Source organism: Microvirga massiliensis, assembly GCF_001006805.1.
Classification (GTDB): Bacteria; Pseudomonadota; Alphaproteobacteria; order Rhizobiales; family Beijerinckiaceae; genus Microvirga; species Microvirga massiliensis.
The window spans coordinates 225,539-283,026 of the sequence record NZ_LN811357.1; the positions used below are offsets into that span (position 1 = coordinate 225,539).

At 63.8% G+C, this 57,488-nt stretch carries 50 protein-coding genes (1 of these 50 cut by a window edge); 21 read left to right on the forward strand and 29 right to left on the reverse strand.

Annotation, left to right across the window (positions count from 1 at the left end):
- From BN1233_RS23420 to BN1233_RS23430, 3 genes are all read right to left on the reverse strand, one after another.
- Positions 1 to 786 (reverse strand): FadR/GntR family transcriptional regulator (locus tag BN1233_RS23420; RefSeq protein WP_048708405.1); only part of this gene is annotated, 786 nt, incomplete at its 3' end.
- Positions 787 to 968: 182 nt separating this feature from the next.
- Positions 969 to 4,313 carry an ATP-binding protein gene (locus BN1233_RS23425; RefSeq protein ID WP_082145614.1) on the reverse strand — a complete coding sequence of 1,115 codons (3,345 nt, stop codon included), beginning with the start codon at positions 4,311 to 4,313 and terminating at the stop codon, positions 969 to 971.
- Positions 4,314 to 4,916: 603 nt separating this feature from the next.
- A complete protein-coding gene (locus tag BN1233_RS23430) occupies positions 4,917 to 5,609 on the reverse strand; it encodes an MgtC/SapB family protein (protein WP_046866017.1) in 693 nt (230 codons plus the stop codon).
- A gap of 201 nt (positions 5,610 to 5,810) precedes the next feature.
- Here BN1233_RS23430 and BN1233_RS23435 point away from each other — a divergent pair, with 201 nt between their 5' ends.
- The gene (locus BN1233_RS23435) at positions 5,811 to 6,860 is read left to right on the forward strand and encodes a type III polyketide synthase (protein ID WP_046866018.1); all 1,050 of its coding nucleotides are present in this window, start codon (positions 5,811 to 5,813) and stop codon (positions 6,858 to 6,860) included.
- Entirely contained in the window at positions 6,860 to 7,684 is an 825-nt protein-coding gene (locus BN1233_RS23440) for an LssY C-terminal domain-containing protein (RefSeq protein ID WP_187144355.1), read from the forward strand. Before BN1233_RS23435 ends, BN1233_RS23440 begins: the two co-directional genes overlap by 1 nt.
- Positions 7,685 to 7,768: 84 nt before the next feature.
- Here BN1233_RS23440 and BN1233_RS23445 read toward each other — a convergent pair whose 3' ends face one another.
- On the reverse strand, positions 7,769 to 10,927 hold the full coding sequence (locus BN1233_RS23445; RefSeq protein ID WP_046866193.1) for a multidrug efflux RND transporter permease subunit: 3,159 nt from the start codon (positions 10,925 to 10,927) through the stop codon (positions 7,769 to 7,771).
- Between the two features lie 44 nt (positions 10,928 to 10,971).
- The gene (locus tag BN1233_RS23450) at positions 10,972 to 12,117 is read right to left on the reverse strand and encodes an efflux RND transporter periplasmic adaptor subunit (protein ID WP_244470766.1); all 1,146 of its coding nucleotides are present in this window, start codon (positions 12,115 to 12,117) and stop codon (positions 10,972 to 10,974) included.
- 418 nt (positions 12,118 to 12,535) lie between these two features.
- On the opposite strand from BN1233_RS23450, the gene BN1233_RS23455 reads away from it, so the two are divergent.
- Both BN1233_RS23455 and BN1233_RS23460 read left to right on the forward strand, forming a co-directional pair.
- Positions 12,536 to 13,042: an isoprenylcysteine carboxyl methyltransferase family protein gene (locus tag BN1233_RS23455; RefSeq protein WP_046866020.1), complete on the forward strand. Its 507-nt coding sequence runs from the start codon at positions 12,536 to 12,538 to the stop codon at positions 13,040 to 13,042.
- Positions 13,043 to 13,045: 3 nt separating this feature from the next.
- Positions 13,046 to 14,608, forward strand: coding sequence for a DHA2 family efflux MFS transporter permease subunit (locus BN1233_RS23460; RefSeq protein WP_046866021.1), 1,563 nt, complete (start codon positions 13,046 to 13,048; stop codon positions 14,606 to 14,608).
- A 196-nt stretch (positions 14,609 to 14,804) separates the two neighbouring features.
- Here the strand turns inward: BN1233_RS23460 and BN1233_RS23465 are convergent, their stop codons facing one another.
- A complete protein-coding gene (locus BN1233_RS23465) occupies positions 14,805 to 15,446 on the reverse strand; it encodes an amino acid ABC transporter permease (protein WP_244470767.1) in 642 nt (213 codons plus the stop codon).
- A 66-nt stretch (positions 15,447 to 15,512) separates the two neighbouring features.
- Entirely contained in the window at positions 15,513 to 16,364 is an 852-nt protein-coding gene (locus BN1233_RS23470) for a transporter substrate-binding domain-containing protein (protein WP_046866023.1), read from the reverse strand.
- Between the two features lie 377 nt (positions 16,365 to 16,741).
- Here BN1233_RS23470 and BN1233_RS23475 point away from each other — a divergent pair, with 377 nt between their 5' ends.
- A complete protein-coding gene (locus BN1233_RS23475; RefSeq protein WP_280139407.1) occupies positions 16,742 to 17,167 on the forward strand; it encodes an RbsD/FucU family protein in 426 nt (141 codons plus the stop codon).
- On the opposite strand, the gene BN1233_RS23480 is transcribed toward BN1233_RS23475, so the two are convergent.
- From BN1233_RS23480 to BN1233_RS23495, 4 genes are all read right to left on the reverse strand, one after another.
- Positions 17,145 to 18,368, reverse strand: a complete 1,224-nt coding sequence (locus BN1233_RS23480) for an alpha/beta hydrolase (protein WP_046866024.1) — start codon at positions 18,366 to 18,368, stop codon at positions 17,145 to 17,147. The two genes, BN1233_RS23475 and BN1233_RS23480, sit on opposite strands and share 23 nt — an antisense overlap.
- 170 nt (positions 18,369 to 18,538) lie before the next feature.
- Positions 18,539 to 19,363, reverse strand: coding sequence for a carbohydrate ABC transporter permease (locus BN1233_RS23485; protein WP_046866025.1), 825 nt, complete (start codon positions 19,361 to 19,363; stop codon positions 18,539 to 18,541).
- Positions 19,360 to 20,286, reverse strand: coding sequence for a carbohydrate ABC transporter permease (locus BN1233_RS23490; protein ID WP_425311742.1), 927 nt, complete (start codon positions 20,284 to 20,286; stop codon positions 19,360 to 19,362). The genes BN1233_RS23485 and BN1233_RS23490 overlap by 4 nt, the downstream gene beginning before the upstream one ends.
- Before the next feature lie 42 nt (positions 20,287 to 20,328).
- Complete coding sequence (locus BN1233_RS23495; protein ID WP_046866027.1) at positions 20,329 to 21,669, reverse strand: ABC transporter substrate-binding protein; 1,341 nt, start codon at positions 21,667 to 21,669, stop codon at positions 20,329 to 20,331.
- Between the two features lie 139 nt (positions 21,670 to 21,808).
- Here BN1233_RS23495 and BN1233_RS23500 point away from each other — a divergent pair, with 139 nt between their 5' ends.
- Genes BN1233_RS23500 through BN1233_RS23510 form a run of 3 tightly spaced genes read left to right on the forward strand, consistent with a single transcriptional unit; the run spans position 21,809 to position 24,338 of the window.
- Positions 21,809 to 22,696, forward strand: coding sequence for a dihydrodipicolinate synthase family protein (locus tag BN1233_RS23500; protein WP_046866194.1), 888 nt, complete (start codon positions 21,809 to 21,811; stop codon positions 22,694 to 22,696).
- A complete protein-coding gene (locus BN1233_RS23505; protein WP_046866028.1) occupies positions 22,693 to 23,367 on the forward strand; it encodes a GntR family transcriptional regulator in 675 nt (224 codons plus the stop codon). The genes BN1233_RS23500 and BN1233_RS23505 overlap by 4 nt, the downstream gene beginning before the upstream one ends.
- Before the next feature lie 32 nt (positions 23,368 to 23,399).
- Entirely contained in the window at positions 23,400 to 24,338 is a 939-nt protein-coding gene (locus BN1233_RS23510; RefSeq protein WP_046866195.1) for a PfkB family carbohydrate kinase, read from the forward strand.
- Between the two features lie 396 nt (positions 24,339 to 24,734).
- Here the strand turns inward: BN1233_RS23510 and BN1233_RS23515 are convergent, their stop codons facing one another.
- Positions 24,735 to 25,712, reverse strand: a complete 978-nt coding sequence (locus BN1233_RS23515) for an aldo/keto reductase (protein WP_046866029.1) — start codon at positions 25,710 to 25,712, stop codon at positions 24,735 to 24,737.
- 88 nt (positions 25,713 to 25,800) lie between these two features.
- Complete coding sequence (locus BN1233_RS23520; RefSeq protein ID WP_046866030.1) at positions 25,801 to 26,607, reverse strand: aspartate dehydrogenase; 807 nt, start codon at positions 26,605 to 26,607, stop codon at positions 25,801 to 25,803.
- A 201-nt stretch (positions 26,608 to 26,808) separates the two neighbouring features.
- Between BN1233_RS23520 and BN1233_RS23525 the strand changes: the two genes are divergently transcribed.
- A complete protein-coding gene (locus BN1233_RS23525) occupies positions 26,809 to 27,693 on the forward strand; it encodes a Bug family tripartite tricarboxylate transporter substrate binding protein (RefSeq protein ID WP_052763896.1) in 885 nt (294 codons plus the stop codon).
- A 53-nt stretch (positions 27,694 to 27,746) separates the two neighbouring features.
- On the opposite strand, the gene BN1233_RS23530 is transcribed toward BN1233_RS23525, so the two are convergent.
- Entirely contained in the window at positions 27,747 to 29,786 is a 2,040-nt protein-coding gene (locus BN1233_RS23530; RefSeq protein ID WP_046866032.1) for a TRAP transporter permease, read from the reverse strand.
- 171 nt (positions 29,787 to 29,957) lie between these two features.
- Positions 29,958 to 30,947, reverse strand: coding sequence for a TAXI family TRAP transporter solute-binding subunit (locus BN1233_RS23535; protein WP_046866196.1), 990 nt, complete (start codon positions 30,945 to 30,947; stop codon positions 29,958 to 29,960).
- A gap of 305 nt (positions 30,948 to 31,252) precedes the next feature.
- Here BN1233_RS23535 and BN1233_RS23540 point away from each other — a divergent pair, with 305 nt between their 5' ends.
- Entirely contained in the window at positions 31,253 to 31,471 is a 219-nt protein-coding gene (locus tag BN1233_RS23540) for a hypothetical protein (RefSeq protein ID WP_046866033.1), read from the forward strand.
- A 13-nt stretch (positions 31,472 to 31,484) separates the two neighbouring features.
- Positions 31,485 to 32,078 carry an Hsp20/alpha crystallin family protein gene (locus BN1233_RS23545; protein ID WP_063776650.1) on the forward strand — a complete coding sequence of 198 codons (594 nt, stop codon included), beginning with the start codon at positions 31,485 to 31,487 and terminating at the stop codon, positions 32,076 to 32,078.
- Positions 32,079 to 32,213: 135 nt separating this feature from the next.
- Here BN1233_RS23545 and BN1233_RS23550 read toward each other — a convergent pair whose 3' ends face one another.
- Positions 32,214 to 32,888: a TerC family protein gene (locus BN1233_RS23550; protein ID WP_046866198.1), complete on the reverse strand. Its 675-nt coding sequence runs from the start codon at positions 32,886 to 32,888 to the stop codon at positions 32,214 to 32,216.
- Positions 32,889 to 33,272: 384 nt separating this feature from the next.
- Here BN1233_RS23550 and BN1233_RS23555 point away from each other — a divergent pair, with 384 nt between their 5' ends.
- Complete coding sequence (locus BN1233_RS23555; protein WP_063776651.1) at positions 33,273 to 33,776, forward strand: DUF2267 domain-containing protein; 504 nt, start codon at positions 33,273 to 33,275, stop codon at positions 33,774 to 33,776.
- 283 nt (positions 33,777 to 34,059) lie between these two features.
- Here BN1233_RS23555 and BN1233_RS23565 read toward each other — a convergent pair whose 3' ends face one another.
- From BN1233_RS23565 to BN1233_RS23575, 3 genes are all read right to left on the reverse strand, one after another.
- Positions 34,060 to 36,186, reverse strand: coding sequence for a response regulator (locus BN1233_RS23565; RefSeq protein WP_046866200.1), 2,127 nt, complete (start codon positions 36,184 to 36,186; stop codon positions 34,060 to 34,062).
- Between the two features lie 471 nt (positions 36,187 to 36,657).
- Complete coding sequence (locus BN1233_RS23570; RefSeq protein WP_046866035.1) at positions 36,658 to 36,909, reverse strand: hypothetical protein; 252 nt, start codon at positions 36,907 to 36,909, stop codon at positions 36,658 to 36,660.
- Between the two features lie 15 nt (positions 36,910 to 36,924).
- Positions 36,925 to 37,251, reverse strand: coding sequence for a hypothetical protein (locus BN1233_RS23575; RefSeq protein WP_048708412.1), 327 nt, complete (start codon positions 37,249 to 37,251; stop codon positions 36,925 to 36,927).
- Between the two features lie 920 nt (positions 37,252 to 38,171).
- Here BN1233_RS23575 and BN1233_RS48520 point away from each other — a divergent pair.
- Positions 38,172 to 38,675: a DUF1236 domain-containing protein gene (locus BN1233_RS48520; protein WP_187144356.1), complete on the forward strand. Its 504-nt coding sequence runs from the start codon at positions 38,172 to 38,174 to the stop codon at positions 38,673 to 38,675.
- Between the two features lie 113 nt (positions 38,676 to 38,788).
- Here BN1233_RS48520 and BN1233_RS23585 read toward each other — a convergent pair whose 3' ends face one another.
- Positions 38,789 to 39,352: a type 1 glutamine amidotransferase domain-containing protein gene (locus tag BN1233_RS23585; protein ID WP_046866037.1), complete on the reverse strand. Its 564-nt coding sequence runs from the start codon at positions 39,350 to 39,352 to the stop codon at positions 38,789 to 38,791.
- 456 nt (positions 39,353 to 39,808) lie between these two features.
- Between BN1233_RS23585 and BN1233_RS23590 the strand changes: the two genes are divergently transcribed.
- The 7 genes from BN1233_RS23590 (at position 39,809) to BN1233_RS23620 (ending at position 46,297) form a co-directional block, all read left to right on the forward strand.
- Positions 39,809 to 40,192 (forward strand): response regulator, encoded by a 384-nt coding sequence (locus tag BN1233_RS23590; protein ID WP_048708415.1) that lies wholly within the window; start codon positions 39,809 to 39,811, stop codon positions 40,190 to 40,192.
- A 252-nt stretch (positions 40,193 to 40,444) separates the two neighbouring features.
- Positions 40,445 to 41,317: an STAS domain-containing protein gene (locus BN1233_RS23595; RefSeq protein WP_046866038.1), complete on the forward strand. Its 873-nt coding sequence runs from the start codon at positions 40,445 to 40,447 to the stop codon at positions 41,315 to 41,317.
- A 3-nt stretch (positions 41,318 to 41,320) separates the two neighbouring features.
- Positions 41,321 to 41,710: an STAS domain-containing protein gene (locus BN1233_RS23600; protein ID WP_046866039.1), complete on the forward strand. Its 390-nt coding sequence runs from the start codon at positions 41,321 to 41,323 to the stop codon at positions 41,708 to 41,710.
- Complete coding sequence (locus BN1233_RS23605; RefSeq protein WP_046866040.1) at positions 41,691 to 42,095, forward strand: anti-sigma regulatory factor; 405 nt, start codon at positions 41,691 to 41,693, stop codon at positions 42,093 to 42,095. Before BN1233_RS23600 ends, BN1233_RS23605 begins: the two co-directional genes overlap by 20 nt.
- A 2-nt stretch (positions 42,096 to 42,097) precedes the next feature.
- Complete coding sequence (locus tag BN1233_RS23610; protein ID WP_046866041.1) at positions 42,098 to 43,096, forward strand: ATP-binding SpoIIE family protein phosphatase; 999 nt, start codon at positions 42,098 to 42,100, stop codon at positions 43,094 to 43,096.
- Positions 43,097 to 43,169: 73 nt separating this feature from the next.
- Positions 43,170 to 44,927 carry an ATP-binding protein gene (locus tag BN1233_RS23615; protein ID WP_046866042.1) on the forward strand — a complete coding sequence of 586 codons (1,758 nt, stop codon included), beginning with the start codon at positions 43,170 to 43,172 and terminating at the stop codon, positions 44,925 to 44,927.
- Complete coding sequence (locus BN1233_RS23620) at positions 44,927 to 46,297, forward strand: PAS domain S-box protein (RefSeq protein WP_082145615.1); 1,371 nt, start codon at positions 44,927 to 44,929, stop codon at positions 46,295 to 46,297. The genes BN1233_RS23615 and BN1233_RS23620 overlap by 1 nt, the downstream gene beginning before the upstream one ends.
- 251 nt (positions 46,298 to 46,548) lie before the next feature.
- On the opposite strand, the gene BN1233_RS23625 is transcribed toward BN1233_RS23620, so the two are convergent.
- From BN1233_RS23625 to BN1233_RS47205, 7 genes are all read right to left on the reverse strand, one after another.
- A complete protein-coding gene (locus BN1233_RS23625) occupies positions 46,549 to 47,523 on the reverse strand; it encodes a Vgb family protein (RefSeq protein WP_046866043.1) in 975 nt (324 codons plus the stop codon).
- Between the two features lie 176 nt (positions 47,524 to 47,699).
- On the reverse strand, positions 47,700 to 47,954 hold the full coding sequence (locus BN1233_RS23630) for a hypothetical protein (protein ID WP_046866044.1): 255 nt from the start codon (positions 47,952 to 47,954) through the stop codon (positions 47,700 to 47,702).
- A 150-nt stretch (positions 47,955 to 48,104) separates the two neighbouring features.
- The gene (locus BN1233_RS43235) at positions 48,105 to 51,077 is read right to left on the reverse strand and encodes an ATP-binding protein (RefSeq protein WP_052763898.1); all 2,973 of its coding nucleotides are present in this window, start codon (positions 51,075 to 51,077) and stop codon (positions 48,105 to 48,107) included.
- Positions 51,078 to 51,352: 275 nt separating this feature from the next.
- Positions 51,353 to 51,628, reverse strand: a complete 276-nt coding sequence (gene minE / locus BN1233_RS23640; RefSeq protein ID WP_046866045.1) for a cell division topological specificity factor MinE — start codon at positions 51,626 to 51,628, stop codon at positions 51,353 to 51,355.
- Positions 51,625 to 52,440, reverse strand: a complete 816-nt coding sequence (minD, locus tag BN1233_RS23645) for a septum site-determining protein MinD (RefSeq protein WP_046866046.1) — start codon at positions 52,438 to 52,440, stop codon at positions 51,625 to 51,627. The genes minE and minD overlap by 4 nt, the downstream gene beginning before the upstream one ends.
- Positions 52,441 to 52,461: 21 nt before the next feature.
- Entirely contained in the window at positions 52,462 to 53,295 is an 834-nt protein-coding gene (minC, locus tag BN1233_RS23650) for a septum site-determining protein MinC (RefSeq protein ID WP_048708416.1), read from the reverse strand.
- Positions 53,296 to 53,492: 197 nt separating this feature from the next.
- The gene (locus tag BN1233_RS47205; RefSeq protein ID WP_147707468.1) at positions 53,493 to 53,723 is read right to left on the reverse strand and encodes a hypothetical protein; all 231 of its coding nucleotides are present in this window, start codon (positions 53,721 to 53,723) and stop codon (positions 53,493 to 53,495) included.
- Positions 53,724 to 53,916: 193 nt separating this feature from the next.
- Between BN1233_RS47205 and BN1233_RS23655 the strand changes: the two genes are divergently transcribed.
- Entirely contained in the window at positions 53,917 to 55,677 is a 1,761-nt protein-coding gene (locus BN1233_RS23655) for an HWE histidine kinase domain-containing protein (RefSeq protein ID WP_046866047.1), read from the forward strand.
- A 15-nt stretch (positions 55,678 to 55,692) separates the two neighbouring features.
- Here BN1233_RS23655 and BN1233_RS23660 read toward each other — a convergent pair whose 3' ends face one another.
- Positions 55,693 to 56,406 carry a hypothetical protein gene (locus BN1233_RS23660; protein ID WP_147707470.1) on the reverse strand — a complete coding sequence of 238 codons (714 nt, stop codon included), beginning with the start codon at positions 56,404 to 56,406 and terminating at the stop codon, positions 55,693 to 55,695.
- Positions 56,407 to 56,898: 492 nt separating this feature from the next.
- Positions 56,899 to 57,488, reverse strand: partial view of a hypothetical protein gene (locus BN1233_RS23665; RefSeq protein WP_046866049.1) — the 3' portion only. It continues 10 nt past the right edge of the window; 590 of the gene's 600 nt are visible here — the last part of the coding sequence; its start codon lies beyond the right edge, outside the window — the gene reads right to left on this strand; it ends in the stop codon at positions 56,899 to 56,901.

Genomic DNA, 57,488 nt, shown 5'->3' on the forward strand with positions numbered 1-57,488 from the left:
AGTGCTTGAATGCAAAGCCTGCGGACGAGCCGACGGCTTGCGGGATACGGGCTTGTTCCCGCCCGTGGCGAACGGCAGCCTGTCCGGCTCACCGAAACTTCGTGAGAAGCGTTCCTGGGACAATCTCAAGTGGCGCCGCATGGCGGCATGGGCGGCCCTGAGATCACCGGCCGCGATCGCGTCACGCACGGCCCTGTGTTCGTCGAGCGCCTGACGCCAGGTGCCGGCATTCTCGAAATAGTTGGCAAGGTGCTCGAAATAGGGGTTTATGCGCTGGTCGAACAGGCGCCCGATGAGATGGACGAGTACCTCGTTCTCCAGAATCGCAGCAATCGTGACATGAAACTCCCGATCGAGCGCAACGAGTTCCTCGTTCGGCCCGCGGCACCGATCCATTCCGGTGAGCACTCTGTCGAGTTCCTCGATATGTTCCGGCTGCGCAGCAATCGCCGCTTCGGCCGCAATGGCAGCTTCGACGATCTCCCTCGCCCGCAATGTCTCGAAGGGTCCTTCGGGCGGGTTCCCCTCATCGAGCCGAGTGGCGGACCGGCTGGACGTGCCGATAACGGAGATGCCGGACCCGACATCGATACGGATGAGGCCTTCGACCTCGAGCGCAATCAATGCTTCCCGGACGCTCGGCCGGGACACGCCGAGGCTTTCCGCGAGCTCACGCTCCGTCGGCAACCGGCCTCCAACCGGAAATTCGCCAGCATTGATCAGGTCGCGCAATTGATCGGCGATCTGCCGATAGAGCCGGCGCGGCCGAATCGCCTTCAGCGGCACTCCCCTCTCCTGTAGCCGTTTCCCCTCATCGAAGCCGATTGCTGATCGGCTCTCTTCTTGGTCAACTGGTCAGGCCAATTGACCAGACGAGGAAAAACGAAAGGTGAGGTCGTGTCAAGACGCGATGTCGGCCTCGCTGTACGAACCGCTGCCCGTGCCGGAGCACTATTCCATCTCGGGCATTACACGAGGGAATCGAGCAGCACCCTCGCATCGTGCAGATCGCGCGTGTCGAGAGCTCGAGCGAACCAGCGGCAGATCGGAAGAAGGAGATTACGCGCCTGCTCTCGCCTGTCTTGATCGCACCAGAGGCGTGCAAGACTTGTGGCAGCACGCAGTTCCCATGATCGGGCGCCCTGCCTGCCAGCCACCGCCAGTGCCTGGCAGAAGCATCTTTCCGCTTCCTGGTTCTCACCCCTATTCTGGACAAGCATGAGCTCACCCCGAATTCGATGAAGTTCCGCCTCGATCCAGCTCACACCCGTCCGCTCAGACCGTTCTAGGGCATCGCTCACCAGTCCGAGGCCGGCGACGGCATCGCCAGAACGTCCGGTTGCATCGGCGAGCAGTCCCAGGAAGTAGGGCGACCACATCTCGGCTCCTGTCGCCCAGTAATCGGCAAGTCCTTGCTTCATCTGATCGATACCGTCCGCCGTGAGCCCACTGTCGGCGAGTGCCCAGCCGCTTATGACGGTGCCTGCAGCTCGATACAGGGGAAAGCCTTGTTCGGCTCCCAGCCGCATGACGGCCTTGGCCCGCTGCTCCGCACTCCTTCGTTCCCGAAGAAGTTGACGGAAGATGCAGCCCCAGGCCAGTGCGACGGCTTCTGTCGCGGGGTAGTTCAGCTCGTGGACGAGAGCCGGCACCTCGCCGTCGCGCGCGAGCGCCTGTTCAGGATGCCCAAGGATAAAATACAGGTGAGAGAGCCACGACAAGGACATCACACGGGAGTCGATAGCGTAGACGACGGCCGAACGGCGGTCTCGTACTGGATCATACAGGGACAACGCCGTCTCGAAGGCGTCACGGCTCTCGGCAAAGCGCCCGAACTGGCTCAATGCCGAACCGATCATCCGGTATCCCGTGAGTTGGGCACTGACATCACCGTGATCCTTGCCCCGATTCAGAAGCTCCTGTGCAACCTTGTAAGCATCATCAATCTCCGCTCGCTGGAAGTGAAACACGGATCGACCATAGAGGACCGGAAAGAGCTCAGGCACGTCGCCCAACTCGAGGCAGAGTTCGCGCGCCCGTGCGTAGGCTCGTCCGGTTTCCTCTGCCGCGAATCCTTTCCGGGCAATCGACGCCTGCCCGAGAGCCAGTTGCAGGCGTAGTTCTATCCGCTGACGCGCGGGCCCGGCCGGAAGTGCGGCTAGCACTTTGAGGCCATGCGTCAGGTGTGCAACGGCCTCGGTCATCGCGCAACGCGCCAGTGCCTGTTGCCCTGCTTTCAACCAGTATTCGGCGGCTTTTTCAGCGAGACCAGCATCGGCACTGTGCCGTGCAAGGACCTCGGGCTCCGCTTCTGCAACACCGGAGAAACGCTTCTCCAGCACGCGGACGATGCTCGCATGCAGCTGCTGACGTTGAGCCTTGAGCAGGCTCTCATGGGCGGCATCACGCAGCAATGCATGCTTGAACCTGTAACTTGCCTCGGGAGGTTTGCCGTCGCTGAAGATCAACTCGGCTGCGGCAAGCCGATCCAGAGCGACGTGCAACTCTGCCTCGAGCAGCGGCGAAACTGCAGCAAGAAGCGGATAGGGAAACTCTCGGCCGATACAGGATGCCACCTGCGCAACCGCTTTGGCCCCCGGAACCCGGTCCAGGCGAGCCATCAGGGAGGCATGGAGTGAAGGCGGAACGATCTGTGGCCCTGTTGCCCCGGCTTCCAAGACTGCCTTCGTGAGCTCCTCGATGAACAGTGGCACGCCATCTGTTCGCGCTGCGATCTCCCTCATGACTTCGGGAGGCAGGCTCGTGTCGCCGGCCACCCCCGACGCGACCGCTTTGGTCGCATCCCGGCTCAGGCGCTCGAGAACGAGCCGGGTCACATGCTGAGATTTTCCTAGCACGGGCTGATTGTCGGGCCGGCTGGTGATCAGAATCAGCACGCGCGCATCGATGATCCGATCGAGCGCTTGTCCGATGAGTTCGAGCGTGGTGGGATCAATCCAATGCGCATCCTCCACGACCATCAGCACCGGCTGACGCTGCGCAAGCCCGAGGAGCTGTTCCACGAGCGCAGTCAATGTGCGGGCGCGCCTCTGCGTCGGGGTAAGATCCTCGATCGCGTCCGCATTCGCGTCGATCCCGAGCAGCGCACCAACGAGCGGCACAGCGTCGGCGCAATCGTCTCTGCCCTGACGCAGCAATGCTTCGAGTTTGCCGATCTTCGTTGTCTCGGTATCGTCAGGCTCAAGGCCGGCAGCAAAGCCGAGTTGCTGAATCACCGGCCAGAGGGCGGTCCCGGTATGGTGGGGTGAGCACTGGTAGCGAAGCCTCGTGTGCCGATGTCTCGATACCGCGTCGAACGTGGCCTGCACGAGCCGGGACTTGCCGATACCTGCTTCGCCGAGCAGGAGCACTGCCTGGCCCTCGCCGCGCTGTGCCTGCCGCCACCGCTCGAGTACGAGTGCCAGTTCCCGATCACGACCGATCATGGGCATCGGCTGACCGGACCGACGGGCATCGAACCGGCTCTCGGCCGGCCGACGGCGGAGCACCTGATGTCCGCTCACCGCTTGATCGAACCCTTTGAGCCGGAGCGGTCCGAGATTCCGAATCTCGAACATCTCCCCGATGAGGCGGCGTGTAGCATCGGCGATCACCACGGCACCGGGCGCCGCCACCTCCTGCAGTCTCGCCGCCAGGTTCGGCGTCTCGCCGACCACAGCCTCCTCGCGTGCCGCGCCTTCGCCAATCAGATCTCCCACGACCACGAGGCCGGTTGCGATTCCGATCCGCGCCGCCAGCCGTCCTCCGGAAATCGTGTCGAGCCGACCAACGGCGTCGGCGATCGTCAGACCTGCCTCGACTGCGCGCTCGGCATCGTCCTCATCGGCATGGGGCCAACCGAAATAAGCCAGCACGCCGTCCCCCATCAGCTTCGCAACGTGCCCCTGGACGCGCGCGACCTCACCCGTGACGGTGTTCTGATAGGTGCGCAGGATCTCTCGCATGTCCTCCGGATCGAGACGCGACGCGAGCATGGTCGAGCCGACCAGATCGACGAACATGACGGTCAGCTGACGCCGCTCGGCCGACGATTCGACCGATCCAGGCTTGGAGAGATTCGAAGGCCGTGTTGGTGGCTGCGCGAGTTGCTCGGCCAAGGCCGAGATGGCAGCCAGAAGCCGCTTGCGGTGGCCGAGCGATATGACGCCGAGGTCGCGCAGGTCGCGCTCGACCAGGGTCGGCAAGAGTGCCAGGTCGATATCGTTGTCGCGGAACGCCTGCTCGTACTGGCCGAGCCCGAGACCGTTCAGCCATTCCGCTATGCTGGTCGCATCCCCATGCCACAATTCCACATGCTGCCGCTTTTACTCTACACCAGATTTGCGGGATTGACCTTACGACAATGACGTGCCCGCACTCATCGTGCACTGGAAAGAACGGGCGGATCCACCTCGTCATCGCGAGCCGCGGGCGAAGCAATCCGGGAGCGCACCCGTCGACGGGTAGATTGCTTCACTTCGTTCGCAATGACGGTGAGCGTCAGAGGGCGGGCGGTGCAGAGCCGGGACCGGCATGAACTCGCAATGACGAAGAGGGTCTAAGGGCGGGAGGTGCAGGGCCGGAACCGGAGTAGCGCCGGACCCGCTGCCGTCATTGCGGGCCACAGTCATCCAGCTTGATGCGGACCCACTGCCGTCCTTGCGAGCCGCGGGGGTGATGCACTGCCCGTCCCATCGCACCCCCGTCCTTGCGAGCCGGAGTCCGTACGCACAACCCATTACGACACACCACGTCCTTGCGAGTCGCAGGCGAAGCAATCTACCCGTCGACGGATGCGCTCCTGGATGGCTTTCCTCCACTCGCAATGACGAAGAGGGTTTGAGAAAGGGAAGCGCATTTCCGGGAATGGCACTACGACAATCGAAGCAGAACCGTGGCTCTCCTCTCTTCACCTCTCAATTCACCGTCGGCGAAATCCTGAATTCCAGAATATCCCTACGTGCGCGGAGCGATGCAGCGAGCCGTTCGAGGTTTTCCTTCGCGACGGTCTTGATGATCATGCGATACTCGAACACGGCGCCGTTTTCGCCCAGGCGGTAGCTCATATTCGAGATCGTGAAGTGATGGTCCTCGATGAGCCTGCGCACCTCAGGTTCGGTCAGCGTCTCGTCCTTGCGGAATCGAAGCAGGTGCTGGGCGTAGAACTGCGTGGGCATCCGGGCTTCGACAAGTCGGAAGAGCGAAAGCGTGACGAGCGTGATCGCCGTCGCGGCGATTGCCGGATAGTAGAATCCCACGCCGAACAGAATTCCCAAGGCGGACGTGACCCAGATCGAGGCTGCGGTCGTCAATCCACGAACTGAGAAATTCTCCTTGAAGATCACCCCGGCTCCGAGAAAGCCGATGCCCGTCATGATTCCCTGCGCCATGCGGGTCGGATCCGTTCGAACCGTCTCCAGGGGAACGCTGCCGATCCATTCCCATTGATACACGGTGACGAGCATCAGCAGAGCCGAGGCCACACAGACCAGTGCGTGCGTGCGGAAGCCGGCCGGACGGCCATGGAAGCTCCGCTCCAGACCGATGAGGCTCCCGGCCACCCAGGCGCTCCCGAGATGAACCGCGATATCGATGTATTCCTGACGCATGCACTTTTCCTAATACCAGACCGGTGATGCTGGGCCCTCCCCTCGGCGTTTCAAGAGCGGGAAAGTGCAGCATGGGCGATCACGCAACTGTGCCCCTCCCCGTGTCTTCGCGCCTGCAGGTCCATCTGATACCCTGACATTGGAGACGGCTTGCTCCATTCCAGGCCATCACGAGCTCCGGCTCGAACGCGAGACTCTCCCATGTCTCCTCGCGCAGCCTTGCTGTCATTGGCGACGGCCGTTCCGCCCCATTTCCTGGAGCAGAAGGACATCGCCGCGGCTGCGCGCAAGGTTCTGGCCGGGCAGTTCGGCGATTTCGACAGGGTCGAGCAGGTCTTCGAGACCGCGGGCGTAATTCGGCGGCATGCCGTCCGCCCTCTGGACTGGTATCTCGAGCCCCATGGCTGGCCCGATCGCACGGACGTCTATCTAAAATGTGCCGGCGATCTGTTCGAGGAAGCCGCGCGCCAGGCACTCGCCCAGGCAGGGCTGGCCGGGCGTGATGTCGACATCGTCGTCACGGTCTCGTCGACCGGAATTGCGACGCCGAGCCTCGATGCACGGCTCCTCGACCGGCTCGCCTTTCGAGAGGATATCGCCCGCATCCCGGTTTTCGGGCTGGGCTGCGCGGCGGGCGTCTCGGGCCTCGCGCTTGCGGCGCGCCTGGCAGTGGGCTCGCCCGGCGCCGTCGTCCTGCTCGTAGCCGTGGAGCTGTGCACGCTCGCCGTGCGGCCCGACAAGTTGACGGCTGCGAACGTCGTCTCTACGGCCCTCTTTGCCGATGGCGCCGCCGCCCTCGTGCTGCAGGCTGGCACAACCGGGTTCGCAACGGTCGCGGGCGCCGGCGAGCACACTTGGAGGAACACGCTCGACATCATGGGCTGGGACGTGGATCCGGAAGGCTTCGGGGTCATTCTCGCCCGTGCGTTGCCGCCCTTTGCCGAGACGCATCTCGGCCCGGCCCTGGCGTCCCTTCTCGATCGCATTGCCATCGCACCCTCCACTATCGACCGCTACGTGTGCCATCCGGGCGGCCCCAAGATCATCACGGCCTTCGAGCAGGTATTGCAACTGCCTCCAGGGTCGCTCGATGCGGAGCGCGCGGTGCTGGCGACCCACGGCAACATGTCCGCGCCGACGGTCCTGTTCGTGCTCGAACGGGTGCTGCGTGCCGGCCTTCCGGAGCGCAGCCTCCTGATCGCCATGGGGCCGGGCTTCACGCTCAGCTCCGTTTGTCTGGACCGGAGCTAGTGAAAGCAGGTTTGATTCTGCCCCCGCGTCCTTCACGCCTCAAGAAGGGCGTTGTCGTCGCGACCGTCATCGTCGCTCTCTATGGCGTGCTGGCCTATGCCGCTCTGCCCTGGGCCTGGACCCATTACGAGCACCAGCGCGGCTTGGAAGGGCTCCCGATGGTGACGCGGACCGCGCAGGACATCCCGGGCGATCCGCTCAATGTCGGCCTTGTGGGATCGCGAGAGGACATCGCCCGCGCGATGCTCGCGGCGGGCTGGTCTCCGGCCGACCCGATCACGTGGCGAACGAGCCTGGAAATCGCCGGCAGCGTGCTGCTCGACCGTCCCTATCCGGATGCCCCGGTGAGCCCGCTCTTCTATCTCGGCCGACGGGAGGATCTCGCCTACGAGAAGGAGATCGGATCGAGCGCCGACCGCCGTCATCACGTCCGCTTCTGGAAAACCCTGGATAGCGGCGAGGAAGGCCGGCCTGTCTGGCTCGGATCGGCGACCTTGGACCGGAGCGCGGGCCTGAGCCATTACACGGGCCAGATCACCCATCACATCGCGCCCGATCTCGACGCCGAACGCGATCTCCTGATCAGCGATCTCGTCGGAGCCGGGATGGTCACCACGCTCTATCAGGTCTCCGGCATTGGGCCGACCCTGAACGGCCGCAACGGCGGAGGCGACCGCTACTACACGGACGGAGAGATCCACATGGCGGTGCTCGTGGTAGACGGGCAGAAGACCAAGCAGGTCCCGACTGAACTGCCGAGCCCCGGATTCGTCTCGCTCAAGGATGCGCTCTGGGAGCAGGGAGCGAACAGCTTGAAGAAATGATTGGACGAGTTCGGCCCATGCGACGAAACGGTCCTCGCCTGCGGACCGGCACTTACTCGAGGCGAAGATAGTGCGCGATCCCGATCAGCGATGTCGAGCATCCATCGCCATTCCGCTTTGCAGGTCTTTCTCGGGATCCACATCGCGGCGGGCTCCGGCGCGAGTCCCTGTCAGCCAACCCGAGAGCCGATCCAGATAGAGATAGATCACCGGCGTCGTGAACAGGGTGAGAGCCTGGCTCACGACGAGCCCGCCCACCATGGCAAAGCCCAGGGGCTGACGGATCTCGGCGCCCGTGCCGGCACCGATCATGAGCGGCACGCCGCTGAGAATGGCAGCCATGGTAGTCATCATGATCGGCCGGAACCGCAGCAGGCACGCCTGCCGGATCGATTCCTCGGGCGAAAGGCCCTGCTCGCGTTCCGCGTGGATGGCGAAATCCACCAGCATGATGCCGTTTTTCTTCACGATGCCGATCAGGAGGATCACCCCGATCAGCGCGATGAGGCTGAAGTCGAACCCGAATATCATCAGAGTCGCGAGCGCACCGAGGCCGGCTGATGGCAGCGTCGAAAGGATCGTCAGCGGATGGATGTAGCTCTCGTAGAGCACGCCGAGGATCACATAGATGACGACGAGCGCCGCCGCGATCAGATACGGCGTCGACGCGATCGATTGCTGGAAGGCCTGTGCGTTGCCCTGGAAGCTCCCCACGAGAGCCGCAGGCGTCTGCATCTCCTGTCGCGCCCGCTCGATCGCATCGGTCGCCTGGCCGAGGGCAATTCCCGGAGCGAGGTTGAAGCTGATGGTCACGGCCGGGAACTGGCCTTGATGATTCACGGAAAGAGGCGCGACGGGACGCGTGGTCCATCTCGCAAAGGCAGCGAGCGGCACCTGCTGACCGGTGAGCGGCGAGCGCAGATAGAGGCGATTCAGGATGTCCGGATCGCCCTGCATTTCGGGCAGAACCTCCAGCACCACATGGTAGCTGTTGAGCTGCGTGAAATATTGCGCGACCTGCCGTTGCCCGAAGGCATCGTAGAGCGTGTCGTCGACGAGTTGCGGATCGAAGCCGAAACGCGCAGCTTGGTCGCGATTGATCTCGATGGTGAGCGTGCCGCCGTTCGTCTGCTGATCCGTGGCGACGTCCTGAAGCTCGGGCAGTTGCCGGAAGCGGGCGAGCAGCTTCGGCGCCCATTCGTCCAGCTCGGTGAGATCGGCATCCTGAAGCGTATATTGATACTGCGTGCGTGTGGGGCGCCCGCCCACGCTGATATCCTGTGCTGCCTGCAGGAACAAAGCCGCGCCCTGCACCTTTGCGAGTTGCGGGCGCAGGCGGTTGATGATCTCGCTCGCGGAGGCCTGCCGTTCGCTGCGCGGCTTCAGGGCGATGAAGATGCGCCCGTTATTGAGGCTCTGCCCGCCGCCGGTGCCGGCCGACATGGCAACCGTTGCGACATCCGGATCGCGCGCCACGATGGCGCCGAAGGCCTGCTGGATCCGCAGCATGTCCCGGAAAGACACGTCCTGTGCGGCTTCGGAGGTGCCGGTGATCAGCCCAGTGTCCTGCTGCGGGAAGAAGCCTTTCGGAATCGCAATGAAGAGCAGCACCGAGGCTGCGGCCGTCGCTGCGAATACGAGAAGTGTCAGGAACCGGTGCCGCAGCACCACGTCGAGGCCGCGCGTGTAGCCGTTCAGAAGCCCGTCGAAGAATCGCTCGGTCAGCTGATAAAGCCTGCCATGGCGGGCATGCTTCTCGTCCTTAAGAAAGCGCGACGCCATCATCGGCGTGAGCGTCAGCGACACGAGCGCGGAGACCGCGATTGCCATCGTCACCGTGACGGCGAATTCGCGGAAGAGACGCCCCATCACGCCGCCCATCAGGAGCAGCGGAATGAACACCGCCACCAGTGAGAGGCTGATCGACACGATGGTGAAGCCGATCTCTCCGGCACCCTTCAACGCGGCCTCCATGGGCCGCATGCCGTCTTCCACGTGGCGGACGATGTTCTCGATCATCACGATGGCGTCGTCGACCACGAAGCCGACCGCAATCGTCAGCGCCATGAGGGACAGGTTGTCGAGGCTGTAGCCCAGGACATACATGAGCGCCGCGGTGCCGAGGAGTGCCAGCGGAACCGTCACGCTCGGGATGAGAGTCGCCCAGAGGGTTCTGAGGAACAGGAAGATCACCATCACGACAAGCGCGACCGTCAGGAGCAGCGTGAACTGCACGTCCGTCACCGAGGCGCGGATCGTCTGCGTCCGATCGCTGAGGATATCGACCTTGACGCTCGGCGGCAGCGCCGCTTCCAGCCGCGGCAGCTCGGCCTTGATCCTGTCGACCGTGTCGATGACGTTGGCGCCCGGCTGCTTGAAGACGATCAGGAGAACCGCGCGCCGGCCGTTGGCCCAGGCTGCCTTCCGGAGATCTTCAGGGCCGTCGATAGCCTGCCCGATATCCCGGATCCGCACCGGCGCCCCGTTCCGATAGGCGACGATCACGTCGTTCCACGGCTCCGCGGCCGTGAGCTGATCATTGTCGTAGATCGTGAAGGAGCGTGTCGCGCCGTCGACACTGCCTTTCGGGCTGTCCACCGTCGAAACGCCGATCTTCGCGCGCACGTCCTCGAGCGACAGCCCCTTGGCTGCGAGGCGTGCGGGATCGATCTGCACGCGCACGGCCGGTTTCTGCTCGCCGCCGATATTCACCTGCGCGACGCCCGCCATCTGGCTGATGTGCTGGGCGAGCTTGGTATCGGCCTGGTCATCCACCTCCGTCATGGGCAGCGTGTCCGATCCCACGCCGATGATCAGGATCGGCGCGTCCGCCGGATTGACTTTCCGGTAGACCGGCGCATTCGGCAGGTTCTTCGGAAGCTGGCCGCTCGCGGAGTTGATCGCCGCCTGGATGTCCTGCGCGGCCGCATCGATGTTCCGGTTGAGCTCGAACTGGACCGTCACGCTCACCGTCCCGAGCGAGCTCGTCGAAGTGAGCTGGGTCACGCCGGGGATCTGGGCGAATTGCCGCTCGAGCGGTTGAGCGACCGAGGACGCCATCGTCGCAGGGCTCGCTCCCGGGAGCGACGCGCTGACCTGGATCGTCGGGAAATCGACCTGCGGCAAGGGCGCAACGGGCAGGAACGGGTATGCCACGAGACCCAGGAAAAGGATCCCGAACATGAGGAGCGAGGTCCCGATCGGCCGCCGGATGAAGGGCCCCGAAACACCTGTGCGGCCCATGAAGTCGACAGGTGCGTTCCGTCCGCCCGACATGATCGACCCCATCAATCCCTGACGGTGTTTCGCGGTTTCGCATCGCCGATGGCCGCTGTCATCGGGGCCCCGTCAGTGACCACCTGAACCCTGGTATCCGGCTGGAGCCGGTACTGGCCGGCCGTGACGACCCGCTCGCCCTCGCCCAGCCCCTGCTCCAAGACCGCGACGCCCTGCGTGATGGGACCGATCGCAATGTGCCGGAGTTCGACCGTGTCGTCCGGTCTCACGACGTAAACCGAAAGCCCGTCCTGCGTGCGCTGCACGGCGTCGGCCGGCATCGTCAGGGCGTCCATGGTCTCGAGGAGGACGCGCACGCTCACCGACTGGCCGGGCCAGAGCGCATTGTCCCTGTTGTCGAAAGTTGCCTTGAGCTTGATCGTCCCGGTTGCCTGGTCGACCTCGTTGTTGATCAGCGCGAGCGATCCCTGTTCCAGCACGGTCTTGCCGTCCTGTCCGAGCGCCCAGACCGTGGCAGGGCCCGCGGCAGCCGCCTTCCGAAGTGCGGGCAAATCCTGCTCGGGCAGCGTGAACAGGGCCGAGATCGGCTGAATCTGCGCGATGGTGACGATGCCGCCCGGATCCGTCGCGCGCACGATGTTGCCCTGGTCGACGGACCGGAGCCCTGTCCTTCCGTCGATCGGCGAGCGGATCGTGGTGTAGCCGAGCTGAGTGCGGGCGTTATCGATCTGCGCCTGATCGCCCTGAATCTGCGCATTCAGCTGATTGACCATCGCCTGCTGGGTGTCGAGCTGCTGCTTGGAGGCAAAGCTGCGGGTCGCCAGCTCCTTGTAGCGCTCCAAATCGAGCTTGGCATTGGCGAGCTGGGCCTCGTCCTGCGCCTTCTTGGCGCTCGCCTGGTCGAGTGCCGCCTGAAAGGGCCGCGGATCGATCTGGACGAGCAGATCCCCCTCCTTGACGCTCTGCCCCTCCTGAAAGGCGATCTTCTGCACCTCTCCATCGACGCGGGACCGGACCGTGACCGTGTTGTAGGCCTGAACCGAGCCGAGCCCGACGGCATAGAGCGGGACATTGGCACGGGCGACGCTCGCCACCTGGACGGGGGCCGCCGGAGGAGCACTGGCCTGCCGGGGGGCAGGCCGGCCGGCATAGGCATGTTCCAGCACCCACCACCCACCGAGGACTGCAACGGCCAACAAGAGAACAGCCGCCGCGAGTCGAACGGGACCGCGGTGTCGTGTCCGGGAATAGCCTGAGGCTTCTGCCATATGCCACCGAAGTCGGAACCGAGCGACGTTACGCCGACTGGCGTCCGCCCATGGAGAAGATTCGGTTCCGCGGGTCATATAAGGCTTCGGTCGGCGCGCCCTAGAACGCAAGTGTCACACCCTCGTGAAGTCGTCGCAGCCCGGTCCCGAGAGGCAGCCGTCAAGCTTCGAGCAAAGCCATCAAGCAACAGAGGCCAATAGAGCATGATCGTGTTCGCACGGGTACATGAGCAGCCCACCTGTCCTCGACATCGAGCTTCCGTTATCGTGCTCGCTTGCGGAGAGGTGTTGCGCTTTCGGCCTCTCCGACATGGGAGCGATCCGAATTCGAGGCACTGGATAGCCCATGAATGCCAGTCTCCTACTCCTCGCCTTCGTGACGCTGCAAAGAGGCGGTGAATTGATCTGGGCGCAGCGCAACACGCGCCGCCTGAAAGCGCGCGGCGCCGTGGAGGTCGCGCCGGGCCATTATCCGCTGATCGTCGCCGTCCACGCCGCTTGGCTCCTCGGCCTGTGGTGGCTGGCCTGGGATCGCCCCCTCTCCATCGTCTGGGCTGGCGTGTATATCGCCCTGCAGATCATCCGTTTCTGGATTCTGGCGACTCTCGGCGAGCGCTGGACGACGCGGATCATCGTGCTGGCGGATGCCCCCCTGGTGCGCGCGGGTCCCTATCACTTCGTCGATCATCCGAACTACCTCGTCGTCGCTGCGGAAATCGCGGTGCTGCCGCTGGCTTTCGGACTGGTGGGCTACGCCGTCCTGTTCTCGATCCTCAACGCGCTCGTCCTGATAATCCGGGTTCGAGCCGAGAACACGGCCTTGCGCGGGCAACGCCGACCGGCTGCGGCATAGCCCATGAGCTCGGCAGTAGCAGCGGAGGAACGGGTCCCGGTCGCCACCTGGATCGGCTTCTCCGCCATGGGCCTCGGGATGTTCATGGCGATCCTGGACATCCAGGTCGTCGCGACCTCGCTGCCGACGATTCGCGAGGCTCTCGGTATTGCTCCGGAGCAGATGAGCTGGGTCCAAACCGCCTATCTCATCGCCGAGGTGATTGCGATTCCGCTCACGGGCTGGCTCACCCGGATGCTCACCATGCGCGGGCTGTTCACGGCCGCCGTAGCGATTTTCACTGCGGCATCGATCGGGTGCGCATCGAGCATGGGCTTCGCGGAGCTGACCGCGTGGCGCGTCGTGCAGGGCTTTGCGGGCGGCACCCTGATCCCGCTCGTTTTCACGGCCGTCTTCGTGATCTTTCCGAAACGGGTCGAGCCAGTGGCGACGACGATCGCGGGCGTGCTTGCAGTGCTGGCGCCGACGCTCGGTCCGGTAGTCGGCGGCTGGATTACGCAGACCTGGTCCTGGCACTGGCTGTTCCTGATCAACGTGATCCCCGGCATTTTCGCTTGCCTGGCCGGCTGGCTGCATCTGCCGCGGGAGCGCCCGGATTTTGCGCTCGCGACCTCCGTCGATCTCCTCGCGCTTCTTGCCATCGCGCTCTCCCTCGCCGCGCTCGAGATCGGCCTCAAGGAGGCGCCGAAGCGCGGATGGTCATCACCGGTGAGTCTTGCGCTCTTCGCCCTCTGCATCGCGGGCTGCATCCTGTTCGTGAGGCGCTCCCTGCAGGCGCCCTTTCCGGTCGTGAACCTCCGCACCCTGCGTGACCGGCGTCTCGCCATCGGCTGCGTGCTGAGCTTTCTGACCGGCGTCGGCCTCTACGGCTCGATTTATCTCATGCCGGTCTTTCTTGCCTTCGTGCGCGACCACGGCCCGTTGCGCATCGGCGAGATCATGCTCGTGACCGGCATCGCGCAACTCGTCGCGGCGCCTCTCGTGATTCAGGCGGAGCGCCGCGTAGACGCGGCGACGCTCACCGTCATCGGCTTCGTCGCCTTCGGTATCGGCCTCGGCCTGAGCGCATTCGAGACCCGCGAGACGGATTTCGACGAGATGTTCTGGCCGCAGGCGATCCGCGGCATTGCGATTATGCTCTGCCTGCTCCCGCCGACACGCGTGGCCCTCGGCCACCTGCCGCCTGATCGCGTGCCCGATGCGAGCAGCCTGTTCAACCTGATGCGCAACCTCGGCGGCGCCATCGGCATCGCGTGGATCGACACAATCATCTGGACCCGCGCCCCGGTTCATGCGGGGCGCGTTCTCGACCGGTTGCGCATGGGCGATCTGGAAGCGGCGCGCGGCATCGGCATTCCCGACATGTACCTGTCGGGCCCGTTGCCCTCGCTGGACAGCCCGCTCGTTCAGGCCTTTCTGAAGCCGCTGCTCGAAAAGGCCGGACTCGTCGCGGCGATCAACGAGGCTTGGGCCATGATCGCCGCTATCGTGCTCGTCGGCGCGCCGCTTCTGATCCTGTCGGGTGTGGGGCGAAACGTCGGCGTCGCGGCAGCCTCGAAGACGTAACACGTAGCCAGGCCCTACTCCGTCTTTGCGAGCCGCTGGCGTGCTGCACAGTCTGCTCCGCCGCACTTCCGCCATTGCGAGTTTGGCTGCAGGCCGCCGCCATCGTCACGGCCGCCAAATAGGCTACTATTCTCCGGAGCGCAGGCTGAGTTTTACGAGTGATCGGGTGCAAATCCGACTCTCCGAGGCCGAGAAGTCACGCGTTACGTCCGCGTGTAGGCTGAAGGCTCCGGCTCGACCAAGCCTCAAGGCGGCGAACGAGCAAGGCAGACGGATATCCCACTGCAAAATACAGGACCGCTGTGATCGTGTAGATGGTAAAGTACTGATAGTTCCTGGCCGCAATGATCTGCCCGGTGAACATCAGCTCTTGAACGGTCACGACCGAGGCAAGAGCCGTGTCCTTGAACAAGGCGATGAGATAGTTTCCGAGCGCAGGAACGACGATCCGGAATGCCTGCGGCAGGATCACTTTGCGGAACGTGAGTGATGGCCCCAGGCCGAGGCTCAGAGCGGCCTCACGCTGCCCGCGCGGAATTGCGGCGATGCCGCTTCGGTAAACCTCGCTCATATACGCCGTGTAGTTCAGCGTGAGCCCGATAATGGCGGCACTGAACGGCTCGAGCCGGATGCCGATGCTTGGCAGCACATAGTAAATATAGACGAGCTGCAGTATCAGCGGCGTGGCACGGACAACCTCGACGAAGAGGTCGGCAGGCCAGCGCAGCCAGCGACGCGGCGACATCCTCGCCAGCGCCACTGGGATTGCGAGCACCCCGGCCAGGACAATCACGATGCTCGTCAGCATCGTCGTGATCATGAGACCCCGCAGGAGCACCCACCGGTACTCCCAAACGACTGATGGATCGAACAGCGTCATTACTGGCCGGGATGAACGCGACGCCTACAGGGGGAAGAAGAACAGGTTGCGGTTGGAGAGACCGTATTTCTTCAGGATGTAAGACACGTTGCCGTTGCCCCGAACTTCGGCGAGGGCCTGGGTGTAGGCCGCGCGCAGGCTGCAATCCTCCTTACGGAGTGCGTAGCGTGCATAGCCATAGCCGTACTTGAAGATGAGTTCGTCCGGAACCTCGACATTCGGCACGATCTCGATCGGAGCACTCTTGTTCGCGCTGAGATACTCCAGAACCTTGACGTCATCCTCGAGGATGGCATCGACGCGCGCTGTGCTGATGCCAGCAAACTCCTCCGCGTCTGTCTGGAATGCGGTGACCTCGACGCCGATCTTGCGGAGATACTCGTCTGCGGCCGATCCCGCGATCGCGCCGATCTTCTTCCCCTTGAGGCTGTCGAAGCTCGTGAGCTTCAACGGATTGCCCTTCTGAACGACGATCGCGGGACCATACCACCAGGCCGGCCCTGTAAAGGAGACAGCCTTGAGGCGATCGGGCGTAATGTGGATGTTCGAGGCAACCACGTCGACACGTTTGGCGAGCATCGCTGAGATGAGTTGGCCGAACGGCATCACCTCGTATCTGATCTTGTTGATGCCTATCCACTTCAGAGCTGCCTCGTGGATCTCGACATCGAGGCCCGACGCCTTGTTGGACCCTGGATCCAGAGACGAATAGGGCGGGGACGGCGAGATGCCCAAAGTAATGCCGTTCTGCTTTGCGCTTGTAAGCGAGGGATCGCCGCAATTCTCGAAAAGCGGCTGCGCCTCGTTCTGGAAGTCCTGAGCCATGGCCATACTGGTCGCAGCGAGGAAGACGCCAACTAGCAGGGTTCTGAGCATGCTCTCCTCCTATGTCGGATTGACATGGCATAGGCGGCGCCGATGGAGCTGAAACAGGGTTTTAGGAGTTCAACGGCGCAGCAGCCCCAACCGATACCGCTCGAAAAGTATGGTCCACTGGGGTGTGACTGTCCACAACACCGTGGTCGACGGTCCAATATGAGTAGCGATGGCACGCCAAAAGATGCGGTGGTACAGACCGGCTAGTAGTCTGTGGTAAGGCGGTAGTATCGCCAGACCGGAAGCGAGCCGACGCGCCCATTCCATGCTGATGGACAACACTCGTGCTGGAGAGCACTGATGTCTTTGACTCCGGTCCCACGCCCGAGCCCGACCGAGGCGCCATCCTGGAAACGGCGCCATGCTGAAGGACATCAATCCGATCCTGTCTCCTGAGCATCCTGCGCTCGATGGGTCAGGGCGATGAGATCATCATTGCGGATGCCAACTTCCCCTCAGCATCCCTGGCGCAGCGTCTGATCTGCCTCATCGGCCTGACCGCCACCGCGGTTGCGGATGCCTTGCTCGCGGTCATGCCCCTCGACGACTTCGCACCGGAAGCAGCCTGGCGCATGGAAGTGGTCGGCGATCCGGAGGCCGAACAGCCGATCTTCGATGCGTTCCGCCGGATGATCGCGGATCGGGAGGGAACACGCTTTCACCTCGCCGCGCTCGAACGGTTCGCGTTCTACGAGCGTGTGCGCAGCGCTTTCGCGGCCGTCGCGACAGCGGGCCGCCGTCAAACGAGATCACAAGCGGCAACTGACGAGGCGTTATCCTCTAAGGTACTGGTGTCGGAGTGAGGGACTGACCCAGCCCTCGCACCTGATCGCCAAAATTTTCGCGCGTCCGCGGATCGACAATCGCGACCGGGGCCGAGACGACAACTCCCGCGGCCCGTCCGACCGACGACGCGATGCCGGTCGTGGCTCCAACGATCACGTCGCCCAAACCGACCCGCGAGTCGGTCAGAACCTGCCCGCCCGCGAGCTGCCTCCCGAGGATCTGGACGACCTCGGGGCTCGTCGCGAACTTGCTGTGATTCAGGCTGTCGCCCGCTTTCAGCTCGGTGAGATTGATGACCGTGATATCCGCCTGCCTCATCTCGCTGAGATAGGGTTCCGCATCGGGATCGATGGCACCGAGCCGCACGGCATCACCCCAGACTCGGCGCGACACGGCGAGCGCGCGGTCGTCCTGCGAGACCAGGAGCGTGAAGTTCGGACGGTCTCGGCCCATGTCCCTCACGGCCTCGCGGGCGAGGTCCACGTCGACGTCGGGCGCCGCCAGGATCACGTTGCGGATCTTGGGCGCAACGCGCCCGTCGCGGATGGCCATCTGGCGCAGGGCCTCAAGGGTCGCGACGTTGCCCATGGAATGCGCGAGGATGGAGATCTCGCCGACGGAAGGGTCGCTCGCGAGAGACTTCAGCACGCTCTCGAGTGCATTGCGCGACCAGGTGCTGCTTTCGCGGTCGTAGCCATAGGCCAGGATGCTGCCGCGGGACGGCCACGTGAAGAGCACGGGAACCACCGGCGCATGGGAATCGTGGACGATCTGGGCGAAGCGGAAGACGGCATCCTCGAAGCGGTTGTTGAAGCCGTGGATGAAGACGAGCACGCGCCGCTTCGGAGCTCTCGCGACGGCCCGATTGAACCAGGCCAGCGCCTGCTTCCGATCGATGACATCCGCCTTCAGGGCGACGAACTCGGTCGCGGGATTGCCCGGAACCCTGCTCGGCCACTGGACCTCACCGACCTGCCTCGCTGTGTCCGGCGGGATCGAGACCGTGATGTTCGCAAAGGACAGCCCCCGGCCACGATCTCCGGAGAACATGTCAGGAGGCGAGGCCATTTCCCGCGTTGTCGCGACCAGCATGTCGACCTGGCTCGTTCCCGGAGCCTTCGCCGCCACCGGAACGAGCACGCCCTCGAGCGTGGAACATGCGCCGACGGTGAGCGCGAGGGTGAGGCAGGCGCAGAGCTTGAGGAGACCTGAGGTCATGACGGGTCCGGCCGGGATTCGGAGCGGACCTCCCTATCATGCGTTTGCGCACACGGCGATTCTCTTCGGGTGCCGCCACCGACGACCCGGCTGCGCCGATGCCCCGCGAGAGGCTCGCGCCGAAGGCGGCCCGTCCACGGACAATTGCTCATCGGGACCTTTTCGCGCGATCAACCGCCCTTCACGGCGCCGGCCGTCAGCCCGGCCACAATCTGGCGTTGTGCGACGACGGTGAGCACGAGAACCGGCAAGGTCACGATCAAGGCAGCGGCGGCGAGCGGCCCCCAGCTCAACTGCTCGAAGGACAACATGTTGTAGACCGCGACCGGCAGGGTGCGGGTCTCGCGCCCGGCCAGCACGACGCCGAAGATGAAATTGTTCCAGGAGAAGATCACCGCCAGGATGAAGGCGACCGTGATGCCGGGCCGGGCAATCGGCAACGCCACATAGCGGAATACGTCCCACCGGCTGGCGCCATCGATGACAGCAGCCTCCTCGAGCTCGATGGGCGTCGACTCGAAATAGCCGATCATGATCCAGATGACGATCGGGACCGTGATGACGAGATGCGCGATGATCTGCGGCACCAGGGTTCCCATCAGCCCCAGCCACTGGAAGAGGAGGAAGAGGGGGATGAGATAGGACAGGCCCGGTGTCATGCGCGCGATCAGCACAACGATAGCGGACTTCGTGGCCCGCATGCGGGCGATTCCATAGCCGGCCGGAACTCCGACCAGGAGGGCAAGTGTGGTCGCCGCGCCGGTGACGATCAGGCTGTTGACGAAGTAAAGCCCGAAGCGGTTTGACTCGAACACTCCGACATAGTTCTTCCAGGCGAAGCGTTCGGGGATGAGGATCGGCGGATAAGCCGCGTTGTCGACCTCGAACTTGAGCGAGAGCGAGATCATCCAGAGGAAGAACAGCACGGCCGGCGAGACCAGCACGAGGGCCGCGAACCACAGGCCGAGCGTATCGAGCACCTTTCGCATGCTCATGCCGCTTTTACGTCCGTCCACTTCGTCCGCTGGCGAAGATGAAGCATGAGGAGCGACAGCGCGATGACGAGGGCGAAGAACACCACGGCGATCGCCGAGCCGTAGCCGACGTCGTAATACGCGAAGGCGACGCTGTACAGGTAAAGGTTGATGGTTTCCGAGGCCGTGCCGGGCCCGCCCTGCGTGATCGCGTAGATGATGTCGAAGCTCTTCAGGGCGTCGATGGTGCGGATGATCACCGCTACCATCAGGAACGGCGCGATCATCGGCAAGGTGATGTAACGAAAACGCTGGAGCGCGTTCGCGCCGTCGAGAGCCGCGCTCTCGTAGGGTTCGGCCGGAATCGCTGCGAGGCCGCCGAGCACAATCAGCATGACGAGCGGCGTCCACTGCCAGGTCTCGACGAGCACCAGTGATGGGATCACCGTCGCCGGATGGAAAACCCAGGCTTGCGGCCCGATGCCGACGAGCGAGAGAAGGTAGTTCAAAACGCCGAGCTGCGGATGGAACATCATCGTCCAGACGAGCGCGATCGCGACGGGCGTCGCCATCATGGGCATGACGAACAATCCGCGCAGGAAGCCTCTGAACGGCAGGCGCGCGTTGAAGACCAGGGCCGCCAGAGTGCCGAGGATCAGTGGCAGCACGACGGCCAGAAAGGTATAGACGAGCGTGTGGCCGATCGATGCGATGAAGCGCTCGTCCGTCGTCAGGCGCGCATAGTTCGCGAGGCCGATGAAGCGGCGAGCGCCGCCCACTGTCCATTCGTGCAGGCTCATCCAGACCGTGAACGCCCACGGAAAGACGATGACCGATCCCACGACCGCGATCGCGGGGATCACGAAGGGCCAGTAGGAGCCGAGCCGGCGTGCACCCTCGGCGGGTGCCGGCTCGGCGACCGAGCCACGATGGCGTTCAACCATGGTGCTCATGGATGAGCACCATCGCGCCGTCCCATCCGATCATCAAGCCTTTTCGCTGCGCTCGAGGATCGGCCTGAACTGTTCCGTCGCCTTCTTCATCTCGGCGGCGGGATCCCCTCCCGCGAGGAGATTGGTGAGGCCGATCCCGATGATGTCACGGAACTCGGTGACCGGCTGGACGACAGGAAGGCCGAGCTTGCTGATCTTGCCGGATTCCACCACCGCATCGAGCCATTCCGCCGGCATCTTCACGCCCTTGCGGACTTCCGGATCGCTCAGGATGGACTGGCGGAACGGAACGCCGCCCCCGGCCTGCAGCAGACGGGCACCCATCAGTTTCGAGATCGCCCACTGGCAATAGAGGTAGGCCGCCTCCTTGTTCTTGCTCGCGGAGGTGACGCCGATGCCGTCCCCGAAGGTCGCCGAAGCGTGAGCCTTCGGCCCGCGCGGCATCACGCCGTAGCCAACCTTGCCGACGACCCGCGACTTCTCCGGATCCTCCAGCGGGGGCGCGAAGCCGACGCCGTCGAGCCACATGCCGATTTTCCCCTGCAGGAAGGCCGACTGGCATTCCGACCAGTTGAAGCCGGCGACGCCTTGCGGAGCCGCCTTGGTGAGGAGACGCTGGTAGAGCCGGGCCGCCTCGATGGCCTCCGGCGAATCCGTCATCAGATTGCCGTTGGCATCCACGGGATCGACGCCGTAGCCGAGGAGGAAACTCGTCCAGACCGGGACATTGGCGTTCTTCAGGCCGCGCGCGACGAAGCCGTAGGTGCCCGCCTTCGGGTCGGTGAGGGCTTCCGCTACCTTTACCATGTCGTCGAAGGTCTGCGGATAGGCGAGCCCCTTCTTCGCGAAGAGATCCTTGTTCCAGTACAGCATCCAGTAATCGACCGAGAACGGCAGCGACAGCATCTGGCCTTGCGGGTTTTTGGCGTAGAGCAGGCCGGCTTGCGAGAAATCGCTTTCGGTGAGGCTGGCATCCGTCAGTTCCGGGTTCTTCATGAACGGGCCGATATCGGCGAGCCAGCCGGCCTTCTCGAACTGACGCTTCTGTACATGGTAGCTGATGTGAATGACGTCGAAGCTCGGACTTCCGGAGTTCAACTCGATGACGGCCTTCTGGCGCTGCTGCTGCTCCGGGATCTGCTCGGACGAGACTTCGATTCCCGTCAGATCGGTAAACTCCTTCTCGTATTTCTGCAGTGTATCGCCACGCGGACTCTTGATGAGATTCACGCCGATTTTCGTGCCGGCATATTTCTTCCAGTTCACATCGGCGAAAGCAGGCCTGATGCCGCCGAAGCCATATGCGGCAGCGGTAACAGCCGCCGTGCTCGCAAGGAATGTGCGTCGGGTGAGTGCGTTCAGCGTCTTCGCCATTCTGGGTTCCTTCCTGCTTCAGGGAGCCATCTTGTTCGGGCTGCTCTCGGTGCTTGCAACGGATTAAGCACCATGTAACATGTCAGTGTCAACGCGGCAGTATCGTCGATCGCACCTCTGATACGCGATGGAGAATCCCTTGTCTCTCAGCTTCGGGATCAGCCCTGCACTCGTCACGCCATTTTCTCAGGGCGGAGTCGATATCCGGCGGTTGGCCGATCTTGCCAAGGATTGCCTCGCCCGAGGCTGCCGCACGGCTACGATCTTCGGCACGACCGGCGAAGGCCCCTCCGTCGATGCCATCACACGGGACCGCGTCGCGACGGAGCTCATCGAACTCGGCATCACGCCCGATCAGCTCGTGGAAGGTGTCATCGCCTGCTCAGTGGAGGAGGCCGCCGACAGCACGGGTCGCGCCTTGCGCCGCGGCGCCCATGCGGTCCTTCTGGCGCCGCCCTTCTATTTCCGGCCCGTTCCGGACGAGGCCGTCTTCGCCTGGTTCGCCGAGGTTTTCGGCAAGGTCGGCAGCGATCTTCGCGGCGTGATCCTCTATCACATTCCCGGTATGACCGGGGTACCGCTGTCCCACGCCGTGATCCGCCGTCTGGTACGGGCTTTTCCGGGCGCTATCCGCGGCATCAAGGATTCCGGGTGCGATGCGGACGCGACACTCGCCCTGATTGACGCCTTTCCCGATCTCGATGTCCTCGTCGGTGACGAGAGCTATCTCGGCCAGGCCTGCGCCGCAGGCGCCGCCGGCTCGATCTGCGGCCTCGCCAACTTCATACCGGAGGCCGTGATCGCTCTGGCAGAGAACGGGCAGGACGATCCACGCGTCGTGGAACTCGTGCGTGCGATCACGGATCATTCCGTGGTTCCGATGGTGAAGGCGCTCGTGGCGTATGTGCGCGGAGACCGTGCCTGGGCCGCCGCGAGACCGCCACTCCCTACCATCGACGAGGAGAGCACCGCCCGCGTCGCGAAGCTGCTCGAGCCTTTCGGCCCCTTGCCGAAGGCCGTTGCATGAGCGTGAGCCGCCCGGCCCTTCGCTCCGAAATCAAGCTGCGCGAGCGGGCCTATGATGAATTCACGCATCACCTGCTCCAGAGCCGTCTCAAGCCAGGCCAGTTCGTCAGCCAGCGCGAGCTCGTTGCCCTCACGGGTTTCCCGCTCGGGGCGATCCGGGAGCTGATCCCGCGGCTGGAGACCGAAGGGCTGATCGTCACCGTGCCGCAGCGCGGATTGCAGATCCTGCCCCTGGACATCAATCTGGTCCGCAATGCCTTTCAGTTTCGCCTGATCCTGGAGCGCGAAGCGATCACCTCCTTTGCGCAGACGGCCAGCGACGCGGTGATCGAGCGGATCGAGGCGGCTCATCAGGCGATCGTCGCATCGGCGCGCGAGGGCGTGACGGACGACATCATTGCCGAAGCGCAGCAGGTCGATCGCGCGTTCCACGAGACGATCATCGACGAGCTCGACAACGACATCATTTCCAAGGCCTACAGAGTGAACTGGATCAAGGTTCGCCTCATCCGACAGAACGAAACGAGCTTGGACGAGGAGCTTGTGATCCCGGTCATGGACGAGCACCTCGCCATCATCGCCGCTTTGAAAGCGCGGAATGCATCGGCCGCTGTGAAGGCCGCGGTCGCGCATATCATGAACGCTCGCGCGCGGGCGCTCAGACTGGAGTAATCGTGTCGGAATCCGTCCGACCGGATCGACCGATGCACGACAAGCCCGTGATCTGTCTCGGATGCGCCTTCTGGGACACCATCTTCAAGGTCGACCAAGTCCCGGGGCATGGCACGAAGGTGATACCCGAAAAGGCCGTGCAGGCAGCCTCGGGCATGGCGACGGCGGCAGCGGTGACGATTGCTCGGCTGGGTGGCCAGGTCGAGCTCTGGGCCCGCATCGGCGACGATCCAACCGGCGACAGCTTTCTGCACGACCTCTCGAAAGAGTCCGTGCGCGTCGATCGTATCCGCCGGATCCGCGGCGCGCGTACGGCATTCTCGACCATTCTGGTCGATCGCACCGGGGAGCGGCTGGTGGTGCCCTATACCGACCCGACGCTCGACAGCGACCCGAGCTGGCTGCCTCTGCCCGCGATCGCGGATGCCGGCGCTGTCCTTGTCGACATGCGCTGGGTCGAGGGCGCGCGGGCCGTGCTGTCGGAAGCCCGGCGTCATGGCGTTCCCACGATCGTCGACGCCGATATTGCTCCGCTCGAGGTATTGCGTGAGCTGATCTCAATGGCGGATCACGTTCTGTTTTCGGAGCCGGCTCTGCTGTCCCTGGCAGGTTCGGCATCGCCGCGACAGGCCTTGCTGGAGCTCGCATCGAAGCTCAGCGCGGATGTCGTCGGCGTGACCGTCGGAAAGGATGGTGCGCTGATTTGGGAGCGCGGGACATCAGAGGGCCTCGTGCGCGCGTTCCCCTCCCCGCCCGTCCGCGCCGTCGACACCCTGAATGCCGGCGATATCTGGCACGGCACCTACGCCTATGGCCTCGTGAACGGCTGGGGGCTCATGCGCTCGGTGCAAATGGCGAATGTCGCAGCGGCGATGAAGTGCGAACATTTTGGCGGTCGGCTGGGTGCGCCCCGGTTGGAGGATTTGCTCGCGCGAAGCCGGTCGTGCGCGCTCGAGCCGGTCTTTGTGTGATCAGGCAGGTGACCCGTTGTTGCGAGCTGCGGGCGAGGCGAACCATCCGTCGACGGGTAGATTGCTTCACTGCGTTCGCAATGACGAAGAGGATTTGAGGGCGGGAGGTGCAGGGCCGGAAACGGAAAAAACGCCGGACCCACTGCCGGCCTTGCGAGCCGTAGACGTGATGCACTGCCCTTTCCGCCGCACTTCCGTCGTTGCGAGCCGCAGGCGAAGCAATCTACCCCTCGACGGGCGGGCTCCTGGATTGCTTCACTGCGTTCGCAAGGACGGTGAGGACGTGAAGCCGCGAAGAGCCCTACCGGAAACGGAAGAACGCCGCGCGTACCGCATCACGACAAGCCAAGCGAGTGCGTGTCCTTCACAGTCGGCTTTCTCCGTCTCTCGCCGCGATCACCCCGGCTTATACTCTCGCGTCGCTTCGGGATCCTCCGACGAAAACGGGACAGCCTTCAACTCATCCCATACCGTCTCCGGAATCGGCCATTGCGCCCATTCGAGCGTCTGCGCCACCCGTTCCGGCCTGCTGACGCCGCAGATTGTAGCGGTGATCCGCTCGTCACGCAGTGAAAACTGCAGGGCCGCGGCGCCGGGCGGAATGCCGTGCCTGGCGCAGATCGTCTCGACCTGTCGGATCGGGTCCAGCACCTCTCCGGAGGCCTCCTGGTAGACGTAACGCGGATAGGCGCTCGAGCCCTTGGCGAGAACGCCACCGGCATAGGGGGCAGCGTTCAGGACGGCGATGCCCTTGGCGTTCGCGAAGCGGATCATTTCTTCCGCGTTGCGGTTGGTCAGGGTGAAGCGATTGTGGGTGATCAGCGTGTCGAAATCCCAGTCGCGGAGGATCGGCATCATGATCTCCACCGGGCCGGCGGCGAGGCCGACCGCCTTCGCGAATCCCTCCTCCTTGATCCTGAACAGCTCGGCGATCGCACCATGCGGGCCGGTGGTTTCCTCCAAGGAGACCGCATGCTCCGGATCGTGGAGATGCAGGAGATCGATGCGGTCGAGGCCCAGCGCCTTCAGGCTCTGCTCGAGGGATCGCCGGGCCTGCGCGCCATCGAAGCGGTTGGTCTCGGGATCGCGATCGAGCTTGGTCGAGATCACGAAACCCTCAGGGAGGCCACCACGCTCGCGGATGACGGCGCCGATCCGCTCTTCACTGCGCCCGAACCCGTAGATGCGGGACGTGTCGAGGAAGTTCACCGGGCTTGCGAAGATGGCGCGAATGGTTTCCTTGGCTCGCTCCTCATCGACCCCAAAGCCATAGGTGTCCGGCATGTCGCCGAGTGCCGAGGTGCCGAAACAGACCGTCGAGACAGTGAGATCCGTGCGACCCAGTCTTACCTTGTCGACTCGAGCAGCTGGCATGCAATCGCTCCGCTAGGGACTCTCACGGCCGCCTCACCGTGAGCCACATCGAGGCTCACGGATCGAGCAACATCTTAGCTCACGAATTCTATGTGCCAATCCGCAATGGCGCGTGCAGCTTGCGCAGGGCTGCGAGCGCGGAAAGCGCCGTGATGCGGCCCGTCTTCGGGTTTTCCGACGGCACGTTCTCGATCGAGAGGGTAAAGCGAGCCGAGTCCGCATCGACCTCGATGGTGTGGCAGTTGCGCGAAACTCCGGGATCCGCCCAGATCTCGATCATGGTGCGATCCGGGCCGATTCCCGCCAGCGAGAGGGCTGCTGCAACGTTCACGTTAGCCGGAAAGCCGGCGGCAGCCTCGCGTGCCGTGCCGCTGAAGACCCGTTTCGGCTCTTCTAGCCCCTCGACCGAGATGCCGTTCTTCTCGAGGTAGGGAGCGCCGGCCAGCCCGCGCGGAGGTTTGCGGGTCATCATGCGCACGGAGTGGATCTCGCCTTCGGCTGCCGCAGTGACGGCGTCGAGACCGAGCAGCGCTCCCGTCGGAACGATGATCTGGCCGCCGGCCTCACGCGCGAGGTCGATGAGATCTGGTTTGGGCAACAATGCGCCGGCGCTCAGCACCATCACCCTCTTGCCTGCCGATAGCATGGGCCGACAGATGTCCTCGAGGATTGCGGCCGGCGCGGCCTCGACGGCGAGGTCCGCATAATCGGGAAGGCTCGGCAACGTCAGGATCGGGCAGTCGATCCCCTCGTTCCGCATCCATGCCTCGGCCTTAGAACGGTCACGAACCGCAACGCCGGCAAGCTCGAGCCCCGGCACGCCATCCGAGAGACGGCGAGCGAGGGCGCGTCCGATAGCGCCGAGACCCGCTATGGCAACACGTGTGGTCGGCATGAAGGCGCTCCAAAGATAACACGACGAGGCAGTTTGACCGGGGCGGCCGGCGCGCCCAGGATCTAACCCTCGCGATCGGAGGGAGCAATGTTTCGAAGTTTAATGGCAAGAACGCTTGCCGTCCTGGGAACCTGTCTCGGCCTTTCCTGGGGCTTGTCAGACTCCGCCCGATCACAGGACTGGCCCACCCGTCCAGTCACCATGGTGGTTCCTTTCGCTGCGGGTGGCCCGACGGATGTGCTGGGCCGTGTCATGGCGGAGTATATGAGCCCGATCCTCGGCCAGCAGATCATCGTCGAAAACGTCGGCGGAGCCGGCGGCATGACGGGATCGCTGCGCGTGGCCCGTGCGGATCCGGACGGCTACACCTTCGTGCTCGGCACCGTGGGCACCCATGCTCAGAACCAGACGCTCTACAAGAAGCCGCAATATCACGCGGCGACCGACTTCCAGCCCGTGGCGCTCATCGCCGAAGTGCCGCTGATCCTGATCACGCGCAAGGATTTCCCCGCTGATACGCTCGAGGCGTTCATCGCCTACGCGAAGGCCAATCAGGATAAAATGACCTACGGCTCCGCGGGGGCAGGGTCCGCGACCCATCTCGGCTGCGTTCTTCTCAACGCCGCCATGGGAACGAAGATCGCGCACGTCCCCTATCGCGGCACCGGGCCGGCCATGCAGGACCTACAGGGTGGGCGCATCGACTTCCTGTGCGAGATCGTCACCACGGCCCTGCCCCAGATCCAGGGCGGTGCGGTGAAGGCCATTGCCACGCTTACCCGCGAGCGCTCGCCGGTCCTACCCGATCTACCGACGGCCCATGAGAGGGGCCTCCCCGATTTCGAGGCCTATACCTGGAATGCCTTTTTCCTCCCGAAGGGCACGCCCGAGCCGATCGTGAAAAAGCTCCACGATGCGACGGTGCAGGCGATGGACAACCCGGCCGTGCGAGATCGTTTGCAGGGCCTCGGCGCCATGCTGGTCGCCCCGGATCGGCGAAGCCCGGAATACCTCGCCGGCTTCGTCGAGAGCGAGATCAAGAAGTGGGCCGAGCCGATCCGCTCCAGCGGAGTCAACGTCGAGTAGCGGTTCGCACCCGCTTCTCGATCGGAAGCATCACTTCTCTCGGCGGAATCCGGCTATGACGCCGCCTCGACTGCGGCGGCCGTTCGCCAGTTCGCGAGCTGCCGCATCAGCACGGGCAGGAGCAGGACCAATCCGAAGAGCGAAGAATAGAGCTCCGGCGTCACAAACAAGATGGCGGCGACGGCGAGGATCGCGCGCTCCCAGGCAACCGCGCGGGTCAGGAGCCACCCGGACAACGCAGCGCCCAAACACGCAATCCCGGCGACGCAACCCAGGAAGCCGATCGTGAAGTCGGTCCAGTTGAAGCCCTTCGTCACAAGGAGGAGCGACGGCGAGAATACGAACACGAAGGGCACGAGCACCTTGCCGAGTCCGAGGCGGAACGCCGTGTTGCCGGTCTTGAACGGATCGGCACCCGCCATTCCAGCGGCCGCATAGGCAGCGAGCGCCACGGGCGGCGTGATGTCGGCGAGAACGCCGTAATAGAAGACGAAGAAATGCGCGACGATCGGCTCGACGCCAAGCATTCCGAGCGCTGGCGCGGCGATCGTCGCCATGATGATGTAATTGGCCGTCGTCGGGATGCCGCAGCCCATCAGGATGCAGACGACGCCCGTCATGATCAGCGTGAACATGAGCGTGAGCGCCTTCATGTCCATGAGGACTGCCGGCACGATCGCGGATGCGCTCGAGGCGAGCGAAGCGGCCGTCGAGGTCACGATGAAGGAGATCTTGAATCCGACGCCGGTCAGCGTCACGACGCCGACGATGATGCCCACCGTCGCCGCGGCGGCGCCGACTGCGAGCGCATATTTCGCGCCGTCGCGCAGGCCCTCGTAGATCTCGTACAGCGTGAGGCGCCGGCGCGGATTGAGGAGCCCGACCGCAATGCACAGGGTGATGCCCCAGAAGGCGGCCAAGTACGGCGTGTAGCCCGCGAGCAGGATCGCGATCAGCACGATGAGCGGAATGATAGTTGGCCAGTCTCGCTGCAGCGCTGCCTTGACGTCCGGCATCTCCTCGGGCCGCAGGCCGCGCAGCCCGTTGCGCTTCGCTTCCAGGTGAACCTGGATGAACACGCCGAAGAAATGCATGAAAGCCGGCACGATCGCAGCGAGGATGATCGTCGTGTAGGGCAGGCTCAGGAACTCGATCATCAGGAACGCGGCGGCGCCCATGATCGGCGGCGTGATCTGCCCGCCCGTGGACGCCGCGGACTCGACGGCAGCCGCGAAATGCCGCTTGTAGCCGAGCCGGATCATCGCCGGGATGGTCAGCGAGCCGACCGTCACGGTGTTGGCCACCGAGGAGCCCGAAATCATCCCGAACAGGGCCGAGCCGAAAATCGATACCTTTGCGGGACCACCGGCATAGCGGCCGGCCACCCAGGCGGCGCAATCTAGGAAAAGCTGGCCAAGCCCGATGCGCGTCGCGAAGACGCCGAACAGCACAAAGTGGAAGACGTATGTCGCCACGACGCCGAGCGCGATGCCGTAGATGCCCTGGCTCGTCAGGTAGAGGTGGTCGACGAGCTGCGAGACGGTCGCACCCGGATGGACGAGGATGCCCGGCATCTGCGGCCCGAAGAGCGCATAGGCGCAGAAGAGGAGCGCGATGATTGGCAGCGGCCAGCCCACCGACCGCCGCGTTGCCTCGACCAGAATGATGACCAGCGAGGCCCCGAGGATCACGTCGGTGGTCGTCGGATTGCCGACCCGGAAGGCGAGATCGTCGAGGGGAATGAGCGGCACATGGAGCACCGCGGCCACGGCGACGATGGTGAGCGCCCAGTCGACGAGCGGAATGCCGAGGGGCCGCAGCAGGGTCGATTTCGGGGGAGCCGCATAGCCCCGCTTGGTGAGCGGAAAGACCAAGAAGATCAGGCCGAGGACGAAGGACAGGTGAATCCCGCGATGGACGGTCTCCTGCAGGAGCCCGAACCCGGCTGTGTAGTAGTGGAACAGCGACAGGACGAAGAGGAGCACGCCGACGAGGATGCCAGCGGCCGGCATGAGCGGCCGGAACCGCATCTCGGGATCGAACTGCTCCTCGAGTTCGCGGGCTTTCGCTTCATCGAGTTCCATCGTGGCCATGCGGCGCTCCCTGGATGATGCCGGCGCGCCGGCAGCGATCACGGCCGGGCCCGGTCTCTGCCGGAAACACCCGGATGAAGAACGGCGGCGCGATGGCGCCGCCGGATCCTGGCTTCAGGATACCCGCGCTCCACAAGGTCTGATGCGGAGCGCGGGATGGCGGGAGCGTCCTTACTTCAGGACGCCCGCCTCGCGATAGAACTTCTCGGCGCCCGGATGGAGCGGGACGCCGAGACCGGTGGTCGCGGTCTGGAGCTGGATCAGCTTGCCCTTGGCATGGCCCGCATCGAGCAGCTTGCGCGTCTCGTCACTCCAGAGCGCCTTCGTGATCTTGTAAACGAGGTCCTCAGGCTGCTTCGCGCTCGTGACCCACTGGGCATTCACCGAAATCGTCTGGGTCTCCGCGACGTCCTTGTAGGCGCCGGCCGGGACCGTGTCCTTGGCGAAGAACTTGTATTCCGAGAGCAGCTTGTCGGCCTCCGGGCCGGTGATCGGCACCAGCGAAATTCCCGTGGAGGTTGCGAGCTCCGAGATAGCACCCGTGGGATAGCCGCCGACGAAGAAATAGGCGTCCAGCGCGCCGTCCTTGAGGCGGTCGCTCGAGGGGCCGGGCTTCAGGTATTCGGCCTTGATGTCCTTTTCCGTCAGGCCGAAGGCTGCGAGGACGAGGCGCGCGTCGACGATGGTGCCAGAGCCCGGCTCGTCGAGGGAGACCCGCTTGCCCTTCAGGTCCGCGACCGACTTGATGTTCGCGTCCTTGCGGGCGACGAGGTGGATGGTCTCCGGATAGAGGGTCGCGATCACCCGCAGGTCCTGAACCTTCGGCTTGCCCTCGTAGAGACCCGTCCCGGTATAAGCCCAGAACGCGACGTCGGACTGCGTGAAGCCCGACTCGGACGACCCGCCCTGGACGGCGTTGATGTTCGCGACGGACCCGTTCGACGCGACGGCCGTGGCGACGAGGCCCGGGACTCCCCTACCCTCCGCACCCGAGATCGCATTCGCGATCAGACCGCCGATCGGGTAGTAGGTGCCCGCCGTGCCTCCCGTGCCGATCCGGAAGAACGCCGGGGCCTGGGCCACCGCGAGTCCGGCGCAGCCGAGACCGAGGGCCAAGGCGCCCCCGAGCGCCCAGCGGCGGCTGATGTTGATGTTCCTCATCGTGTTCCTTTCGAGATCTTGTCCCTGACGGACCGCCCGCGGCTCTGACCGGCCGCGGTGGCGATCGCTGCCGGACGGATACAAGCATTCGCCCGTGTTGCAAGTCGGCCAGGAGGCGAGCATCTGTCAGGGCTCATTGCGGCGCATCCCCGCGAGAAGACGGCGCGCCAAATGGCTGCGCCCGGGAAACCCACGCAGGCGATATCCGTTGTACTCGCATGACGGCTGCGCGCCCGCGGAGACCGTACCCAAAACTCATGAGGGTTGATCGCGCAGCCGCCTCACACCGACCGGCGAGGTGAGCCATGGCTGATCGATCTAAATCAGACCGCGAGAATGCAGCACTCGATGCGGTGAGGACGAGACAGGAGGCGGACGCCGACGCCACCCGGAAAACGGCAGATCGATCCGCAGCCTCACCCCAGAAGAACGAGACCGCCGCACCCGACAGCCCCAAGCGTCAGGGCGACAAAATGGCGGACGCGGTCGATGCCGCTGCAGGGCAATCCAAGAATCAAGCGTAGAAGAGGAGGTTTGATGATGGCACGCAATCCCCTTTCGCCGTATCGCTCCGGCGGGATGATGGAACGTGGCCTCGGAGGCGACCCGTTCCTGTCGCTCCACCGCGAGATGAACCGCCTGTTCGATGACGTCTTTCGCGGCTCATTCGGAGGCCAGTCAGGCGGGTCCCAGGGCGGGGGCGCGATGGTCCCCCACATGGACGTGAGTGAAACTGACAAGGAAGTCCGGATCTGTGCCGAACTCCCGGGGGTGAGCGAAAAGGATGTCGACGTCACGCTCGACAACGATGTGCTCACCATTCGGGGCGAGAAGAAGTTCGAGCGCGAGGACGAAAGGGAGAATTATCACGTCTCCGAGCGGTCCTTCGGAACCTTCCAGCGCATGCTGCGTCTGCCCTTCTCGGTCGATCCGGGGGACGTGAAGGCGAATTTCGAGAACGGCGTCCTCACCGTTACCCTCCCCAAGGGCAAGGAGCAGCAGCGCTCGCGCCGCATCGAGGTTCAGGGCTCCGGGTCTGGGGCCACTTTGGCCGGGCAATCCGGCACGAGCAAGGAGCAATCCGGCTCAAGTAAAGAACAATCGGGCGCGAGCAAGGGAAAGCAGGGCTGATCCTACGCGCATGGCATTGTCGAAGCCGAACGGCCCGCTCCTCTCCCGAGGAGCGGGCCATTTCATGCAGGGTTTGGTCGAGCGAACCGCTCGCTTCCGCCGGAGAGAAGGCTCCCGCGACGGCGAGCGGCCGCCTCAGCCCAGAAGACCTGCGCTGGCCTCGCTGACGACCGGCCAGACCTCCAGCGAACCCCGGTAGATCATCTCGAGAGCCACGTAGAGGATGACCGCAAGGCCGACATAGGCGATCCAGCGGTGGCGCTGGAGCAGCTTCGCGATGAAGGTCGCGGCTATACCCATGAGGGCGATCGAGAGGCCCAGTCCGAAGATCAGCACCATCGGATGTTCGCGCGCGGCGCCCGCCACGGCCAGCACGTTGTCGAGAGACATCGACACGTCGGCGATGACGATCTGCCAGGCGGCCTGGGCGAAGGTCTTACGGGGTGCGCCACCGGCCACCGTGCCGTCGCGGCTGTAATCCTCATTGTCGAGCGCCTCGGTCGCATCGACCTCCTCCGCGTGCGACGTGCGCAGCTCGCGCCACATCTTCCAGCACACCCAGAGCAGCAGGATGCCGCCGGCCAGCAGAAGGCCCACGATCTGCAGGAGCTGCGTGGTCAGCCCCGCGAAGATGATACGCAGCACGGTGGCGGCGATGATGCCGATCAGGATCGCCTTGCCCCGCTGCTCGCGGGGCAGGCCGGCCGCAGCCAAGCCGATGACGATGGCATTGTCGCCCGCCAGGACCAGGTCGATCATGATGACCTGGAGGAGGGCCGTTAGAGCTTCACCAGTGAAAATTTCGGACATGCAGCACCCGTTGTTGCCGACAAGGATGGTGGCCTGCACGAAGTCTGCCCCGAAAGGCCAACAGCCGCTCACGGGTAGCGCCCGATGCCGAATGGCAGCGGTATCGCTCCGGAAACGATTACGGCCGAGGGGAGTTCACGAGAGCCAGGCCACCTAGTTGGATATCCAGTCCGACATCACAGTCCCGCAGAACTGCCAGAGGGGCCCGGTCTGGTAGAGCAAGTGTAGGAGCAGGCGGCGCGAAGCTCAAGACCGGGCCGCGATTTGTCCCCTGACCCTACGGCAAATGCCTGGCCCGACTGAAGCTTGGCCGGTCCGGCAGGGCGGGAACGCCTTGCCCCGGGGGACGTTGTCTCCGGTCAGGGGGCTGCCCGGAGCCGCCTCATGAGCGCGACCGGCCTCGACGTCTTCGACGAGACTCTCCAAGCCACCCATATCTGGCTCGACGAGCTCACGGCCGAGCTCGGGCCCGACCGGCATGTCGCGTGGCACATGCTCGGCGCGGTGCTGCGCGCCCTTCGAGACCGCCTGCCGCTGGAACTCGCCGCTCCTCTCGGCTCGCAGCTGCCCTTGCTGATCCGAGGGATCTACTATGATCAATGGCGGACCGTGGGCCTGCCGTCCCGCTATCGATCTCTGGAAGAGTTCCTCGATTCTGTGCTCGATCACGCCGGCGCATCCTGGTCCGTCGACCCGCAGGATGCGGCGATCGCCGTATTCGACGTCCTGGCCCGGCATTTGCCCGAGGGGCAGATCCGGAAGCTCCGCGATAGCCTTCCCGCGGAGATCCGCGCGCTCTGGTCCGATCCTGCGCAGGATGTCGGAGATGCAGGCGACATAGGTCCGGTCACGGCACATCCGGAGGACATCCGCAATATCCGGACGTGAGGAGGTTGGTCACGGGACTTGCGCAGATCCAGGCATTGCCGCGCCTGCCTCCAAAATTGCCTCGCCTGCGGTTCGCAACGACGCAGTGGATCCGGAGACTACTTGCGTTTCCGGCCGTGCTCATCCGTAATTACGTCCTCTTCGTCCTTGCGAGCACAGTGAAGCAATCCAGGGGCGTATTCGTCGAAGGGTAGATTGCTTCGCCTCCGGCTCACAAGGACGATGAGAAAATGTTCGATGCGGCATGGGACGCAGGCATTGTGCTGGAACAAGCACTGTCCGTTCAAGACCTCCGGAACGCAGCGTCGCCGGTTGCTTCGCAGGAGGATGTCACGACCGCCGCGATGGCAAGCGCGAGCTCTTCCTGGAGGAACGGCTTCGTCAGGCGCGGGATGTCGAGTTCGGTTCGCTCCGCCAGCGCCGCATGGCCGCTCACAAGCAGGATCGGCATTTCGGGCCAACGGCTGCGAATCCGTTTCGCCAGTTCGAGCCCCGTCATTCCCGGCATGGCATAGTCCGTTATCACGAGATCGACCGATGCATTTTCCTGCAGCACCGCGAGGGCTGCCTCGCCGGTTGAGGCCTCGAAGACCGTGTGGCCGAGATCCTCGAGCATTGCAGCCGCGCCCATCAGGACGAGGGGGTCGTCCTCGACGAGGAGCACGGTGCATGCCCGCTGAGGCAGATGCGTTCGGTCGTCCCTCGCCGCATCTTCCGGAAGTGGCTCGCCCTGCGGTAACCACAATTCGGCCGTCGTCCCGCTTCCGATCGCACTCTTGAGTCTTAAGGCGCCGTTGGATTGAACGGCAAGGCCATGGATCATGGAGAGGCCCAGGCCCGTGCCCTTGCCGACTCCTTTTGTCGTGAAGAAGGGTTCGATGGCGCGGGCCAACGTAGCCGAGTCCATTCCCATCCCGGTGTCGCTCACCGAAATGCAGATATAGGGACCTGCGCTCAACCCTATTTCGTTGAGGCGAAGTACCTCTTCTGCACGGGCCGCAATCGTGATCGTGCCGCTGGTCGGCATCGCATCCCGCGCATTCACGACAAGATTCAGAAGCGCCATTTCGAGCTGGTTCGGATCGACCTCGACAGGTGGAAGATCCGGTGGGAATTGCGTCAGGATCCGGATATTGGACCCGAGCGTTCGGGATAAAAGATCGGTCATGTCCGAAACGAGCTTCGGCACGTCGACCACCTGAGGCGTGAGATCCTGGCGGCGGGCGAATGCGAGCAGCCTTTGTGTCAGTGCGGCTCCTCGTTGAGCACCCTGAATCGCTCCTTCCAGCAATCGGCCTGCACGCTCATCATCCTTGATGCGCTTCCGCAGCAGATCGAGATTCCCCAGAATCACGGCAAGCAGGTTGTTGAAATCGTGAGCGATACCGCCCGTGAGCTGGCCGATGCTTTCCATTTTCTGGGATTGCAATAATTGCTGCTCGGCCGCGAGACGTTGCTCACTCTCTTGTCTGAGCCGGAGAAGCGCTTGTTGCTTCGATTGCGCCCGCCGCAGCGCAAGCCATGAGACGACCAGCAGAACCAGAGCCGAAAGCGCCGCCACGGCGCCGTAAATTCGCAGATGCCGATACCATCGGATGAGAATGACATCGGCATCAATACCGAACGCGACATAAACGGGATACGGGACAACGTGGCGATAGGTATAAATGCGCTCGCGCCGGTCGGCAGTGGAATTTCCCGACAGAACCTTCCCTTCTGGCCGGCTTGCGATGCTTTGCATAAGAAGGCTCTCGGCCTCCAAACGCGTATTCGCCCATCGAAGCGGAGCCCGCGCGAGGATCTCGCCATCTGCGCGCACCAGTTCCGCCTCGTGTGGGACGGGAGGAGCAGCCTTCTCGAAGAACCGCGCGAAATATTCCGGGCTGAGCGCGACGTGAATGATACCGTCGAACCGTCCATCCCGCGTGGATCGACGGCGGCTGACGGCGAATGACAGAGTCCGGGTCGCCTTGCCCTCGAAGACGGCGCTGATATACGTCCCTGCATTCTGCTCCTGTTGAGCCTTGAACCACTCCCGCTCGGAGATCGTGACAGCCGGATCCCACGCCTGACTTCCGGCACGGACATGGCCGCTCGCATCTGTAATCCAGATCGAGACTGCCTGTTCGAGAGGAGCCTTGAGGCTGCGCAGGAACGCACTCGTCTCCGGCGTCGCGATCTCTTCCCACGACATGCTCCAAATCCGATCGTCGACGCGCCCGATGGCCAGATCGACCGTGTCGAAGACCTTGCGTGCGTGCTCGTGAAGGATGGAGGCCGTGCGTGCGATGGTATCCTCGCTTTCGCGCAAGACCTCTCCCCGGTTCCAATACGCCGCGGCCACGAACACAATCGCAGGGATGAGGAGAGAGGCCACCAGCAGCAGCCGGTGGAGGCGAACCGAAGTCATCAGGGGATGGTCCTCACGGAGATATGCGGGAATGAGAGAAGACCTCATCTGGTCGGCTTCGACATTCTTCGCTCCGGCGCCATCGCGGCTATTGCTCGGCCTTACCATCAGACTGCGGACCGGGCTTCCTCCTCGGCCCTGTATCATGCTCCCTCGGGAACGAGGCCGGGAGACCTGACTTAATGTCACGGCCGGCCTCCGTCGAGGGGCAGACCAGAGACGTCCGAAAAGCCGCCAATGATCAGGGCAAAAAGAGAGCGCCTCGCGGGCGCTCTTGAAGTCTTCGGCCCGTGCACAAGGGGAATGCGGGGAGGATCCGGGCCGGTATATTCTTCCAACGTTGCTCGGGACGTTGCGTTCCAGCTTGGCGACAGCAAAATCGTTCGTCGAGCGCGCTGACTCGAGTGAACCGCACCGGGCGCCGAGTCGCCGGCCATGGTCAGCGATCATCGCCTCGAGAGGATCAGCGCCTCATTCCGCGAAGCGAACGAGGGCACGTAGCCCTTCGATCAGATGGCTGCGCTGGGCGTCCGTCAAAGCCCCTTGGCAGGTCGCATCGATGAGCGCGGCCAACTCCTCGGCGCCGGGGCGCCGTTCCCGGATCTCGCTCGCCCACATGGCGATCCGGGAGGCCTTGGCGGCACAGGACGGACACTCGTCGATGATCTCGTGAGCGAGGGTGAGGATGCTCTCGATGGGCGAGACGTCGGAATTGTCTTTCATGACCGTGCAGAGGGCTTACTTGGGCTCGATGCTCGGGTCACCGCCCGGGGTTCCCGGCGGTGGGATCACCCGCGTGGTGCCGGGATCGGGCGGCCGGATCGCCATATCGGGCGCGATGTCAGTCGGCGGATGGATCACGCCGTCGCTCCGGTCCAGGCGCTCGCTCAAGTTCTCGTCCGGCCGGTTCATCGAGCCGGTGGAGCGCGGATCCTGGGGTCCGGTGCTCTCGGACCGAGGCGTCTGCGGGTTCGCCGGCACAGGTGCGGCTGTCTGGGCTTGTAACGGTGCAATGCCTGTCAGAAGGCTGATTGTCACCGTACTCGCGCAAAGAAGCGCTTTCATGGTGATCTCCCGTCCATACGGAAAGAACGCAGCCCTGGAAAATATCGTTCCAGCGAGTTCGACAGGCGTTGCAGCAGGCGCTGCTCTCGCAAGGCAGGCGCGATCTTTGTCTGACCATTTTCGGCTCACGCGAACATCCGCCTGCACGCCGTCTTTTTCGGGAACGTTCGCATCCGAGGTCCGTTTGACTTGCCGACGGCTACAGCCGGATCAGAATTCAACGGAGTGTCAAGATGCGTTACACATTGCTCACCACGGTCGCCGTGGCGACTCTCGCGCTGGGTGGCCAAGTCGCCCTTGCGCAAACCGGTCAATCGCCCAGCGCGACCTCGAGCCCAATGAAGCCGCCGGTCAGTTCCTCCGAGACCTCGGGCAGGTCGGAGACTGCACCGGTTCAGAGCCGCGGCTCGAGCACCTCTTCGGACCGATCGGAAGCCCAATCGAGCCAGAACCAGCGTCAGGGCGCCTCTTCGCGGGAGGATTCCCGCTCGTCCTCCGCGAGTTCCTCCTCGACCCAGGGTCAGCATCCGACCACCAGCGCAAAGGAGAGCTCACAGGATTCAGCCCGGTCTCCGGATAGCCAGCAGCGCGGTTCGCAAGGATCCTCGCAATCGGCCACGGATACCAGAACAGGCGCTGGTTCGGCATCGCGCGCCGATACCGATCGCCAGCAGCGGACTCGGCAGGAGGAAACCTCTCAGTCGAAAACGGCCGACCAGCCACGCTCGACCACTGGCGCGAACCGGCAGCGGGAAGGCTCGACCGGTTCGACAGCGACACAGCAGCGCCCGAACGATGCACGGCAGGAACCGGGCACCGCTCGCAGCTCGACTTCGGATCAGAGGAGCACCAGCGAAAGCACGTCCGGCCCATCCAGGTCCGGCGCCCTGGCGAGCCTGAATTCCGAGCAGCACTCGGAGGTGACCCAGGCCTTCACGAGCAAGAGCGTCAATACGGTTTCGAAAGTGAACTTCGACGTCTCGGTCGGCGCAACGGTCACGAGTGACGTGCACTTGGCGCCTGTGCCGGACGAGGTCGTGCGGATCCTGCCGCAATACCGCGGTTACCGATACGTGGTTGTGCGCGACGAGATCGTGATCGTGGAGCCCCGGACGAAGCGGGTCGTCGAGGTGATTTCCAAATCCGGCACACCGCACCGCTCGTCGGCTTCGCTCAGCCTTAGCACGGAGCAGCGCCGCAAGCTGAAGAGCTCGGTAGAGACGACCGGATCGACCAGATCCTCATCCACCCGGATCGAGCTTCGGCAGGGCGAGACGCTACCGCAGGACGTCACCCTCATCGAGGTCCCGGACACCATCGTCACCGAGATCCCCGAGCTTCGCACCTACCGCTACGTGGTGATCGGTGACGAGATCGCCATCGTCCAACCCGATACCCGCCGCGTGATCGAGATCATCGAGTGAGTTCTCCTGCAGGGGGCGGTCTATCCGCCCCCTGCAGGTTGTTCACCACCAAGGATCCGAGTGGCCCGTGCCGAGGATGCTCCCTGGTTTCGGGCAGGATGTCATTCCGCGGCCTAGACATTAGCCTTGTGATGGCGCCCTTCCCGGAATTCCTCGATCATCTTCTTGCAGAAGGCCGGGAGGTCGTCCGGCTTTCTCGATGTCACGAGCCCGTTATCGGTCACCACCTCCTCGTTCACCCACTGGGCGCCGGCGTTCTTCAGGTCGGCCTCGAGAGACGGCCACGAGGTCATGCGCCTGCCTTTCACGCCACCCGCATTGATCAGGGTCCAGGGGCCGTGACAGATCGCAGCGATCGGCTTTCCGGTTTCAACGAAATGGCGCACGAAGGCGATCGCCTTGGGCTCGAGCCTGAGCATGTCGGGATTGATGACCCCGCCCGGGAGCACGAGGGCCTCGAAGCTGTCCGGCTTCGCGCGATCGAGTGATTCCTCCACGGGGATCTGGTCGCCCTTGTCGTGGTGATTATAGCCTTGAATGGAGCCGGATCTCGGGGAAACGATACGAACCGTCGCCCCGGCTTCCTTGAGCGCCCTCACGGGTTCCGTCAGTTCGACCTGCTCGACTCCATCGGTGGCCAGAACGGCGACGGTGTGCCCATCCAATTCCTTCGCCATGGCGATAACTCCTTGCTGAGGGGATTCAGGGGGCTTGAACGGGCTCGAACCCACGTCGTTCCAGCTATGTCCGCACTCACAATGTCGCGCCTCTTTCGGCTTCCTGGCCGCTCCGATTCGAGCCGGCACAAGGCCCCATGGATTCGTTCCATGAGCTTGGCAAACCTTTGCAAGGAGTGAGCTGCCCATGCACAGGTCGCTGAGAGTCCGCTTGAATCGTTTCCTCGCCCTCTCCGTCGCGAGAGGCTCCTGCCGGTGCCAGACGCCTCTGCCGGAGGAACCCTCTCTGGCAGGAGCCGTTCTCGAAGCGGCTCTGATCCAAGCCGCCGATTATCGCCAGCTGCAGCTTGGCTCGGGATAATCCAGTCTGGAGGGGTTGCGTAGGCGGCGCACATTCCTCTACGTCATATTTTGACCTTAGTTGTTGGGGGCGCGATTCTTTGGGGCATTGCAGGCATGCGCATTCTTCTCGTCGAGGATGAGGCCGCGATCCGCGAGATCACAGCCTCCGAACTCCGCGACTCGGGTTACGAGGTCATAGAGGCCGAAACCGGCGACGAAGCCCTGAGCTTTCTCGATAAGGGAGACCTGCCCGACGTGCTCTTCACCGATATACGCCTTCCGGGGAAAGCGGACGGATGGGCGGTTGCGGAGCGGTTCCGGGCAGCGAAGCCGTCCCTGCCGGTGCTCTATGCGACGGGATATTCGGTCTCGCAGAACCCAGTCGAAGGATCCCTGTTCTTCCGAAAGCCATACCGGCCGAGCCAAGTCGTATGGGCCATCGTCGCCCTCACGGGTCGGCGCCCCGAGCAGCCACCGGTGAGCGGCGATCAGGTCTGACGAGGTCGCCCGAGTTGATACGGGCGTCCGCTATCGCTCCCGCCTGCAAGGATTGCTTCTGCCTCGATGCGGGCTTGCTTGAAGAAGTGAAACGTCTCCGTCTGGCCTGACTTTAGCCATCGCCTTCAGAGCCGGGCGGAAGAATAGGTGCCGGACGCCATCTTACGGCCGCAGGAGACAAGCTTGTCGGCAACGTGTAGTCACCGATGCGCCGGCAACGAGTACTCCGGCCTGCAACCAAGGGGGCACACAATGGAGGCACAGTCTTCGAGTCTCGCGCAGATCGTCGCATCCAGCGAGCAGAACATCCTGTCGGACTGGATGCGCCATCTGAAGAACGCGGGAGCAACAGGAGGGGGCCGGATCTCCGAAGCCGAGCTTCAGACCCAGTGCCGCGATTTTCTCTCCGCCCTGCGGCAGGTGCTTGCCGCGAACGGGAGCATGGACATCCAGGCCAGCAGTTTTGCGGAACTCCGCGACATGCTTGGAGACATCTCACGGTCCCGGGCCATCCAGGGATTCAGCCCGAGCGAGACAGCGGTCTTCGTCTTTTCGTTCAAGCAGCCGCTCTTCGATCTCCTGCGGCAGGAATACCGGGATGACGCAGCGGCTCTCGGAAAGGAGCTCTGGGTACTCTCGTCCCTGCTCGATCAACTCGGCCTTTACACCCTAGAGGTCTATCAGAAGAGCCGGGAAGAGGTCATCGCGCGCCAGCAGGAGGAGATCGCCGAGTTGTCCACGCCCGTGGTCAAGCTTTGGGACGGCATTCTGGCCCTGCCGCTCATCGGCACGCTCGACTCGGCGCGCACCCAGGTCGTCATGGAGAACCTGCTGCAGAGCATCGTCGATCAGAATGCCGAGATCGCAATCATCGACATCACCGGCGTGCCGACGGTTGATACGCTGGTCGCGCAGCATCTCCTCAAGACCGTCGCGGCCGCCCGCCTGATGGGAGCCGACTGCATCGTAAGCGGAATCCGGCCCCAGATTGCCCAGACGATGGTTCATCTCGGGGTCGAGCTGAACGTCGTGTCGAAAGCTTCCCTCGCCGACGCCTTTGCGCTGGCGCTGCAGCGCACCGGAAAGCTGGTCGGGATTCAGCGAGCTGCCTCGGTGAGGGCCTGAGCCATGGATCGCATCCCGATCCTGCGGCTAGGAGACGCGCTTCTCGTCACCATCCAGGTCGACATGCACGACCGGCTCGCGATGGCCCTCGAGGAGGACCTGACGAGCCGTATCGTGTCCGACCGTGCCAGGGGAGTGCTGATCGACATCTCGGCCCTCGAGGTCGTGGATTCCTTCATCGGGCGGATGCTCGACAACATCGCGGCAGTCTCGCGCATGCTCGATGCCGATACCGTCGTGGTCGGAATGCGCCCGGCTGTCGCGATCACGCTCGTCGAGCTCGGCCTCTCGCTGACAGGCGTCAAGACCGCCCTCAATGTCGACCGCGGCATGGCCATGATCACGAGGCGCGACAGCGGCCGAGGGGATGTCGATGATCGTGACGAGGGATGACACCCTCCAGATCAGGGTCTCCGACGATGTGGTGAAGGTCCGCCAAGAGGTTCGGACACGCGCCATCGAAATCGGCCTCGGACTCGTGGACCAGACGAAGATCGTGACCGCAGCCAGTGAGCTCGCACGCAACACGCTCGACTATGGTGGCGGAGGCACGGCAAGGCTGCAAATCATCCAGAACGGCCTCCGCAAGGGCCTGCGCCTCACCTTCGAAGACAAGGGCCCGGGAATCCCTGACATCGACCTGGCACTCTCGGACGGATACTCGACCGGCTCGGGGCTCGGACTTGGTTTGGGCGGAGCAAAGCGCCTCTCCAACGAGTTTACGATCACGTCAATCGTGGGCGAGGGCACGCGCGTCTCGATCACGCGCTGGAAATAACGATGCAGTCGCAGGTCGTCCAGGATCAAAGCCAGGTTTCCGAAGCACGACGCAGAGCGCTCCAGCTCGCACAACGCCTGAGTGCGTCGGAGGCTGCGGCCGGCCGCATTGCGATTGCCGTCACGGAACTCGCCACCAACCTTGTGAAGCACGGCTCCGGCGGAGAAATCCTTTTCGGCTCGTACGAGGATCCGACGGGCAGCGGTCTCGAATGCATCTCGCTCGACAAGGGGCGCGGCATGAATGACGTCGAGGCCTGCCTGCGTGACGGCTACTCGACGGCCGGGAGTTCCGGAACGGGACTCGGCGCCGTCAGACGTCAGTCCGATCTCACGGAGATCTACTCGCAGCCGGGATCGGGCACGGCGATCCTGACCCGCTTCGCATTCGGAACGCCCCCAGTCCGCCCGCAACCGGCTCCCTGGGGAGGTCTGAGCTTGGCGAAATCCGGCGAGGAGGTCTGTGGCGATGCCTGGACCGTGCAACGCGACCAGGACGGCGGCTGGGTTCTCATGGTGGCCGACGGGCTCGGCCATGGCCCGATGGCGGCGGATGCATCACAACAGGCCGTCCGTCTGTTCTTAAAGCACTTCGATCGGCCGACCTCGAACATCATCGAGCTCATGCATACGGGCATGCGTGCATCGCGTGGCGCCGCCGTCGCAGTCGCCCGCTTCGACATGACGGGTCGTCGCGTCCTGTTCGCCGGCATCGGCAACATCGCGGGAACGATCTTCTCGAGCCAAGGGGCGCGTAAGATGGTGTCCCACAATGGCACCGTCGGGCACGCCGTGCGAAAAGTGCAGGAATTCGCCTATGATTTTTCCGGGACACCGCTCGTGGTGCTGTGCTCGGACGGGCTCGGGACGAGCTGGTCGTTCGACAATTATCCCGGCCTGACGACCCGTCACCCGACCCTGATATCTTCCGTTCTGTACCGCGATTTCAAACGCATGCGCGATGATGTGACGGTGGTCGCTGTCCGGGGCCAAGCGCCATGAGCCGATCAAAGTACGATGACTTTGCCGCGCGTTTCAGAAGACCGCGCCACTGCACGGATCGGGGCAGCACGCGATGAGCTGGCCGATTCTGGCGGTCGCCGTCCTCTCGGAGACCGATATCGTCATCGCTCGCCAGCGGGCGCGTCGGATCGCCGAGCTGCTCGGATTCGAGCGGCAGGATCAGACCCGGATTGCGACTTCGGTCTCGGAAATCGCCCGCAATGCTTTCGGCTATGGCGGTGGAGGCCGAGTCGAGTTCGTCCTGGACAAGAAACGATCCCCTCAGGAACTCCTCATCCGTATCAGTGACAAGGGCAAAGGAATTGAAGATCTCGATGCCGTGTTGGAGGGACGCTACCGGTCGGAGAGCGGCATGGGCCTCGGCATTGTCGGGGCGCGGCGGCTCGTGGACCGGTTCGAAATCGAGTCGTCCCCAGGGGCCGGCACACGAGTCGTGCTCGCAAAGGCGCTGCCGCGGCGCGCACCTGGCATCTCTCAGAAACAGCTCGGAGATATTGCCGCGCAGCTTGCGAAAGAGGCGACCGGCGAGCCTCTGGCCACAATTCGCGAGCAAAATCTCGAGCTCATGCGCACTCTGGCGGAGCTTCAGGCGAGACAGGACGAGCTCGCAAAAATCAACCGGGAACTCGAGGACACCAATCGCGGCGTCGTTGCTCTCTATGCAGAACTCGACGAGAAGGCCGAGCAGCTCAGGCAGGCGAGCGAGCTGAAATCGCGCTTTCTCTCGAATATCAGCCACGAGTTTCGCACGCCGCTGAATTCCATTCTGGCGCTCTCGCGCCTGCTGCTCGACCAGGTCGATGGTGAGCTCACCGAGGAGCAACACCGACAGGTCGGATATATCCGCAAATCCGCGCAGGGCTTGAGCGAACTCGTCAATGACCTACTCGACCTTGCAAAGGTCGAAGCAGGCAAGATCGACGTTCGACCAGTAACCTTCACGGTCGAGGAGTTGTTCGGCAGTCTCCGGGGCGCTCTCAAGCCCTTGCAGACGAGCCCGGCGGTCGAACTCGTATTCGAGGAGCCTGTGGGACTTCCGATCCTCGTCACAGACGAGGCGAAGGTCGTCCAAGTCCTGCGCAACTTCATCTCGAATGCCCTCAAGTTCACTGAGGCAGGCGAAGTACGTGTCTCTGCCTCCTTCAATCGCGCCCGCCAATGCGTGACGTTTGCAGTCCGAGACACCGGGATCGGCATTGCTCCTGAGCACAAATCCTACATCTTCGAGGAATTTTCCCAGATTGAGAACCGCCTCCAGAGCAGGGCCAAGGGAACGGGACTGGGGCTTCCCCTCTCGAAGAAGCTTGCGGAACTCCTCGGTGGCGAGGTCCACCTCGAGAGCAGTCCGGGTCTGGGATCAACCTTCACTCTCACGATCCCGGCACGTTTCGGCGTTGCAGGTGGACAAGGATCCGGTCCGGAGGGTCCCGGTGGCCGCCCGAGGGTACTCGTCATCGACGACGAGGAAGCATTCCGATATGTCATGCGACAGCTGATCGGCCATTCCTATGACGTCCTCGAAGCCATTGATGGCATGGATGGGCTCCAGAAGGCCCGAGACAGCCGTCCGGACGTAATTTTCCTGGACCTGCGGATGCCGAAACTCGATGGATATGCGCTCCTGAAAGAGCTTGCCGCGGATCCGGCCACACGCGACATCGTCGTGATCGTCTCCACCTCCTCCGAGGTAGGGCCGGAGCAACTTTTACGGTTGTCTCGGACCCATGCCATCCTGTCAAAAGATTCCCTGTCGCGTGAGAGCATCTCATCTCTTCTCCGCGAGGTGACGGCAGCCCGCGGTGCCCTCTGATGAACAAAGCGCCCATTACTATTCTCAACCTCGACGACACGGACGCAATTCGCTACGCGAAGAGCCGGACGCTTCGAAAGGCCGGTTACCACGTCGTGGAGGCCAGCACGGGATATGAAGCGCTCAGGCTTGCTGAAGAGTTGCGGCCGCCGCTCGCAATCCTGGACGTGCGGCTCCCGGACATCAGCGGCCTGGATGTGTGTCGACGCCTGAAGGCGCAGTTCCCGGACATGCTCGTGCTCCAGATGTCCGCTTCTTATGTCGAGAGCCAGGATCGCACTCGCGGGCTGGAGGCCGGAGCCGACAGCTATCTCGTCGAGCCCGTCGAGCCGGACGAGCTCCTCGCGACAATCCGTGCACTCATCCGGATCCGTGAGGCGACGAGTGCCCTGCGCGCCAGCGAGGAGCGCTATCGCTTGATCGTGGAGAGCGCCACGGATTTTGCGATTTTCACCACCGACCTGGAAGGCCGCATCACAAGTTGGAATATCGGCGCCCGCAATCTCCTTGGTTACGAGGAGGAGGAGATCATCGGCCAGGATACGGCAATCCTATGGGCACCCGAAGACCGGGCACGGAATGCGCCGGAGGAGGAAAGAAAGAAAGCCCAATCCGAGGGGCGGGCAGGATATGAACGCTGGCACATCCGCAAGGACGGCTCTCGCTTCTTCGCACACGGGATGACGATGCCGCTCCAGAAGGGCGCGAACGGTCACGGGGGGTTTCTCAAGATCTTGAGAGATCGCACCGAGCGGCGGCTGGCCGAAGAGCGTCAGGAACTGCTCATCCGTGAGCTACATCACCGCGTACGCAATACACTGGCGACCGTGCTGGCTATCGCGGGTGCATCTGCTCGCTCCGCGGATTCGATCGAGGGCTTCAACCAATCCTTCGCAGGTAGAATAGACGCACTCTCTCGGACTCATTCGCTCCTGACGGAGGATGAAAGGCAGATCGTACCCTTTCGCGAGCTCCTCGCCTTTCAGCTCGGCCCCTATAGCGGAGCCGGCACCCGGATCACTCTGAGTGGTCCGACGATCGAGCTTCCGTCGAACCTCGCCGTGCCGATCAGCATGGCAATCCATGAATTGACGACGAACGCAGCCAAGCATGGTTCCCTCTCGGTCGAAGAGGGACAACTCGAGATTACGTGGGAGACTCGACATCAAGACGATGCGCACGTGCTCCATCTGAGTTGGAAGGAGCGAAACGGACCGAAGGTCGAGCCTCCCACGCGCTACGGCTTCGGATCACGCCTTCTCGAACGCGTGCTGGCCACGCAGGCCAATGCCAAACTGGATGTGAACTACGATCCGGAGGGCCTCAGCTTCACGGCCGACATTCCGCTGGAACAGGAGTCCGTAGACTGACGGCGGTACCGTCACAGCTATTCCGTTGTTACGAGGATTCGCTTCGTCATTGCGGGCCAGCACTATGCGAAGCCATGTGTCATTCCGCCATTGTGAGCCGCAGGCGAAGCAATCCATTCTGAGATGGTGGGCTGGATTGATTCACTCCGTTCGCAATGACAGTGTGGGCATCATATCGGATTGCGTGTCACTGACATGCGCGCCAGAGCAAACCTCTGCGCGCACGACACATGACACACCCACTCATCAACTCATCCCTGCCCTTGGGTCCGGATGACAACCAGCCGGTCGGCCCCTGACTCGGGCAGCCAGACTTCGCCCGGCCTGCCGAGAATCTGCCGGACGTCTGCCCCTTCCTCGGATGTCGGGATCGTGCTGAATGTCTCCGTCTTCGGATCGAAAGCATGCACGGCATTCCCGCCGAAGTCCGAGACCCAGACGATATCGCGCTCGTCGACATAGACGGCATAGGGCATGGGCCTCTCACCCGGTACCTTCCAGGCCTTCCATTCACCGGTTTTAGGATCGTGCATCGAGAGTTGGCCCGAATTCCATTCCGAGACCCAGAGCCGCCCCCGGCTGTCCGACCAGACCCGGCGGGCGCCCTGGCCCGGTGTCGGAGGTTCGATGACCTGCGCCTTGCCCGTGGGCTGGTCGATTTTCGCGAGATAGCTGCCGGCGAGCGAAACGAAGTAGACCTCGCCCTCGGGCGTGGCGGCGATCCCATATGGTCCCCTGCCCTTCGGCGCCTTGAAGATCCTGATATCGCCCGTCCTCGGATCGAGCCGCCCGTATATGCCGCCTTGACCCGTGAACCAGTAGATGCCGTCCCGGCCGAAGGCGCCGGTATTGAGATCCGCGTTTCCGGTTCCCTTCGGGAGTCGCCAGACCTTCACCTCCTCGCTCTTCGGATCGAAACGCACGATCGCGTTCTGCCCGCTATCGGTGATCCAGGCGGCTCCGTCCGGGCCCTGAACGACGCCATGCGGCGATGATTTCGGGCCGAGCGAAATCTCGCGAATGGCGCCCGTCGATGGATCGAGAATGCCGAGGGCTCCACGGGGCTGGGCGGTGTACCAGACCTTTCCCTCGGGCGCGGGCGCGACATCGTGCGGGCCTGCGCCCGAGGGAAGCTGATAGACTTGGCGATCGAGAGCCAGAGCAGCCGAAGAGATGAAAGCGGCGAGAAGCGCAGAAAGCGCAAGACGGCTCGAGAACGTAGCCATGGGCCATTCTCCCCGTTGTTGCCGGACGAGAATACCGCCTCACGGTAGCACTTTCGAGACCCCGCAGGACTAAGCCCATCACGCTCCCGCGACCCCAGCATCACTCTGGTGTCGCTTCAGGTGGGCAAAGAGGGGCATCCCACGCGCAACGGATCACCAGCCCCTGCGAAGGCAGTTCAGCGTTTCAGCCGCCGCACATTGGCCCGAACACGCCTGCGATAGCCGCGCACGACCCTGCCGGGCGATCCGCCCGTCGCGAGGGTCGTTGCGGCCTCGGCGAAGGCCAGCACCTTCTCGGTCACCATCAGATGGTTTTCCGCCAAGCTTCCGCGGCCGAGAGCAGCCTGCGTCAACCTCAGCCCGATGACCGTCTGAGCCTCCATGGCCAGGAGCGTCGTGTCGGCCGCCAACTTGAACCAGGGGAGTAGCATCCGAATCCTTCCGTACGTGGCTTCTACCAACACTTCGGAAGTGAATTTGATCCCTATTCGGCAGCCGCTGTCCCGGGGACTTTTCCAGCAGGCGTGACCATTGGCCCGCCCCGGAGACAGCATCACGAGGGGAGAAGACGGAAGCAGCCATCAAGCGGCGCGAAATGTCGCGACAGTCGCGAGGGTCGTCCGGCAGGCCGCGCGAGTCTCCGCGAGACAGGCGCGCCAGTCTTCCCTCGCCTGGCAGGCCTCCTCGAGCCTCCTGCACCGCCTGGAGAGTTCCCCGAAGCCGAGCATTCCGCTGACCGAGACGAGCGCATGCGCCGCACGGGCGAGTTCCTCGACATCGTCTTTCAGGAGGTCCTCATCCATGGCGCTTTCCAGCTGGTTTCGGAACATCTCCAGTAAGCACGCGACCGACTCGGCGCCCACGGTCCTGCGCAGTTCGACCAGAACCTGGTCGTCCACCAGGAACGAGCTATCTGCATGGGCGCTCGTCTGAAGTGCTACCCATTGCTCGATCGTGGCGAGAAGCTCACGCCGGTTGAACGGCTTGCCGATATGGGCATCCATGCCGGCCTCGTGGAACGCCTGCACCTGCTGCGGCAGGACATTGGCCGTCATGGCGACGATCGGAACGTTGCACCGCGGATACGGCAAGGCCCTGATCGTACGCGTCGCACTGATCCCGTCCATCACCGGCATCTGGATGTCCATCAGCACGAGATCGAAGGTTTCCTGCTGCACGAGCGCGACGGCGGCTGCGCCATCCTGGGCAACGGACACCGCATGACCGGCCTTTTCGAGGACCGCGCAGGCGATCTCCCGATTGATCTCGTTATCTTCGACGAGGAGGACTCGGCACCCCGTGCTCCGCCCCTCGTTTCGATCGATCGTCAACGGATCCGCATCTGTCACTTCCGCTTCGACGAGAACAACTTCGATCCAGAAGGTCGAACCGCGGCCGACCTCGCTTTCGAACCCGATCACTCCACCCATCAATTCCGCGAGGCGCTTGGAGATGGCGAGGCCGAGCCCCGCGCCACCGAACTCGCGGCGGATCGAGCCGTCGACCTGGCTGAACCGCTCGAACAGCGTATCGGCATGGTCGGCGGGAATTCCAATTCCTGTATCCACCACCGAGAACCGGAGAATGTGCCGCCCGGCTTCGACTGCGGGCTGCGCGACGACAGTGACCCGCACCTCCCCGATCGCAGTGAACTTCACGCCATTGTTGAGCAGATTGAGCAGGATTTGGCGGAGTCGATTCTCGTCGCCAAGCAAGGCGAGCGGCAAGTCTCTTGGCAGGTCGAGGACAACCTGAAGCCCCTTGTTCTCTGCGAGCCCTCGGATGATCGCCACAGCATCCTCGGCGACGCGTCGTGGCGAGAAGCTGTGCATCTCGAGAGCGATCCTGCCGGCCTCGATGCGAGAGAAATCGAGCACGTCGTCAACGACCGTGAGGAGCGCCGTGCCGGCCGTCTGGATGCGTTCCGTGCTCCGGCGCTGATCGGGCGTGAGGCTTGCATCATCGAGCAGCAATTCCGCATGGCCGAGCATGCCGTTCAAGGGCGTGCGCAGCTCGTGGCTCATATTGGCCAGGAACTCGGACTTGGCCTTGGCAGCCGCCTCGGCCCGCGACTTCGCTTCGATGAGGGCTTCCGTTTGGGCCCGAATCTGCTCCTCGGCCTGCTTGCGCACGCTGATGTCGCGGATGATCACGCTTGCCGTGATATCATCGCCATCGTTCCAGACGGAGATCGTCAGCTCCACCGGGAAAGTGCGCCCGTCGCGGTGACGCGCTACGAGTTCCTGCGGCGGCACCGGCCTGCGAGGAGCATCGCCGGTGGATGCAGCGTCGATGCCGCGTTCGAGGGCTCCATCCAGGTCCTCCTGCACGAGGGCATAAACAGGATGCCCGAGCGCTTCCTCGCGGGAATAGCCGAACAACGTCTCAGCAGCTTTGTTCCAGAAGGTGATCCGCCCGAATCCATCACAGCACACGATCGCATCGGACGTCGTTGCAGCAATCTGGACAGACATTTCCTCTACCGACGCGAGGCGGCGCAACTCGCGATGCGCTCGAAGATCACGAAGACTCACGAAGGTCTTCGTGCCCTGGGCGTATCGAATCGACTTCGTGACGACTTCGACGGGGATATCCTCGCCACGTGCCGTCCGGAGGACGGTTTCACGGCTGTCTCCGGTGGGCAGCACATCGCCAGTCGTCCAGTCCGGCAGCAGAATGCGCAAGGGTGACCCGATGAGCCGTGCATGATCACCATGCAATGCGCCAAGGCTGCAGTTCACATCCCTGATCACTTCGCCCTCGCAGACCGCAATCCCCTCCACCATCGCATCGACGATCGTCTTGAGTCGCTCGATCTCGCGTGAAGCCTGTTCGAAGCGACGCTCCTCCCCAGCGGCGCTGGCGAGGCCGAGAATCAGGAGCCCCAGGGTACCGCTCGCGATGGCAAGGGCGAGTTGGCTTCGCTCGGTGGCGCCGCCGCTCACGAGCGATGGGGCATCGGAGGGAACTCTGAATGCCGCGAGGCCGGTGAAATGAAGGATGAGGACGGCGGTGGTGAGAAAACCGACGGCGGCGAAGTGAGAGGCCGGGTTCGGGGATTCCATTCCGAGCCGCAGCGCCAGGGCGACGAGGCTGACTCCGGCTGCAATGGACACGAGCAGGTAGAGTTGGTTCCAGGCAAGCACGCCTTGCCCGAAATTCGCGGCGAGGCCGAGATAGTGCATCGCGACGACGCCGATCCCGAACACGAGCCCGGCTCCGAAGGAGCGCTGTGAAGACGCCCCCGGGCTCCGGATCAGCCAAGCGAGCCAGGCGGAGCAGACGACGACGATCAGCGCGACCAGGGTTCCGGTCGGCGCGAGATTGACGGGTGTGCCCGGCCGGTAGGCCAGCATCGAGACGAAGTGGGTCGTCCACACGCCGATGCCGGCGGCGGTCGCCGCGCCGGCACGCCATAGGGCGGGCTTCGGCGAAAGCGGGCTGCGGCGGTGAAGCCGAAAGGCCGTATAGCTTGCGAAGAAGCAGATGGCGGCGGCCAGGACGACCAGCCAGACATCGTGCTGCCCTGCGGTGGCTTGAAGGTTTCGAACCATGGATGCCTCGGAACTGAGGCAGTTTCACATGGCCCTGTTAAGAGCCGGTTCCGCAAAAACATGACAGGAGACGGTTGCGGTTTGACATCTCGTCAACCACTCCGCAGTGCCCTTGCATCCGTCGGGTCGACAAGGCGCAGGGTGCCGCGCTCGGCGGATATCGTCGTCCCCCGCTCGGGCCCGGCGGTCTGCCGGCCACGTCCGGAGTTCGCACGAAGGCAGCGCGGCGGTCGCGATACTGCGCTGCTGCTGATGTCTGGTGTGGCGCGCTGGCCTCAGGCGCTGGCCTTGACCTTCGCCACGGCCTGGTTCGGGATCTCGACTTCGATCTCGAGAGTCGAGAGCGCATCGCCCCGATCCATGCGAATCTGCACCTGTTCCTTGTCGACGGCCACGTGCTTTGCGATGACCGCGAGGATCTCCTCCTGCAGGAGGGAGACGAGCTCCGGCTTCCCGCCGAGGACGCCCCGCTCGTGAGCGAGCAGGATCTGGAGGCGCTCGCGTGCGACAGGCGCCGAGTTCTTCCGCTGGAAAAAATTCAGAATGTTCATGCAGCCCTCCGGCCGAAGAATTTCCCGAAGAGGCCCCGCCTGTCGCTGGGAATCGTGACCTGGAGCGTCTCGCCCTTCAGGCGGCGCGCGGCTTCCGCATAGGCGCGCGCAGGTGCGCTGGCCGGGCTGTTCACGGTCACCGGTGCGCCGACGTTTGAGGCTTTCAGGACCTCTTCGCTCTCCGGGATGATGCCGATGAGCGGGATGGAGAGGATCTCCAGGACGTCGTCGACCTTCAGCATCTCGCCACGGCCTGCGCGACCGGCGTCGTAGCGCGTCAGGAGAAGGTGCTTGTCCATCTTCTCGCCGCGCTCGGCCTTCTGGGTCTTCGAGTCGAGGAGGCCGATGATGCGGTCGGAATCGCGCACGGATGACACTTCGGGATTCGTCACCACGACCGCCACATCCGCATGGCGCATGGCCAGTTGGGCGCCGCGCTCGATCCCGGCCGGGCTGTCGCAGATGATCCAGTCGAACCGGTCGCGCAAATCGTTGAGCACACGCTCGACACCGGCTTCGGTCAGCGCATCCTTGTCGCGCGTCTGCGAGGCGGGCAGCAGCGACAGGTTGTCGAGCCGCTTGTCGCGGATCAATGCCTGCGGGAGCTTCGCATCGCCCTGGACGACGTTGATGAGATCGTAAACGACGCGACGCTCCGCGCCCATGACGAGATCGAGATTGCGCAGGCCAACGTCAAAATCGACGACGACGACTTTCTCTCCGCCCTGTGCCAGGGCTGCACCGAGCGCGGCCGTCGACGTGGTCTTGCCGACGCCGCCCTTGCCCGATGTGACGACCAACACTTTGGCCATTTTCTTCCCCTCTTCCTTCTTTCAGTCCAGGGCTTCAACGATGATGCTGTCGCCGCGCAGGGCGATCTGCACGGGCTGTCCGCGATAACGCGGGTCGAGGTCGTCGGCAGCCCTGTAGAGGCCATCGATCGCGATGAGTTCCGCCTCGAACCGGCGGCAGAAGATGCGAGCCCGTCCGTGACCGGTGGCGCCCGCGATGGCGCGTCCCCGCAATGCGCCATAAATGTGGACCGAACCGCCTGCGATGACCTCCGCGCCCGAGGCGACGGACCCGAGCACGATCACGTCCCCTTCCGGATGCATGACCGACTGGCCTGAGCGAACGGACCCTTCGATGAGAAGGGAGGGCCCCGGCTGGGGAGCCGGCATGGCGGTCGGAATGGGATCGGAGGAGGCCGACTTCTCGGGGTCCGGCGCCGATACCGGCTGTTCGGCTTTGGGCGCTTCAGGGGCAGGCTCCTCGGGAATGACGCCCGCAGCCCGGTCCGCCGCCTTCGAGGCGGCCCGATAACCATGCGTTGCAGGCGGCTCCACCATGGGGCCTGGGCGACCGCCGCTAATCGGCGGCGGGAGGCCGAACCCGAGCTGGGACGGATCTGCACCCTCGATGCCGATGATCCGAATCTCGAACTTCGAGAGGTCGGCGATCAGCGCCATCAGCTCGTCCTTCACGAGCTGGACTCCGGACACGTCGAGAATGATGGCGCGGCCGGAGAAGAAGCCGGGCGAGCGCTCGGCAACTCCGGCGAGGTCGGCAAGCCAGGCGTCGAGCGGCGATTCCGGCGCAATGACGAGGGCCATGAAGGAGCGGCCGCGGAATCGGAGAGTGGGGCGGGGTTTTACGGCGATGGTCACGGGCGTGATCGATCCTGAAGATGTATCGATCTGGGACTACCATGGTTAATGCCCGGTTAATCCATGGCTCGCGTCTTCACTTCTCCAAAAGAAATGGGCGCCAAGGGCGCCCGGATGTCTCTTCGGGGCCTCGGGCCGGCAATGTGCTCGCGACCCGAGGGTGCTTCATCGACACGTCGATGGTTAGGAGATGAGGATCAGGTGATCACCACGCTGGCCGATTGTGTCGGTGCGGGCACCACATAGACCGTCTTCTCGCGCGGGGCCACGAGGAGCACGACGATGGCGAGAATGAGAAGACCGAAGAGGAGCGCCTCGGACCGCGTCGGCGCCTGCCGCCACCACGGGGCGTCACCCATCCCGGATATTGTGCGCTCCGGCAGGCAGTCCCGCGCCTGCTCGGTCGGTGTCGATCGGTTCTGTGCCACGGCAGCCTGCCCTCGGCTTGGTTAAGACTTCGTTAAGTTTCTACGTCGGAAGGCGGAAGCACGCCAGCGGGAATTCACCTTGAGGTTAATGCATGGCCCGGCGATCGGGTACATCATGCGGCCGTGACAAGTCTTCCTGATCATGGGATCGTTGTGCATTGCGTGATCGCCATTCTTTGTTCGGGAGCCATTCTTGATCTCGATCGGCGACCTTGATTCTCTCGCCGCCTGGCATGATGCCATCGAGGAAGGCTTCTGCGCGCTGGACCAGAACTGGCGCATCATCGCCGTCAACGACACTGCTCTCGCCCTCGTCGGGTTCAGCCGCGAAGCAGCTTACGACCGGATCCTTTGGGAGGTCATTCCGGGCTCGGCCGAAACCGAATATGGCGCCTTCCTCCGCCGCGCCATGGCGCAGGCGCAGCGTCTGAACTTCGAGGTGGAGAGCCGCCTCGATCCCGGGCGCTTCTATCGGGCCGTCGTGCTCCCCCTCGCGGCCGATGTCGGAATCGCCGTCGCGTTTTATGAGACCACCCGCGAGCGGGCGCTTGAGCGCAAACGCGCACGCGAGGTACGGGAGAACGAGATTCGTCTTCGCCTCGCGCTCGAAGCGACGCGGACCGGGATCTGGGATGTCGATATTCCGACCAGCACAATGACCCTGGACGAGCGCTGTCGCGAGTTGCTGGGCATCCGGGCGGAAGAGCGTCTCACCTACGAGGTGTTCCTGTCTCTGCTCCATCCGGCTGACCGCACTGCCGCCGTCGAAGGCATCGAGCGTGGGCTCGATCCCCACGGCACGGGCGAGATCCGGGCGGAATACCGCATCCTCATGCTGGAAACCTGGGAAGACCGGTGGGTCGCAGTCCAGGGCAAGGTCTACTTCGAGGCCGGGCAGCCCGTCCGCATCACCGGAACGCTGCGAGACATCACCCCGCGCAAGCAGACCGAAGAGGCGCTGAAAGCGCGTGAGCGCCAGCTCATGGAGGCACTTCAGGCGGCCTCCATGGCCGCATTCGAATATGACAATCGCCGCAACCGACTGACGAAGGGCCCGCGTCTCAACGAGATCTACGGGTTTCCGTCGGATCACGAGATTACCCTTTCGGATATGCAGGGCCGCTGTCACCCGGCCGACATCGAGCGCTTTTGCGAGATCTTCGCACCCGAATCGGCAGAGCCGGCGCAGAATTTCGAAGTCGAGTTTCGCCTGCTCCTCCCGGGGAACACGATACGATGGATGAGCAGCCGGGGAGAATATGTCCGCGATCCCCAGAGCCGTCTGGTCAAGACCCGCGGCATCGTGATGGACGTGACGGACCGCAAGCACGTGGAGGAGCGTCAGATTCTGCTGATGCACGAGCTGAATCACCGCGTGAAGAATACGCTCGCGACCGTTCAATCGGTCGTGAACCGGACGTTGCGCGGCGATGCCCGCACGGACGCCATGCGGCGCGACATCGAGCAGCGCCTCCTGGCGCTTTCGCGCGCTCATGATGTGCTCACGCGCGAGAATTGGGAGAGCGCGAGCCTGAACAGCCTCGTTGCCGAGGCCCTTCGCCCCTATCGGGAATCCGCGGACCGTCTAACGGCAAAGGGGCCGGAGCTGCGCCTCCCGCCTCAGGACGTGCTCGGCCTCTCGATGGCGCTGCACGAGCTCGCGACGAATGCCGCGAAATACGGAGCATTGTCGGTTCCAGGAGGTTCCGTGGCGATCACCTGGACGATCGAGGCCGGCCCGCAGCCGAAACTCGTCCTCTGCTGGCGGGAGCAGAACGGACCGCCTCCGACTCCACCGCAGCGGCAGGGTTTCGGAACACGGCTCATCGAACGCAGCCTCGCCCATGTGGAAGGTGCAAAGGTCACTCTTCGCTACCCGCGAGAGGGCGCCATTTGCCAATTCGAATTGCCGCTGCGCAGCGCGTCCCCGAATCCGAACACCCGCATGAGCTGATCCTGCACCGGCCCTCTACCAATCGAGCACGATCAGGGATGCCCGCGTTCCGACGCTGAATCCGCCCATGGCATCGAAGATGAGCTTCATCGCCTGCTGAGATGGACCTCGATCGTCGCCTTGCTTGCGCTTGTTCTTCTCGCGTGGCGAAATGCATCCGATGAGCCAGCCGACATGGGGAGCTTCGTGGATCAGGATGCCGGCCTCCGCACCGGTCCCCTGTTGCTTGTAGCCGTGCCCGTGGACCTTCAGGCATTGGCCCTCCGGATTCAGCTTCATCGCGTATTTCTTGTCCAGTTCCGCAACGGCGGATGATCTTATCATCGACAACTCGTAAGGCTCAGTCCTCGGCCTGGTCTGCATATAGAATCCCTTGCCGCTATCGGCCTTGAAGCGCTCCATCGTATCGAATTCGTATAGCTTCGTGACGGTGCCGCCGTCGGCCAGCGCCAGCTCGAGCGCTCTTTCGGCGAACGGAATGAGCGGGCAGGTCTGCTCGGATGAGCGAATGCCCATCGCGTCCATAGCTCTCTGGATCGGTGCCGCCGCGGCCTGTGCAATCGGAACGATCGGCTGCAGAGCCGATGGAAGAGTGGGTGCAGTGCGGAACTTTGCCGATTTGATCTGCGAACCCTGAAACACCGCCAAGCGGCCCCAGCGCCCACTCATTCCGCCGTATTTGAATTCGTCGAGCGGTGTGCGGGTGAGGATTAGTGTGACGTACGACATGGCCATCTCGCGCCTCGCGCGACGCAGCAGAACGCCTCCAAGCCCCAGGGCCTCACTTTAGTGTCGCCTGGCCCGATTTTCTGTGCGCCGGGGTACAAGCGGAGGGAGCGGTTTGTTTGGAGTCATAACTTCTAACGTCGGCGCTGCTACCCTCCCCTTTTCTTGAGAGGCTAGCGCCGCCACCCCTCACCCGCCCTTCGGGGCGACCTCTCCCAGAAGGGACGCCGTGAGGACGGCGCAGCGCGCAGATCCCTTTTGGGTTCGTTCTGCCAAATTGGGGCGACCTCTCCCGTCGAGGGAGAGGTGAGGACGGCGCGGCCTGCACATCGCCTCGCCCCCGACGGGAGAGGTCGGACGCGAGGCGTCCGGGTGAGGCGGGAAATACTGCGGGTTCTTCTAAATGGTGCAGCAAAATGCACGCCTGCCTTCAACGCGCAATTGTTCGCAACAACACGCACATCGACAAACGCGCCATCACAGCCTCCGCAATCTCTATGGCCGCCATTCTGCAGCGAGCATCTCGAGCGACTGTCGAAAGGTCCACGCATAGAAACTCGCCGCGTGTCTTCGTGCTGACGGCTCGCCGCCGCAGCCACCCAAGCGCTCGGCTGTCTCCGTGAAGGTGAGCCCGTCGCCGAGCGTGAGAGCCAGGATGCGCTCCCCGAGCAATCCGATGATCGGCCTGACTTCGTCACGCACGCGCACGGCCTGCGAGGCCCGGTCGAGCGCCGAGATGATGGCTTGGTCGCAGGAGACACCGGCATCGACACGAACGCCGTCGCGCCATGACGAGAGTGTGCGCAATCCGCTGGCGCGCTCGATGACCCGCTGGTAGGTGCGGCCCGTACGATAGGCCGCCTCACTCAGCCGCCCGCGACTGTATTCGTGCTCGAGAGGATCGGTGCGGGTGTTGATCGCTACTCTCCGGCGCCGTCGCGACACTGTCTCGTCCGGATCGTCGACCGCACCATGCCGGATCGTGATCTGACTCCCCCGGCGCCCCTCCTGCGGCAGCGGGTCGGAATATGGCGCGCTGCCGACCGCCTCGTAGCGTCCGAGCCTGAGGGAAGCGGGATCATGAT

Excerpts from the sequence above, each read along its gene's own strand:
- BN1233_RS23430 (WP_046866017.1), bottom strand. The coding sequence starts at position 5,609 with ATGCGTCAGGAATACATCGATATCGCGGTTCATCTCGGGAGCGCCTGG.
- BN1233_RS23435 (WP_046866018.1), top strand. The coding sequence starts at position 5,811 with ATGTCTCCTCGCGCAGCCTTGCTGTCATTGGCGACGGCCGTTCCGCCC.
- BN1233_RS23445 (WP_046866193.1), bottom strand. The coding sequence starts at position 10,927 with ATGGGCCGCACAGGTGTTTCGGGGCCCTTCATCCGGCGGCCGATCGGG.
- BN1233_RS23455 (WP_046866020.1), top strand. The coding sequence starts at position 12,536 with ATGAATGCCAGTCTCCTACTCCTCGCCTTCGTGACGCTGCAAAGAGGC.
- BN1233_RS23460 (WP_046866021.1), top strand. The coding sequence starts at position 13,046 with ATGAGCTCGGCAGTAGCAGCGGAGGAACGGGTCCCGGTCGCCACCTGG.
- BN1233_RS23470 (WP_046866023.1), bottom strand. The coding sequence starts at position 16,364 with ATGCTCAGAACCCTGCTAGTTGGCGTCTTCCTCGCTGCGACCAGTATG.
- BN1233_RS23480 (WP_046866024.1), bottom strand. The coding sequence starts at position 18,368 with ATGACCTCAGGTCTCCTCAAGCTCTGCGCCTGCCTCACCCTCGCGCTC.
- BN1233_RS23485 (WP_046866025.1), bottom strand. The coding sequence starts at position 19,363 with ATGAGCATGCGAAAGGTGCTCGATACGCTCGGCCTGTGGTTCGCGGCC.
- BN1233_RS23490 (WP_425311742.1), bottom strand. The coding sequence starts at position 20,286 with ATGGTTGAACGCCATCGTGGCTCGGTCGCCGAGCCGGCACCCGCCGAG.
- BN1233_RS23495 (WP_046866027.1), bottom strand. The coding sequence starts at position 21,669 with ATGGCGAAGACGCTGAACGCACTCACCCGACGCACATTCCTTGCGAGC.
- BN1233_RS23505 (WP_046866028.1), top strand. The coding sequence starts at position 22,693 with ATGAGCGTGAGCCGCCCGGCCCTTCGCTCCGAAATCAAGCTGCGCGAG.
- BN1233_RS23510 (WP_046866195.1), top strand. The coding sequence starts at position 23,400 with ATGCACGACAAGCCCGTGATCTGTCTCGGATGCGCCTTCTGGGACACC.
- BN1233_RS23515 (WP_046866029.1), bottom strand. The coding sequence starts at position 25,712 with ATGCCAGCTGCTCGAGTCGACAAGGTAAGACTGGGTCGCACGGATCTC.
- BN1233_RS23520 (WP_046866030.1), bottom strand. The coding sequence starts at position 26,607 with ATGCCGACCACACGTGTTGCCATAGCGGGTCTCGGCGCTATCGGACGC.
- BN1233_RS23525 (WP_052763896.1), top strand. The coding sequence starts at position 26,809 with ATGGTGGTTCCTTTCGCTGCGGGTGGCCCGACGGATGTGCTGGGCCGT.
- BN1233_RS23530 (WP_046866032.1), bottom strand. The coding sequence starts at position 29,786 with ATGGCCACGATGGAACTCGATGAAGCGAAAGCCCGCGAACTCGAGGAG.
- BN1233_RS23535 (WP_046866196.1), bottom strand. The coding sequence starts at position 30,947 with ATGAGGAACATCAACATCAGCCGCCGCTGGGCGCTCGGGGGCGCCTTG.
- BN1233_RS23540 (WP_046866033.1), top strand. The coding sequence starts at position 31,253 with ATGGCTGATCGATCTAAATCAGACCGCGAGAATGCAGCACTCGATGCG.
- BN1233_RS23545 (WP_063776650.1), top strand. The coding sequence starts at position 31,485 with ATGATGGCACGCAATCCCCTTTCGCCGTATCGCTCCGGCGGGATGATG.
- BN1233_RS23550 (WP_046866198.1), bottom strand. The coding sequence starts at position 32,888 with ATGTCCGAAATTTTCACTGGTGAAGCTCTAACGGCCCTCCTCCAGGTC.
- BN1233_RS23555 (WP_063776651.1), top strand. The coding sequence starts at position 33,273 with ATGAGCGCGACCGGCCTCGACGTCTTCGACGAGACTCTCCAAGCCACC.
- BN1233_RS23565 (WP_046866200.1), bottom strand. The coding sequence starts at position 36,186 with ATGACTTCGGTTCGCCTCCACCGGCTGCTGCTGGTGGCCTCTCTCCTC.
- BN1233_RS23570 (WP_046866035.1), bottom strand. The coding sequence starts at position 36,909 with ATGAAAGACAATTCCGACGTCTCGCCCATCGAGAGCATCCTCACCCTC.
- BN1233_RS23575 (WP_048708412.1), bottom strand. The coding sequence starts at position 37,251 with ATGAAAGCGCTTCTTTGCGCGAGTACGGTGACAATCAGCCTTCTGACA.
- BN1233_RS23585 (WP_046866037.1), bottom strand. The coding sequence starts at position 39,352 with ATGGCGAAGGAATTGGATGGGCACACCGTCGCCGTTCTGGCCACCGAT.
- BN1233_RS23590 (WP_048708415.1), top strand. The coding sequence starts at position 39,809 with ATGCGCATTCTTCTCGTCGAGGATGAGGCCGCGATCCGCGAGATCACA.
- BN1233_RS23595 (WP_046866038.1), top strand. The coding sequence starts at position 40,445 with ATGGAGGCACAGTCTTCGAGTCTCGCGCAGATCGTCGCATCCAGCGAG.
- BN1233_RS23600 (WP_046866039.1), top strand. The coding sequence starts at position 41,321 with ATGGATCGCATCCCGATCCTGCGGCTAGGAGACGCGCTTCTCGTCACC.
- BN1233_RS23605 (WP_046866040.1), top strand. The coding sequence starts at position 41,691 with ATGATCGTGACGAGGGATGACACCCTCCAGATCAGGGTCTCCGACGAT.
- BN1233_RS23610 (WP_046866041.1), top strand. The coding sequence starts at position 42,098 with ATGCAGTCGCAGGTCGTCCAGGATCAAAGCCAGGTTTCCGAAGCACGA.
- BN1233_RS23615 (WP_046866042.1), top strand. The coding sequence starts at position 43,170 with ATGAGCTGGCCGATTCTGGCGGTCGCCGTCCTCTCGGAGACCGATATC.
- BN1233_RS23620 (WP_082145615.1), top strand. The coding sequence starts at position 44,927 with ATGAACAAAGCGCCCATTACTATTCTCAACCTCGACGACACGGACGCA.
- BN1233_RS23625 (WP_046866043.1), bottom strand. The coding sequence starts at position 47,523 with ATGGCTACGTTCTCGAGCCGTCTTGCGCTTTCTGCGCTTCTCGCCGCT.
- BN1233_RS23630 (WP_046866044.1), bottom strand. The coding sequence starts at position 47,954 with ATGCTACTCCCCTGGTTCAAGTTGGCGGCCGACACGACGCTCCTGGCC.
- BN1233_RS43235 (WP_052763898.1), bottom strand. The coding sequence starts at position 51,077 with ATGGTTCGAAACCTTCAAGCCACCGCAGGGCAGCACGATGTCTGGCTG.
- minE (WP_046866045.1), bottom strand. The coding sequence starts at position 51,628 with ATGAACATTCTGAATTTTTTCCAGCGGAAGAACTCGGCGCCTGTCGCA.
- minD (WP_046866046.1), bottom strand. The coding sequence starts at position 52,440 with ATGGCCAAAGTGTTGGTCGTCACATCGGGCAAGGGCGGCGTCGGCAAG.
- BN1233_RS23660 (WP_147707470.1), bottom strand. The coding sequence starts at position 56,406 with ATGTCGTACGTCACACTAATCCTCACCCGCACACCGCTCGACGAATTC.